This is a genomic window from Senegalimassilia sp., assembly GCF_977052095.1.
In genome coordinates this window covers 1-41347 of record NZ_CDRSTZ010000005.1, presented here as the reverse complement: position 1 = coordinate 41347, position 41347 = coordinate 1, and the positions used below count along the sequence as shown (strand labels likewise).

General features: G+C 63.4%; 39 protein-coding genes and 1 riboswitch. Of the genes, 35 read left to right on the top strand and 4 right to left on the bottom strand.

Translation table 11 applies throughout. The features are described from left to right. On the bottom strand, positions 1–1155 hold a 1155-nt coding region (ribD, locus tag ACWI6D_RS01900), incomplete at its 3' end, for a bifunctional diaminohydroxyphosphoribosylaminopyrimidine deaminase/5-amino-6-(5-phosphoribosylamino)uracil reductase RibD (RefSeq protein ID WP_449133464.1). A 178-nt stretch (positions 1156–1333) separates the two neighbouring features. Beyond that, a riboswitch (FMN riboswitch) is annotated at positions 1334–1517 on the bottom strand. A 205-nt stretch (positions 1518–1722) separates the two neighbouring features. Beyond that, positions 1723–3063 (bottom strand): coproporphyrinogen III oxidase family protein, encoded by a 1341-nt coding sequence (locus ACWI6D_RS01895; protein WP_449133463.1) that lies wholly within the window; start codon positions 3061–3063, stop codon positions 1723–1725. Positions 3064–3478: 415 nt separating this feature from the next. Between ACWI6D_RS01895 and ACWI6D_RS01890 the strand changes: the two genes are divergently transcribed. Next, positions 3479–4990, top strand: coding sequence for an alanine/glycine:cation symporter family protein (locus ACWI6D_RS01890; protein WP_303250795.1), 1512 nt, complete (start codon positions 3479–3481; stop codon positions 4988–4990). An 80-nt stretch (positions 4991–5070) separates the two neighbouring features. On the opposite strand, the gene ACWI6D_RS01885 is transcribed toward ACWI6D_RS01890, so the two are convergent. Next, complete coding sequence (locus tag ACWI6D_RS01885) at positions 5071–5994, bottom strand: DUF2797 domain-containing protein (protein ID WP_449133462.1); 924 nt, start codon at positions 5992–5994, stop codon at positions 5071–5073. Between the two features lie 300 nt (positions 5995–6294). Here ACWI6D_RS01885 and hisZ point away from each other — a divergent pair, with 300 nt between their 5' ends. The 13 genes from hisZ to ACWI6D_RS01820 all read left to right on the top strand — a co-directional run bounded on the left by hisZ (position 6295) and on the right by ACWI6D_RS01820 (position 21213). Next, complete coding sequence (gene hisZ / locus ACWI6D_RS01880; protein ID WP_449133461.1) at positions 6295–7998, top strand: ATP phosphoribosyltransferase regulatory subunit; 1704 nt, start codon at positions 6295–6297, stop codon at positions 7996–7998. 147 nt (positions 7999–8145) lie between these two features. Continuing rightward, positions 8146–9468 carry a histidinol dehydrogenase gene (gene hisD, locus ACWI6D_RS01875; protein ID WP_449133460.1) on the top strand — a complete coding sequence of 441 codons (1323 nt, stop codon included), beginning with the start codon at positions 8146–8148 and terminating at the stop codon, positions 9466–9468. Then, positions 9461–10525, top strand: coding sequence for a histidinol-phosphate transaminase (hisC, locus tag ACWI6D_RS01870; protein WP_449133459.1), 1065 nt, complete (start codon positions 9461–9463; stop codon positions 10523–10525). Before hisD ends, hisC begins: the two co-directional genes overlap by 8 nt. A 63-nt stretch (positions 10526–10588) precedes the next feature. Next, positions 10589–11182, top strand: a complete 594-nt coding sequence (gene hisB / locus ACWI6D_RS01865; RefSeq protein ID WP_449133458.1) for an imidazoleglycerol-phosphate dehydratase HisB — start codon at positions 10589–10591, stop codon at positions 11180–11182. A gap of 10 nt (positions 11183–11192) precedes the next feature. After that, positions 11193–11855, top strand: a complete 663-nt coding sequence (gene hisH, locus ACWI6D_RS01860; RefSeq protein WP_449133457.1) for an imidazole glycerol phosphate synthase subunit HisH — start codon at positions 11193–11195, stop codon at positions 11853–11855. Positions 11856–11864: 9 nt separating this feature from the next. Continuing rightward, positions 11865–12620, top strand: a complete 756-nt coding sequence (gene hisA / locus ACWI6D_RS01855) for a 1-(5-phosphoribosyl)-5-[(5-phosphoribosylamino)methylideneamino]imidazole-4-carboxamide isomerase (RefSeq protein WP_449133456.1) — start codon at positions 11865–11867, stop codon at positions 12618–12620. Beyond that, positions 12614–13378 (top strand): imidazole glycerol phosphate synthase subunit HisF, encoded by a 765-nt coding sequence (gene hisF, locus ACWI6D_RS01850; protein ID WP_417751779.1) that lies wholly within the window; start codon positions 12614–12616, stop codon positions 13376–13378. The genes hisA and hisF overlap by 7 nt, the downstream gene beginning before the upstream one ends. A gap of 109 nt (positions 13379–13487) precedes the next feature. Then, a complete protein-coding gene (gene hisI / locus ACWI6D_RS01845; RefSeq protein ID WP_449133455.1) occupies positions 13488–13817 on the top strand; it encodes a phosphoribosyl-AMP cyclohydrolase in 330 nt (109 codons plus the stop codon). A gap of 249 nt (positions 13818–14066) precedes the next feature. Beyond that, complete coding sequence (gene fsa / locus ACWI6D_RS01840; RefSeq protein WP_129423221.1) at positions 14067–14753, top strand: fructose-6-phosphate aldolase; 687 nt, start codon at positions 14067–14069, stop codon at positions 14751–14753. Further along, on the top strand, positions 14750–16888 hold the full coding sequence (rho, locus tag ACWI6D_RS01835; protein ID WP_449133454.1) for a transcription termination factor Rho: 2139 nt from the start codon (positions 14750–14752) through the stop codon (positions 16886–16888). The genes fsa and rho overlap by 4 nt, the downstream gene beginning before the upstream one ends. A 16-nt stretch (positions 16889–16904) precedes the next feature. Continuing rightward, on the top strand, positions 16905–18932 hold the full coding sequence (locus tag ACWI6D_RS01830) for a methionine--tRNA ligase (RefSeq protein ID WP_303251769.1): 2028 nt from the start codon (positions 16905–16907) through the stop codon (positions 18930–18932). A gap of 343 nt (positions 18933–19275) precedes the next feature. Then, positions 19276–19755: a ribonuclease HI gene (rnhA, locus tag ACWI6D_RS01825; RefSeq protein ID WP_129423219.1), complete on the top strand. Its 480-nt coding sequence runs from the start codon at positions 19276–19278 to the stop codon at positions 19753–19755. A 270-nt stretch (positions 19756–20025) separates the two neighbouring features. Further along, entirely contained in the window at positions 20026–21213 is a 1188-nt protein-coding gene (locus tag ACWI6D_RS01820; protein ID WP_449133453.1) for a coiled-coil domain-containing protein, read from the top strand. A 148-nt stretch (positions 21214–21361) separates the two neighbouring features. Here ACWI6D_RS01820 and yihA read toward each other — a convergent pair whose 3' ends face one another. Next, positions 21362–21946, bottom strand: a complete 585-nt coding sequence (gene yihA, locus ACWI6D_RS01815) for a ribosome biogenesis GTP-binding protein YihA/YsxC (protein ID WP_129423218.1) — start codon at positions 21944–21946, stop codon at positions 21362–21364. A 469-nt stretch (positions 21947–22415) separates the two neighbouring features. Between yihA and ACWI6D_RS01810 the strand changes: the two genes are divergently transcribed. From ACWI6D_RS01810 to rplP, 21 genes are all read left to right on the top strand, one after another. Beyond that, positions 22416–22667, top strand: a complete 252-nt coding sequence (locus ACWI6D_RS01810; protein WP_129423217.1) for a DUF6110 family protein — start codon at positions 22416–22418, stop codon at positions 22665–22667. A gap of 18 nt (positions 22668–22685) precedes the next feature. Beyond that, positions 22686–24767, top strand: a complete 2082-nt coding sequence (locus ACWI6D_RS01805) for a heavy metal translocating P-type ATPase (RefSeq protein ID WP_449133452.1) — start codon at positions 22686–22688, stop codon at positions 24765–24767. Positions 24768–25036: 269 nt separating this feature from the next. Further along, positions 25037–25792: a 30S ribosomal protein S2 gene (rpsB, locus tag ACWI6D_RS01800; RefSeq protein ID WP_449133451.1), complete on the top strand. Its 756-nt coding sequence runs from the start codon at positions 25037–25039 to the stop codon at positions 25790–25792. Between the two features lie 118 nt (positions 25793–25910). After that, complete coding sequence (tsf, locus tag ACWI6D_RS01795) at positions 25911–26777, top strand: translation elongation factor Ts (RefSeq protein WP_449133450.1); 867 nt, start codon at positions 25911–25913, stop codon at positions 26775–26777. Positions 26778–26894: 117 nt separating this feature from the next. Further along, positions 26895–28181 (top strand): UDP-N-acetylglucosamine 1-carboxyvinyltransferase, encoded by a 1287-nt coding sequence (gene murA, locus ACWI6D_RS01790; RefSeq protein WP_449133449.1) that lies wholly within the window; start codon positions 26895–26897, stop codon positions 28179–28181. A gap of 14 nt (positions 28182–28195) precedes the next feature. Then, positions 28196–29674: an LCP family protein gene (locus ACWI6D_RS01785; RefSeq protein ID WP_449133448.1), complete on the top strand. Its 1479-nt coding sequence runs from the start codon at positions 28196–28198 to the stop codon at positions 29672–29674. 71 nt (positions 29675–29745) lie between these two features. Further along, positions 29746–29979 carry a NifU family protein gene (locus tag ACWI6D_RS01780; RefSeq protein ID WP_129423211.1) on the top strand — a complete coding sequence of 78 codons (234 nt, stop codon included), beginning with the start codon at positions 29746–29748 and terminating at the stop codon, positions 29977–29979. Positions 29980–30016: 37 nt separating this feature from the next. After that, complete coding sequence (locus ACWI6D_RS01775; RefSeq protein WP_201738620.1) at positions 30017–30313, top strand: hypothetical protein; 297 nt, start codon at positions 30017–30019, stop codon at positions 30311–30313. Positions 30314–30343: 30 nt separating this feature from the next. Further along, positions 30344–30559: a hypothetical protein gene (locus ACWI6D_RS01770; RefSeq protein WP_449133447.1), complete on the top strand. Its 216-nt coding sequence runs from the start codon at positions 30344–30346 to the stop codon at positions 30557–30559. A gap of 49 nt (positions 30560–30608) precedes the next feature. Beyond that, positions 30609–31439 carry a prolipoprotein diacylglyceryl transferase gene (lgt, locus tag ACWI6D_RS01765; RefSeq protein ID WP_449133446.1) on the top strand — a complete coding sequence of 277 codons (831 nt, stop codon included), beginning with the start codon at positions 30609–30611 and terminating at the stop codon, positions 31437–31439. 148 nt (positions 31440–31587) lie between these two features. After that, on the top strand, positions 31588–31968 hold the full coding sequence (locus tag ACWI6D_RS01760; protein ID WP_129423207.1) for a desulfoferrodoxin family protein: 381 nt from the start codon (positions 31588–31590) through the stop codon (positions 31966–31968). A 133-nt stretch (positions 31969–32101) separates the two neighbouring features. Next, positions 32102–33571: a pyruvate kinase gene (gene pyk / locus ACWI6D_RS01755; RefSeq protein ID WP_449133445.1), complete on the top strand. Its 1470-nt coding sequence runs from the start codon at positions 32102–32104 to the stop codon at positions 33569–33571. A gap of 64 nt (positions 33572–33635) precedes the next feature. Then, positions 33636–34538, top strand: coding sequence for a class II aldolase/adducin family protein (locus ACWI6D_RS01750; protein WP_449133444.1), 903 nt, complete (start codon positions 33636–33638; stop codon positions 34536–34538). 427 nt (positions 34539–34965) lie between these two features. Beyond that, positions 34966–35949, top strand: a complete 984-nt coding sequence (locus ACWI6D_RS01745) for a phosphate ABC transporter substrate-binding protein (RefSeq protein ID WP_449133443.1) — start codon at positions 34966–34968, stop codon at positions 35947–35949. Between the two features lie 24 nt (positions 35950–35973). Next, entirely contained in the window at positions 35974–37737 is a 1764-nt protein-coding gene (pstC, locus tag ACWI6D_RS01740; protein ID WP_449133442.1) for a phosphate ABC transporter permease subunit PstC, read from the top strand. Further along, positions 37722–38546 (top strand): phosphate ABC transporter ATP-binding protein, encoded by an 825-nt coding sequence (locus ACWI6D_RS01735; RefSeq protein WP_449133441.1) that lies wholly within the window; start codon positions 37722–37724, stop codon positions 38544–38546. The genes pstC and ACWI6D_RS01735 overlap by 16 nt, the downstream gene beginning before the upstream one ends. 283 nt (positions 38547–38829) lie before the next feature. Continuing rightward, a complete protein-coding gene (rplB, locus tag ACWI6D_RS01730; RefSeq protein ID WP_129423201.1) occupies positions 38830–39660 on the top strand; it encodes a 50S ribosomal protein L2 in 831 nt (276 codons plus the stop codon). A gap of 22 nt (positions 39661–39682) precedes the next feature. Then, on the top strand, positions 39683–39955 hold the full coding sequence (rpsS, locus tag ACWI6D_RS01725; protein WP_129423200.1) for a 30S ribosomal protein S19: 273 nt from the start codon (positions 39683–39685) through the stop codon (positions 39953–39955). Between the two features lie 13 nt (positions 39956–39968). Next, positions 39969–40310 (top strand): 50S ribosomal protein L22, encoded by a 342-nt coding sequence (rplV, locus tag ACWI6D_RS01720; RefSeq protein ID WP_129423199.1) that lies wholly within the window; start codon positions 39969–39971, stop codon positions 40308–40310. Positions 40311–40315: 5 nt separating this feature from the next. Beyond that, positions 40316–41029 carry a 30S ribosomal protein S3 gene (gene rpsC, locus ACWI6D_RS01715; RefSeq protein WP_129423198.1) on the top strand — a complete coding sequence of 238 codons (714 nt, stop codon included), beginning with the start codon at positions 40316–40318 and terminating at the stop codon, positions 41027–41029. Next, a partial coding sequence (gene rplP / locus ACWI6D_RS01710; protein WP_449133440.1) for a 50S ribosomal protein L16 occupies positions 41029–41347 on the top strand: 319 nt, incomplete at its 3' end. The genes rpsC and rplP, both read left to right, overlap by 1 nt.

Here is a 41347-nt window from a genome sequence, read left to right as displayed (position 1 = left end):
TCCCAGCATGGCAAGCAGGTGGGAAACGGAAACGTGTCCGGCAGCGTCGGGGGCAACGGAAAGCACCTCGACCCCTCTGCTGGCCAGGCGCTTTGCCTTCGCAGCCCCGGGCGATGCCTCATTGGCTACGGGTGCGCACGTTGCGACGATAAGCGGAGCGGCGCCCTCGCTGCACGAGCGAACCAGCGCGCAGTCTTCGGGAATGCGCAGGCGCGAGTCAAGCACCACGCGCACGGGTTGGCTGCCAGGTGTGTCGCGGCGGCAGGTCAGCAGCGGGTCGTCGGCAAGCACGGTGCCGATGCCTACGCAGATGGCGGCAAGCCTATGGCGCAGCTCGTGAACATCGGCACGCGCTTCGGAGCCAGTGATCCAGCACGCATCGCCCGACGCGCAAGCGATTTTACCGTCGGCGCTCATGGCCCATTTCGCCACCACGTACGGCGTTTTGTGCGTGATGAAGTGGAAGAACACGGAGTTGAGTTCGTCGCACGCAGCGCGCAGCACGTCTGCGTCCATGCGGATGCCGGCGGCGCGCAGCGCTTCGCAGCCTTTGCCGGCTACGAGCGGGTTTGGGTCGCGGCTGCCCACCACCACGCGCGCGATGCCCGCTGCGATAAGCGCTTCGGTGCATGGCGGCTGCTTGCCGGTGTGGCAGCAGGGTTCCAGCGTTACGTACGCCGTGGCGCCTTGCGCGCATCCGTGCGCCGGGTCGTCGGGGCTGGCCGGTTGGCCGCTTGCGCCTTGCCCGCTGCGCAGCGCGCAGTCGGCCAGCGCGTTGCGCTCGGCATGCGCCTGCCCGTAGCGCTCGTGCCAGCCTTCGCCGATAACGCGCCCTTCGCGCACGATGACGCAGCCTACCAGCGGGTTCGGGTTCGTCCAACCGGCGCCACGCCACGCCAGCTCGATGGCGCGGCGCATGAAGCGCGCGTCATCGGCGTCGTGCTCGCAGCCGGCGCCTGCGCTATTCGCGAACGTCGATGGCTTGCCGCGCGCATCGTCGGCATCCGCAGCGTTCGCGTGCGCGTTCTGCCCACTGCCGGGCGCACATGCGTTGCCCGGCTGCTGCGTCAGCCCATCGCAAGCGGATGCTGCCACGGCTTCGCCAGCTGCGCTTTCGTTTCCTTTCTGGGGTTGAGGTTTCGTTATGCCTGCCATGTGTGCCCTTTCTCTCGTAGCCACCCTGCGAGGTCCAGGCATGAAAAACGCCCGCAGGGAATCTGCGGGCGTAAACAAGCAACGATGAGGTGCCCGGCCGGCGAAGTGAGCGCCGTGGGCATCGTTACGTCGCGGAAAACCGCGGCGCGCACGCGGCTTGCCGGCCGCATGCGTTCGTGCTCCTGTTCTTCCATCCGGACTGTAACCGTTGGTCCTGGACTTTCACCAGATCAGCCAAGCAAGTTGCAACCCGCCGCCGAAACGGCGTTTGCGCAACCTGCTCGGGTTGCGGACTTCGCGATGGCGCCTGAGCGCTTCGCGTTACCGCCAGTGAGGAATTTCACCTCGCCCTGAACAGATATCTTGGTTGGATAGTATAGGCTTGCCTGTGCACCTGCGCAAGCAGAAAGTTTGCCCGCGTTTGCAAATCGCCCGCTGCGCGCACACGCCGCAAACGAAACCATCGACCGTTTCGCCAACGCAAACGCTGCTGCCAATCATCATGCGGTAGCAACAAAAACGGCACCCAAACGGGTGCCGTTTCGCAGTAAGCGGTTGCTGCGAACGCTAGTCTAAGCAAGCGCTGCAGTTCGTCTCGTCGCCGAACAGCAGGTCGTGCTCGGGGCCGGAAAGCGCGTCGCGGGCCTGGTCGCGTAAGTTGTTCATGCCCGACAGGAACTGGCGATACAAAATGAGCGTCAGGTAGCGGCCCATGCACGTGAGCGTCAGCTCCTGCGCGTTGTCGGTCTCAAATGCGCGGTGCGCGCGGAAAAACGCCATTTCGGCGGGCAAAAGCGTTTCGATGCTTTGGCCGAACTGCTGCTTGAAGTCCTGCTTGTCCAGGCGCAGCTGATACAGGTGCAGCAGGAAGTAGTAGCGCGCCAGATCGCGCTTCGACATGACGCATTTACCCATGATGGACATGTGCCCGGCTTCGATGGCCTCGTTGTACTCCTGCAGACTGAACGTATTCACGTACAGCGCGCCGTTGAGGTGCGTGATCGAGCCGCTGCCGATGCCGGGGTATTCGTTGTAGGCTACCTGCAACTCTTCGGCATACAGGTTCGTGTCGTGGCCGCCATCGTGGTTCAAACGGTTGAACGTCCAGATGGTGTCGCGGCTGAAAAACGGCTGGTCACCGCCGGTAAGCACGCCGTCAAGAATCTGGTAGTAGCGGTACTCGCGGTTGTAATCCATGTTGCCGAGCGACTTCTCCATCTTGCGCGTGGTGGCGCTGGAAACGTACAGTGGGCTGAACGTGGTCTGTCGCGCACCGCACGCCACGATCTTCTCCAGGTCGTCAAACAGGATGTCTTCAGTTTGATTCGGGAAGTTGAAGATCATGTCAACATTGATGGAGTCGAAATATGGCGCCGCAAGTCCGATGCGCTCGAAAATCTCTTCGCCGCTGCCGTACTTCTTGTAACGATCCATCTGCTTGAGCAGGTCGTTATTGAAGCTTTGCACGCCCACGGACAGGCGTTGCACGCGGCCTTTCAGCTCAGAAAGCCACGGGTCGGTCAGGTGGTTCGGGTTTGTCTCCACGCCCACTTCCTTGATGTGGAAGTTGTTGCGGGCTAAATCAATGGTCTCGCACAGCTCGTCGAGCAGGATGGTGGGGGTGCCGCCGCCGAAGTACAGCGTTTCGAAATCCCAGCCGCGTTCTTTGAGCATCATCATCTCGCGGCGCAAGTTCTTGAAGTACGTGCGGGCGATGTCCTCGTGGAACACGTAGCGGTTGAAGCTGCAGTACGGGCACAGGACCTGGCAAAACGGCACGTGCAGGTACAGCATGTATTTTATGCCCGGTTTCGGGTCGGGGAAGAATTTCTCGTCAGTCGGCTGAAGGTCGAGATGACGCTTGGTCATCCCCTTGACCAGGTTCGTCAAAAATCGTTCGGAAAGCATGAGCGCCCCTTACGCGTCGTCGCTTTATATTCGGTGAGAGACCATTCTAGCCATTCGAGCGGAAAAGCAAGGTTACGGCAAAGTAAACGAAAACGACGAACACAATTGCGCTCGCCGATGCTTACGCGCCGTCTGCGGGTGACGTTTAAACCGTTCGCCGATGTCAAGCTGACGAAAGCTCGATGGGCTTTGGCTACAGCTAGTCATGTGCGGCGCGGTTTTGCCCAATCAGGCGAGGTTATTCGCGTTGCTTTCGGCGTTCTTGCGGCGGTTTTGCATGCCGGCGAGGCGGGGTTTCGCGAAAGCCTACCCTTTCTCTTCCAGGTCAAAATGCGGTATAGTGGTCTTTCCGTGAACTTTTGTGCGGGCGCACAAATTCCCGGGATGAAATTCGGTTCGAGAAGGGGAAAGCCACATGGACTTCAACGCATGGCTTGTCGACGTCACCGGCGAAATCGACGGCTTCATGTACACGTATATCCTGCTTATCCTGCTGGTAGCAGTGGGCGTGTACTTCACCATCCGCACGAAAGGCGTGCAGATTCGCTTCATCAAGGACATGTTCAAGCAGCTGACCGAGAAGAAGCACGTGGAGGGCGAGCGCTCCATTTCATCGTTCCAGGCGCTGATGGTGTCCACCGCCAGCCGCGTGGGCACGGGCAACATCGCCGGCGTGGCCACGGCCATTGCCACGGGCGGTCCGGGCGCCGTGTTCTGGATGTGGCTCATGGCGCTGGTGGGCGCGGCTTCGGCGTTCGTGGAGTCCACGCTGGCGCAGATCTGGAAGGTGCGCGGCATCGACGGCGAGTTCCGCGGTGGCCCGGCTTACTATATTCATCAGGCGCTTGGCAGCCACAAGCTTGGCGTGCTGTTCAGCGTGTTGCTGATCTTGTGCTTCGCGTTCGGCTTCAACGGCCTGCAGGCGTTCAACGCGTGCAGCGCGCTTGAATACTACATCCCCGATTACGCCACGAACGGCGTTGCGGTGGCGGCGGGCCTGGCGCTGGTGGTGTTCACGGCTGGCGTCATCTTCGGCGGCTCGAAGCGCATCAGCGTCATCACATCCATCATCGTGCCCGTCATGGCCATCGCCTACATTGCCATTGCGCTGTGGACCACCATCTCCAATATCACGTGGCTGCCCGCCGTGTTCGGCCTGATGTTCGAAAGCGCGTTCGACTTTCAGTCCATCTTCGGCGGTTTCGCCGGCTCGGTGGTTATGCTGGGCATCAAGCGCGGCCTGTACTCGAACGAGGCCGGCATGGGTTCTGCCCCGAACGCCGCCGCAACGGCCAGCGTGTCGCACCCGGTGAAGCAGGGCCTTGTGCAAAGCCTGTCGGTGTACATTGACACGCTGCTTATCTGCACGTGCTCGGCCATGATGGTGCTGGTGTTCTACGTGCAAGATCCCGCCGCGGCCGCTGGTCTGAATGGCATGCCGCTGGTGCAGATGGCCGTGAACAACGCCGTGGGCCCCATCGGCATCCACTTCATCACGTTCGCCATCTTCATGTTCGCGTACTCCAGCCTTATCGGCAATTACTTCTACGCCGAGTCGAACTTCCGCTTCATTAAGAACGACAGCAAAACCGCGCTGGTCATCTTCCGCCTGGCGTGCTTGGCCGTCATCTTCTACGGTGCCGTGAACAGCTTCGATTTGGCATGGAACCTTGCTGACATCTTCATGGGCCTCATGGCCATCATGAACCTGATTGCCATCCTGCTTCTGGGCAAGTGGGCGCTGGCTGCGCTGAAGGATTACTCCGAGCAGCGCGCGGCTGGCAAAGACCCGGTGTTTTTGGCCGACAGCATTCCTGGCCTGCCGAAAACCGAGTGCTGGCATCTTGAGGAAGTGAAGGACTTCGGTGAGGCTCCGGTGAAGGAATACTTCGAGGAAGCCGTCGACGTCGAGGTTGACAAGGCGTAAACCGTAACAACGTTGCAACAACGAAGCGCCGCCGGGCAATGCAGCCCGGCGGCGCTTTTGCGTATGGCAAGCCTTGGTTTCTAAAACAGCGAGATTTGCTGGGGTTCGGTGGCGTATTCGCAGGCAACTTCGTCATCGAGGAATTCGATCTCGTGCGACTCCCATTGTTTGATGGGCGCCACGAAATTCGTGCCGTCCTGCCAAAACACCAGGTTGGCGCCCACCATGCCCGCGCAAGCGCCGGCGCACACGTCGGTGGTGTCCCAATCGGCGGGCAGCTGCATGGCGTACGCGTCGGGCGAGGGGCCGCCGAAATAGTACGGCGACAGGTCAAGCGGGTCCTCGGGGCAAAAGCCGGCTTGCGCCACGGCGTCGACGTCTTCCACGCGCGCAACCGCATCCGCAAGCTCGCGGCAGGCGGCGTCGAACGAATACGGCGTATCGGCAAGCAGCTTGGCCTTCAACGACGCGCGCATGGTCTCGGCCACGCCGTCGCAGGCGCACAGCGCCGCCTCAAGCGCGCGGGCGTCGTCGGCGCAGGTGAAGCGCCCCGCCACGCGGGCAGCGCGTGCGCCCTGCTCGAGCAGCCGCTCGATGCCGCGCGTTTCGCTGGAAATGCCCGCTTTCACGTACCCGGGCGCGAAATACGCCAGGTACACGTAGTGCGGCGTCTGGTTGTAGGCGCGTTGTTGCGGCGAGACGTAGCTGCTGAAGTAGAACGATGGGTTGAAGCCGGTGGCCTCGATGCACGCGGGGCACATGTCCTCTTTGCTGTCGGGCAAAAGCTCCACGTCAAGCGGGCAGACGCTTTTCTCGCATGTCTCCAGGTCGAAGCGCCCGATGCAGCGCCGTTGCGGCAGTCGGCGCAGCGAGAACGTGCGCCCGAGCACGGGCACGTACTGCACGGTGCCTTCCGTGGTGTCGTTGATAGTCAAGTACGGGCCGTCGGCGCTGAAGCCGTAGCCGGCCAGAACAACGGTATGGTCTTCGAAGAGGTTCGACATGGGTTTCCTTTCGGGTATGCGCGGCAGGCGGCGTCTGACCATTGGCGGACAGGCGCGGCAAGGCTGCCTGCGCAACGGGTTGTCGCATGTATCATAACGTCTTGCGAAAAGAGCGGGTAAATAATCTGTCAATCGTGTTGCTTTATCACTCTACTGTGCTAAAGTATCGAACATCGCATGATGGACTTTGCCGGTGCGCTGCGGCGGGCAAAGGCTCCCTGGGCCGTTGGCCGCCAGCTGCCGATTCAGCGTGCGGGCAAGCCGCCGCACGCATGCGCTTAACGAAAGGTGGGAAACCGCATGAATTACGTGACGCCCTCGGGCTTTCGCGATGTGCTGACCGATGAGGCGGTGCTGCGCGAGCAAGCCGCCCAGGCCGTGCAGGCGAACATGGCGGCGAAGGGCTATCTGCCCGTGGAAACGCCGACGCTCGAGGTGATGAACGTGCTGCAGGCCGGCGGCAGGTTGCCGGGCACGCCGTTCAAGCTGTTCGATGCGCGCGGCGATCTTCTGGCCATGCGTCCCGATGTCACGTTGCAGATCGCGCGCATGTGCGCCACGCGCCTGGCCGGCCAGCCCGGCCCGTTTCGCTTCCGCTACATGCAGCGCGTGTTTCGCGAGGCGGAAGGTCAAACGCAGGCCGAGCCGCGCGAGACCACGCAGATGGGCGTCGAGCTGATCGGCGAAGCGGGTGCGGCGGCAGACGCCGAGGTCGTGGGCTTGTTGGCCGAGTCGCTTGAGCTGGCCGGCGTGCGCGATTTCAAGATCGCGCTTGCGTCGGTAAGCGTCTTGCGCGCGCTGCTGGCAACCTGCGGCGCGCCCGAAAGCTGGCGCGCCGCTGTGCTCGACGCGTACCACACTTCGAACTTCGTCACGCTCGACGAGCTGACCATAGGCGCTGGCGCGCAGGGTGTGCCGCCGGTGTTTGCCCAGGCCATCGACAAGCTTGCGCGCATTCGCGGCGGGCGCGAGGCCATCGCCGAGGTGCGCTCGCTTGTGGCGCCGCTTGGGTGCGAAAGCGGGTTGGACAGCCTGGAGCGCGCTTACGACCTTCTGGAGCAGGCGGGCCTGGCCGACAGCATCCAGGTGGACTTCTCGGTCATGAGCAGCTTCGACTACTACACGGGCATCGTGTTCGAAGCCTACGCGCCGGGCCTCGGCGCGCCGCTGGGAAGCGGCGGGCGCTACGACAACACCATCGGCGCCTACGGCGATGCTCGCCCCGCCGCCGGCTTCGCGTTCTTCCTGGAGCGCGCCATGGCCGCCGCCGCGCAGGCCGACGAACGCGCTGTCGCCGGCGCCACGCCGCGTCCGCTGCGCATCGCCGTGCCGAAAGGCTCGCTCAACGCCGATTCCATCGCGTGTTTGGCGGCGTGCGGCCTTGACGTCACCGGCCTGGACAACCCCGGCCGTCAGCTCATCATCCGCAACCCCGGCGTGGAGTACATCATCGTGCGTCCCTCCGACGCGCCGGCGTTCGTGGAGCTTGGCGCGGCCGACTGCGGCATCTGCGGCGAGGATTCCCTGGTGGAAGCACAGCCCGACGTCGTCGAGCTTGCCGACCTGAAGTTCGGCGCCTGCCGCTTCATCGTGGCCGAGCCCGCCGGCGCAGCCGAGAAAACCGCTGAGCATTACCGGCGCTTGGGCTCCATCCGCATCGCCACGAAGTACCCCAACATCACGCGCGCCCACTACGCGAAGACGGGCACGCAGGTTGAAATCGTGAAACTGCACGGAAACATCGAGCTGGCACCATTGACGGGGCTGGCCGAACGCATCGTCGACATCACGGCCACCGGCACCACCTTGCGTGAAAACAACCTGGTCATCGTGGAGGACGTCCTCTCGTCGACCGCGCGTTTCTTCGCCAACGGCACCTCGCTGCGTACCGACCCGCGCATCGTCGAGCTGGCCGACGCCATGCGCGCCGGGGCTGCGGCGGGCAAGTGGGAGGCCACGGTCATTGCCGGCGGCGTGCAATCGCCGGCCGAGCCGCAAAGCTAGCAAACCCCGCCGCCGCGCCGCGGGACCGCCGAAAAGGAAACGGTGGGCCGCAGCCGTGTTTGGCGCTACCATAGCAACGCGCGCTTTTGCGCACCGAACAAGGTAAACAGCCGGAAAAGCCCGGCAGGACATAGAAAGAAGGAAACCATGCGTCGCGTCATCCTGAAAACCGGCGAGCAATTCTCCAACAAGCACCTCAAGCGCACGGGCGCGTTCAACGCCCAGGCCATGGCTACGGCCACTAGCATCATCGAGCAGGTGCGCGAGCAGGGCGACGCGGCTCTGCGCGAGCTCACCGAGAAGTTCGACGGCGTGAAAATCGACGACTTCCGCGTGCCGGCCGAGGCCATCGAGGCTGCGGCGACGCAGGTGGATCCCAAAACCGAGGCCGCGCTGCAGAAGGCTGCGAAGCAGATCCGCGAATTTCACGAGCGCCAGGTCAAGCAGAGCTGGTTTTCCGTGCGCGAGGACGGCGCGCTGGTAGGCGCGAAGGTCACGCCGCTTGAAAGCGTGGGTATCTACGTGCCCGGCGGCCGCGCGCTCTACCCGTCCACCGTGCTTATGAACGCCCTGCCCGCCGCTGTTGCCGGCGTCGAGCGCATCGTGTGCGTCACGCCGCCCACGAAGGACGGTTCCATCGACCCGGTGGTGCTTGAGGCATGCCGCCTGGCAGGCGTTACGGAAATCTACACGGTCGGCGGCGCACAGGCTGTGGCCGCGCTGGCTTACGGCACCGAGTCCATCGAGCCGGTATGCAAAATCACGGGCCCGGGCAACGCGTTCGTGGCCGCGGCGAAGAAAATCGTTTCCGGCGATGTGGGAATCGACATGATCGCCGGCCCGTCCGAGGTGTGCGTCGTGGCCGATGAAACGGCCAATCCGGCCATGGTTGCCATCGACCTGATGGCTCAGGCCGAGCACGACCCGCTGGCAAGCTGCTACCTGGTCACGTTCGACGAGGAATACGCGGACAAGGTGGAAGCGGCCGTCGAGCAGCACATGAAGGCCTCTACGCGCGCCGAAATCACCACGGCTTCGCTGGCCGATCAGGGCCTCATCGTCATCTGCGACTCCATGGAGCAGGCTACCCAGTCCGTCAACGTTATTGCGCCCGAGCACCTGGAGCTGCACTTCGACGGCGCGTTCGAGCAGCTTGGCGCCATCCGCAACGCCGGCGCCATCTTCGTGGGAGAGTGGACGCCCGAGGCCGTTGGCGACTACGTGGCCGGCCCGAACCACACGCTGCCCACCGGCGGTACGGCCCGCTATGCTTCGCCTCTTTCCACCGACGAGTTCATCAAGCACTCCAGCGTCATTCAGTATTCCGCGAAGTCGCTGGCCAACGACGCTGATGCCGTCATAGCCATCGCGCGTCACGAGGGCCTGTGGGCGCATGCCCGCAGCGTTGAGCTGCGCAAAGCGCTGATGGAAACCGGCGACATCTACGGCTTGGACGGCGCGAATGAATAGCGTTCGTGCGTCAGCCCCGCAGCTGGCCGACATCACCCCCTACGACCCGAAGTACCTTCCGGCGCGCGCGTACCTGTCGGCCAACGAGAACCCCTCGGACGTGGAAACCGAGGTGCGCAACGAGATAAAGCGCGAGATCAACAAGGTGGCGTTCAACCGCTACCCCGATCCGCTTGCCAACGAGCTGCGCGACATGATCGCCGAGGCTAACGGCCTTGACCGCGACCAGGTGCTTGTGGGCAACGGCGGCGACGAGCTGCTGTTCAACATCGCGCTTGCCTGGGGCGGACCGGGGCGCAAGTTCCTGAACATGCCGCCGACGTTTTCCGTGTACCAGAACAACGCCGAACTCACGAACACTGAGGTGGTGAACATCCCGCGCCGCGCCGACTACTCCATCGACGAGGAAGCGGTGCTTGCGCGCGTGGCGCAAGGCGACATCGATTACGTCATCGTCACCAGCCCGAACAACCCCACGGGCGATTTGGCCGACGAGCGCTTCATCCTGCGTCTGCTTGACGCCACCGATGCACTGGTGATGGTGGACGAGGCGTACTTCGAGTTTTCGCGCGGCACGGTGCGCCCGTACCTGGCAAGCCACAAGAACCTGATTATCCTGCGCACGTTTTCCAAGGCGTTCTCGCTTGCGGGCGTGCGCGTGGGATACCTGCTGGGAAACGCCGAGGTCATCCGCGAGTTCATAAAGGTACGTCAACCGTATTCGGTCGACGCGGTGTCGCAGGCCATCGCGCGCGTGGTGTTCCGCAACCGCGCGAAGTTCGAGCGCGGCATCATGCAGATCATCTCCGAACGCGGGCGCGTGTTCGAGGCGCTGGGGCAGCTGCCGGGCGTGACGGCGTATCCGTCCAACGCCAACTACATTCTGTTCCACGTTGAAGGCGCAGGTCAGGTGTGGCAGCAGCTGTACGACCGCGGCATCCTGGTGCGCGATTTCAGCCGCGCGAACATGCTTGAAGACTGCCTGCGCGTGTCCATCGGCAGCCCCCAGGAAAACGACGAGCTGCTGGCGGCGCTGCAAGAGATTTTGTCCAAGTAGCGGAAAATGGGACAAGGGGACAGTCCCTTTGTCCCATTATTTCACGAGGGAAAGGCGGACGCTATGAGCGAACGCGTTGCGCGCATCTCGCGCACCACGAAAGAGACCGACATCGAGCTGTCGGTCGACCTCGACGGCACCGGCACCACGGATGCGGAAACGGGCATCGGGTTTTTCGACCACATGCTCACGGCGTTCGGCCGCCACGGCCTGTTCGACCTGTCGGTGCGCTGCGCGGGCGACTTGGAAGTTGACGGGCACCATTCGGTCGAGGACGTCGGAATCGTCATGGGCCAGGCGTTCGCCCAGGCGCTTGGCGACAAGCGCGGCATACGCCGCTTCGGCGACATCGCGCTGCCTATGGACGAGGCGCTTATCTTGGCGGCCGTGGACATTTCCGGCCGTGGCCAGCTGTTTTGGGATGCGCAGGTGCCGCCGGTGATGGTCGGGGCCTTCGATGCCACCTTGGCGAAGGAGTTCTTCATCGCCTTCGCCACCAACGCGGGTGTGACGCTGCACGTGCGCGAGCTTGCCGGCGAGAACACGCACCACGTCATCGAGGGCATGTTCAAGGCCGTCGCGCGCGCCATGCGCCAGGCGTGCGAGCCCGACCCTCGCATGGGCGACGCGCTGCCGTCGACCAAGGGAATGCTGTAGGGGGGTTCGCATGATCGCTGTTGTTGACTACAAGAAGGGCAATTTGCTGTCTGTTGAGCGCGGGTTGCGCGCGGCGGGCGGCGATGCTCGCATCACGTCGGATGCGGGCGAGATAGCCGCTGCCGACGCTATCGTGCTGCCGGGCGTTGGCGCGTTCGCCGATGCGGCCGCCACCATGGAGGAGCTTGGCCAGATGCAGGCCATCCGCGAACGCGTGGCGGCAGGCGCACCGTTTTTGGGCATCTGCCTGGGCGAGCACCTGCTGTTCGAAGAAGGCACGGAAGGCGCGGGCGACGCCGGCAACCCGCACGGCTTGGGAATCCTTCCCGGCTGCGTCGACCGCATGCCGAAAACGGATGCCGAGGGGCGCGCCTACAAGGTGCCGCACGTGGGCTGGAACACCGTGGAGTTCGCGGAAGGCCAGGCGGAAAATCCGCTGTTCGCCGGTATCGAATCGGGCACGTACTTCTACTTCACGCACAGCTACATCGCGCCCGAGGGGCCGCACACCATCGCGCGCACCGCGCACAGCGTGACGTTCCCGTGCGCGGTGGCGCGCGGGAACGTGTTCGGCGTGCAATTCCATCCCGAGAAAAGCTCGGATGCGGGCGCGGCGGTGCTGCGCAACTTCGTGAACATCGTGAACGCGGCGGCGGGCGCCGCGCAAGGCTAGGAGGACGCCATGTACCTGCTTCCCGCAATCGACATTTTGGGCGGCAAGGCCGTTCGCCTGGCGAAAGGCGATTACAACCAGGTGACCGTCTATAACGACGACCCCGTGGCCCAGGCTCGCGTCTTCGAAGAGGCCGGCGCCGCATGGGTGCACGTTGTGGACCTTGACGGCGCGCGTTCGGGCGTGCCGGAAAACATCGCCATCGTGGAGCGCATCGTGCGCGAAACGTCGTTGAGCGTGGAAATCGGCGGCGGCATCCGCAGCCTGGAGACGCTCAAGCGCTTGGTCGACGCGGGCGCGGCGCGCATGGTGCTGGGCACGGCGCTGGTGAACGACCCCGAGCTTGCGCGCGCTGCCGTTGACGCCGTGGGCGGCGACCGCCTGACGGCTGGCATCGACGCGAAGGGCGGGGAAGTGGCCGTTTCCGGCTGGATCGAAGGCTCGGGCGTAGCCGCCACCGACCTGGCGCGCGCTATGAGCGAAGCGGGTTTTCGCCACATCGTGTATACCGACATTGCGCGCGATGGCATGCAAACCGGCATCGACGTGCAGGCGTACGTGGACATGGCCGCGGCGTTCGGGCATCCCGTCATCGCCAGCGGCGGCGTTGCCAGCGTGGCCGACATTCAGCGCTTAGCGCCGGTTGCGGCGTCCGTCGAAGGCGTCATCACGGGCCGCGCAGTCTACGAAGGCACGCTCGACGTAGCCGAAGGCGTTCGGATGTGCGCCGGCCTGACGGCCGCGGAAGGAGGCACCGCATGCTAGCGAAACGCGTTATCCCGTGCATGGACGTGAAGGACGGCCGCGTGGTCAAGGGCGTGAACTTCGTGAACCTGCGCGATGCGGGCGACCCCATCGAGCTGGCGCAGCGCTACGACGAGCAGCGCGCCGACGAGGTTATCTTCCTTGACATCACCGCCACGTCCGACAAGCGCGAAACCACTGTTGACCTGGCCAGTCGCGCCAGTGCGCAGCTGCACCTGCCGTATTGCGTTGGCGGCGGCTTCCGCAGCGTGGCCGACATCCGCCGCATGATAGCCGCCGGCGCCGACAAGGTGTCGGTCAACAGCGCGGCGGTGGCGAACCCCCAGCTCATCACCGATGCGGCCGCGGCGTTCGGCGGCCAGGCCATCCTGTGCGCCATCGACGCGAAGCGTCGTGCCGACAACCCGAACAAGTGGGAAGTCTACGTGCACGGCGGGCGTACGGCCACGGGCATCGACGCGGTGGAGTGGGCCGCCGAGGCAGCCCGCCGGGGCGCGGGCGAGATTCTGCTTACCAGCATGGACCGCGACGGCAGCAAAGACGGCTTCGACTGCGCGCTGACTAGGGCCGTTGCACGCGCGGTCGACATTCCCGTCATCGCCAGCGGCGGCGTGGGCAAGCTCGAGCACTTCGCCGAGGGCATCATAGAAGGCGAAGCCGACGCCGTGCTTGCCGCCAGCGTCTTCCACTTCGGCGAATTCACCGTCCGCCAGGTGAAGGAATACATGCGCTCCCAAGGCATTCCGGTGCGCCTGTAGAAGGCCGCCTGCTTCGCAACTTTTGCGGCGCGTCTGCTCAGGCGTGCCGTTTTTCTTTCGGCTTGTCATTGACCGCCGCCGTTTGACCCTCCCAACGAAAGGACCGACTATGCAAGCACAGCTTCCCGAGCTGAAATACAACGCCGATGGGCTTATCCCGTGCATCGTGCAGGATGTCGAAACGCGCGAGGTGCTGATGATGGCGTGGATGAACGCCGAAAGCCTGCAGCTTACGCTTGAGCGCGGCGAGACGGTGTTTTGGAGCCGCAGCCGCCAAGAACTGTGGCACAAAGGCGCCACCAGCGGAAACACGCAGAAGATCACTGAGCTGCGCTACGATTGCGACGCCGACACGCTGCTTGCGCTTGTGCACCCGGCCGGCCCCGCCTGTCACACCGGCGCCACCAGCTGCTTCTTCCGCACGCTGAAGGCGTTCTAACGGCTTCAGCCTTTGCTTTTCGCGGCGGGCGCGCGTTTGCGTGCCCGCCGTTTCTCGTTTTGCCGCAACTCGTGCGCATCGCGTAGTTATCTGGTGTTATGCGCTTGCACCTGCTTGCCGGCTGCGTTATTCTGCCCGTAGTTCTTTTCCTCGGAAGAAAACCCTTCACATCATCCGTTCCCATGAATCCCTCGCGCTATCTCTATGCGCTTAGTGGGTAACGACCCGAATCTACAAGGAGGAATAAGGGTGAAGTTCTTTCTGGACACGGCTGATCTAGCCGAAATCGAAGAGGCCGCAAGCTGGGGCGCCCTGGCCGGCGTCACCACCAACCCCTCGCTGTACGCGAAAATCGGCGGCAAGCTCGACGACTTCCACAACCACATGAAGCGCATCTGCGACATCGTCGGCCCCGACTGCCCGGTGTCCGCCGAATCCGTGGCCATGACGCGCGACGAGATCGTGGCCGACGGCCGCAAGCTGGCCGAGATCGCGCCGAACATCGTCGTGAAGGTCCCCACCATGGTCGAGGGCCTGGCAGCCACGCACACGCTGGCCGCCGAGGGCATCCCGGTGAACATGACGCTGTGCTTCAGCGTGCCGCAGGCGCTTCTGGCCGCCCGCGCCGGCGCCCGCTACATCAGCCCGTTCATCGGCCGCTTCGACGACATCTCCGAAGACGGTCTGGCGCAGGTGGAAAACATCGTCACGGCCATCAACAACTACGACTTCACGGCCAACACCGTCAACGGCGAGCAGGTCGAGATCATCGCCGCATCCGTGCGCAGCGCCAACCACGTGACGCAGGCCGCGCTCATGGGCGCCGACATCGCCACCGTGCCGTTCAACGTGCTGAAGAAGATGGTGCAGCATCCGCTGACCGACCGCGGCCTGGACACCTTCATGAAGGACTGGGAGAAGGTAGCTAACGCATGAGCGAAGACCAGAATGTGACGGAGGCCCCGGTCGCCGAGGCCCCCGTCGCCGAGGCCTCTGCTGCCGCGCCGCCCGTGAAGCGCCGCCCGGGACGTCCGCGCAAGCGTCCCGTTGCCGAAGACGCCGCCGGGGCCGAAGCTGCCGGCAAGCAAGAAGCGCCGGCAAACGCCGAAGAGGCTCCCAAAACGCCGGCGAAGCGCCGCCCGGGTCGTCCGCGCAAGAAGATCGAGACGGCCCCCGTTGGCGAACATGCTGCCGAAAAGGCAGAAGCCGCGGCTGCTGACCAGGAAAAACCTACGCAGCCTGTCGAAAAATCCGAAGTTGAGAAACCTGCCCGCAAAACGCGCACGCGCCGCACGCGCGTGAAGCGAGATGCTGCCGAGGAGAGTGCCGAGGTCGCAACGGCTGCCGAGTCCGCTGTCGCGGCAGAGACTGCCGACGAGGCGCTGCAGGCCAAGGCGGAGCACAAGGCTTCCGATGCCCCGGCAACCGACGAGGCGCCCGCAAAGGCCCAGGACGCGCCGCAAGGCGAAGCGGCCGGCGAAGCTGCCGACGCCAAGGACGCTCAGGACATGGCGCCCGGTCGTGCCGCGCGTGCTGCGCGCACGCCGCGCAAGTCGGTGCGCGCTTCCGGTTCCGCGCATGCCGATCGCGACGGTCGCAAACAGCGCGACGGCGGCGAGCGCGCCGAAGGCCGCAACGACAAGAACAACCGCCACAACAACGATCGCAACGACCGTGACCAGCGTGACCAGCGCAACGATCGCAACAACAACGATCGCAAGAACCGCAACGACAAGAACAACCGCCACGACCGCCATCAGCGCAACAACAACCGCGAGGTTGTGCCCAGCGTCACGAAGGAGGACCTGACCAAGCTCAAGGTTGCCGAGCTGCGCGCGAAGGCCGCCGAGCTTGACGTCGACGTTGCGGGCCTGAAGAAGGCCGAGCTTGTCGACGCCGTGTTCGACGCCACCATGAAGGCCGAAGGCTTCATCGAGGTCGAGGGCATCTTGGACATCCTGCAGGATGGCTACGGTTTCTTGCGCACGAACGGCTATCTGCCCAGCGAGCAGGACTGCTACGTGGGCCTGTCCACCATCCGCCGCAACGGCCTGCGCAAAGGCGACAAGATCACGGGCACCACGCGCCCGGCGCGCCCGAACGAGAAGTACGCCGCCGTGCAGAAGGTGCTTACCATCAACGGCGTTGCCGCCGAAGAAGTGGGCAAGCGCGTGCGCTTCGGCGACCTGACGCCGGTGTACCCCGACGAGTGCCTGACCATGGAGCACGGCAAGTCCACCATCACGGCGCGCGTCATCGACCTGGTCAGCCCCATCGGCAAGGGCCAGCGCGGTCTCATCGTCAGCCCGCCGAAGGCCGGCAAGACCACTATCTTGAAGGACATCGCGGCTGCTATCAGCGCAAACAATCCGGAAGTGCACCTTATGTGCCTGCTGGTTGACGAGCGCCCCGAGGAAGTCACGGACATGCAGCGCTCCATCAAGGGCGAGGTCATCTCCTCAACGTTCGACATGCCCACGGAAAATCACATCCAGGTTTCCGAGCTGGTCATCGAGCGGGCGAAGCGCCTGGTGGAAGACGGCAAAGATGTGGTGGTGCTGCTTGACAGCCTCACGCGCCTGGCGCGTGCCTACAACCTGGCGCAGCCGGCGTCTGGTCGCATCCTGTCGGGTGGCGTCGATTCCACGGCCCTGTACCCGCCGAAGAAGTTCTTGGGCGCAGCCCGCAACATCGAAGGCGGCGGCAGCCTGACCATCCTTGCGTCTGCCCTGGTGGAAACGGGTTCGAAGATGGACGAGGTCATCTTCGAGGAGTTCAAGGGCACGGGCAACATGGAGCTCAAGCTCGACCGCAACCTGGCCGACCGCCGCATTTTCCCGGCAATCGACCCGGTGGCTTCGGGCACGCGCAAGGAAGATCTGCTGCTCAATCCGCAGGAGGCCCCGCTTATCTGGGCGGTGCGCCGCATCCTGGCGAACACGAACAACACCGAGCGCGCCATGGACATGCTCATCAAGTCCTTGAAGCGCACGAACGACAACACCGAGTTTTTGATGCGCGCCGCGAAGAAGGCGCAGCATTCCAACGGTGTTGCAAACTTAGATTTCTAAGGGAGATATCAATCTGATGGCAACAACGCAAAACAACGTCTCGCCGGTGACGTGGCCGAAGCGCGCGGTGGTGACCGCGGGCATGCCGTACGGCAACAAGCCGCTGCATTTCGGGCACGTTGCCGGCGTGTTCGTGCCGGCCGACTGCTTCGCGCGCTTTTTGCGCGACCGCATCGGCGCCGAAAACGTTCGCTTCATCAGCGGAACCGACTGCTTCGGCTCTCCCATCAACGAGGGCTACCGCAAGCTGGTGGAAGCCGGCGAGTTCACCGGCACCATCGAGGAATACGTCGAGCGCAACCACAACAAGCAGAAGGCCACGCTTGACTCCTACGACATCAGCCTGAACATCTATGAAGGCTCCAACATCGGGCATTCCGGCGAGGTGCATCAGGGCATCAGCGAGGCGTTCATCAAGAAGTTGCACGAAAACGGCTGGCTGCACAAGCGCTCCACGCTGCAGTTCTACGACCCGCAGGCGGGCACGTTCCTCAACGGCCGCCAGGTGCAGGGCCACTGCCCCGTGCAGGGCTGCAAGTCCGAGCACGCCTACGCCGACGAGTGCGACCTTGGCCACAGCTTTGCGCCTGAAGACCTTATCGCGCCGAAGTCGTCGCTGACGGGCGTCACGCCCGAGATGCGTCCGGTGGAGAACTGGTACTTCGATCTGCCGGCGTTCACGGAGTTTCTGAAGAAGCACGTCGAAGCGCTTGAGGCCGACCCCGAGGTGCGCCCCATCGTGCCGCAAACCATCAAGGAGTTTCTGGCCCCGCCGGTTGTGTACATCAAAAACGAGCTGCACGACCAGTACCTGGCCATTGCCGACAAGCTGCCGCACCACGTGTTCCACGAGGCCGAGAAGGGCAAGCAGTCCTTCGAGATCGAATTCGACAACATCGACGACCGCGACGCGGCGCGCGACGTGCTTACCGGCGCGCAAATCCGTTTCCGCACGGGCAAGGCGCTGGTGCCGTTCCGCATCACCGGCAACATCGAATGGGGCGTGAAGGCCCCGGTCATCGACGGCCTTGAGGGCCTGACGGTGTGGTGCTGGCCTGAAAGCCTGTGGGCCCCCATGAGCTTCACCATGGCCGTGAACGACAAGATGGGCCTGCCGCGCGGCAGTTGGCGCGATTTCTGGTGCTCTGAGGATTCCGAGGTGTACCAGTTCATCGGCCAGGACAACCTGTACTTCTACGGCGTGGCTCAGCCGGCGCTCATCGAGGCGCTGCGCCCCGGCGACATCCTGACGCCGGGCGAGACGGATCACCCCATCCGCCAAACGAAGCTGGTGGCGAACCACCATATTCTGCTGGGGAACAAGAAGGCCTCGTCGTCGGGCGCGGTGAAGCCTCCTACGGCCGACGAGCTGCTTGAGTACTACACGGTCGAGCAGCTGCGCGCGCACTTCCTGGCGCTTGGCCTTGACCAGAAGTCCGTGGGATTCAAGCCCAAGCCGTTCGACCCCGACGAGTCCAAGCGCGAAGACCCGCGCGTTGCCGACCCGGTGCTCAAAGAGGGCGCGCTGCTCACGAACGTGTTCAACCGCCTGGCCCGCAGCTGCTTCTACGAGGCGCAGAAGAACTTCGAGGGCTGGATGCCGCTGGGCCGCGTTTCCGACGAGGTGCGCGAGCGCGCTCACGCGGTTATGTCGGAGTACGACGCCACTATGCACAAGGTGGAGCTGCACACCATCATGTCCATCATGGACACGTTCATCCGTTGGGCGAACAAGTACTGGACGGACAACATCCGCACGGCTGAGAAGGAAGGCGACGAGGTGCTGCGCCGCCAGGTGCTGGTGGATTGCTTCTACCTGCTGCGCGTGGCTACGCTGCTTATGCATCCGGTGGTGCCGAAGGGCTGCGAGAAGATCGCCGACTACTTAAGCTTCGAGTTCGAGGACTTCTTCAGCTGGAATTTCGACTTCGAGGACATGAACGAGCTGTGCCACGGTCTGGAGCTTGAAGACGGCCGCCATCGCATCCGCGAGCTGCCCCCGCGCTTCGACTTCTTCAGCAAACACCCGTCGCAATTTAAGTAGTTCCGTTTGCCTGTCGGCAAACGGACTGACTCGACGCTGTGGGCCGCTGTGGCACCCCATCTTGCCCTTCAATTTCACGGGCATGGCCGAAAGGCCAATGCCCGCTCATTTCAGGGCAACCTGGGGCACCACAGCGGCCCTCGCTGACTTTTACGCCACCTGCGGCGTTGTAGCAAGCGGAATGCGGGCTTTTTGTTGGGGTAGAGGGCCTATCCGTTTGTCCCCTTCAAGCCGATTCCGGGCACCACAGCGGCCCTCGCTGACTTTGGTGGACCTGTGGCGTTGTGATTTTGGGACAAAGGGACTGTCCCTTTGTCCCATTTCTATTCGAGGAGATTTTTCTATGCACGTAGATTTGTATTCCGATGGGGCTTCTCGGGGCAACCCTGGTCCTGGGGGGTACGGCAGCATTTTGCGGTTCGTGGACAGCAAGGGCGGCGTGCACGAGCGCGAATTCTCGCAGGGGTACCGTTGCACCACGAACAACCGCATGGAGCTGCTCGGCGCCATCGTTGCGCTTGAGGCGCTCAAGCGGCCTTGCCACGTAACGCTGTACTCCGACTCGCAGTACCTGGTGAACGCGTTCAACCAGCACTGGGTTGACGGGTGGCTTAAGCGCGGGTGGAAGAATTCGCAGAAGCAGCCCGTGAAAAACGTCGATTTGTGGAAGCGCATGCTGGAGGCCAAGCAACCGCACGACGTTGAGTTCGTGTGGGTGAAAGGCCATGCCGGGCACCCGGAAAACGAGCGCTGCGACCAGCTGGCAACAACGGCCGCCGACGACCCGACACGCCACAAGGAGGACGCGGGTTTTCGCGGGTAATAAGGTTCCCGCGGGGCTTTCTATGGCTGTCTTCTGGAAGGAGGGCGGCCGTTTTCATGCAAATGCGCAAAAAACTGTTGACAGCAGCGAAGAGGGATAAGAGGCAAGAAAATGGCAGGTGAGCGGCCCGATAGCCGCACGAACGCCGCATTTTCGGTAGCGAACGCGTTGCGGCTGCGTGTGCCCGTTCGGTGAACATGAGGAGTTTCTTGTTGTGCCGATGGTAGACTGAGCGCAGTTTGCGCTGCAATCCATAAAGGAGGTTTTTGCATGCAGCAAGAAATGAAATTGCGCAGGCGCATCGCCGGAGGGGCGGTTGCGGCTGTTTTGACGTGTGGCCTCATGATTCCGCAGGCCGCCTTTGCCGAGCCCGATTCCGCTTCGAAGCAGGCCGAGGCTCAGGCTGTGCTGGCTTCTTTGAACTCCATGCAGATGGAGCTTGATCAGGCGTCAGCAAACTACGGTGAGGCTCTGGCCGAACAGGAAGCTGCTCAGCAGTCTGCTGACGAGGCTCAAACTCGCATCGATGAAATCAACGTTGAAATCGCCGACGTGCAGTCCCGTTTGGGCGATCGCGCTCACAGCATGTATCGCTCCGGCGCTGCATCGTTTTTGGACCTGTTGCTTGGTTCCACGTCGTTTTCCGAGTTCGCCACGAACTGGGACCTGCTGAACAAGGTCAACAACAACGATGCCGAGCTGGTGCAGAAGAACAAGGATCTGCGCGATGAGGCTCAGCAGCAGAAGGACACGTTCGACGAGCAAACGCGCATCGCGGCCCAGAAGGCCGATGAAGCCAAGCAACTTCAGGATGAAGCTCAGTCCACGGTGAACTCCATGCAGGCTACCTACGACAGCTTGTCTGCCGAGGTTGCCGAGCTTGTTGCCCAGGAGAAGGCGGCGCAGGAGGCGGCAGCTGCCGCCCAGGCGCAACAGACCGTTGAGCAGTCTGCAAACCAGGCTGCTAGCAATGACAACGGCGGAAGCAACGATGGCGGCAGCAACGGCGGCTACATCGATAACGGCGGCAGTTCCGACGGCGGCAGCAACAATGGCGGCAGCAACAATGGCGGCGGTAGCAACGGCGGGAGCTCTAACGGCGGCAGCTCTTCCAGCCAGCCCAGCTACAACCCGTCAACTGGCAATGCTGTTGTCGATCGCGCTTACAGCAAGATTGGCTGCTGGTACTCGTGGGGCGCTGTTGGCCCGGATACGTTTGACTGCTCCGGTCTGGTCAGCTATGCGCTGACGGGCAGTTATTCGCGCTTGGGCACCACGTACACGTTCATGGCGTGGCCGCAGGTTTCCGATCCGCAGCCGGGTGACATTTGCACCAGCTCGTACCACTGCGGTATCTATATTGGCGGTGGCCAAATGATTCATGCTCCGCAGCAAGGTGAGCAAGTTAAGGTCGGGCCCGTCCAAAGCGACATGATTATCGTTCGCTGCCCCTGGTAGCCCTCCAATAACATTCGTGAAAAGGCGTTCGAATGAAAGTTCGGGCGCCTTTTTCATGCTCAAATAGCGTTGCAATGCACAAGAGGCGCCCGAATTGCATAGGGCGCCTCTTGTGCAATAAGTGCTTGTTTTCTTGATACGCGGAGGTTTACCCTTCGCAGGCCTGCTCGATCAGCTTGCGAAGGTTGTCGAAGCCGATTTTCTTCTCGCTTGACGTTACCAGCATGGGCACGTCGTCGGGCAGTGCAAGCTGGCGGCGCAGCAGGGCGGCCTGCTTGTTCTGCTGGTTTTTCGACAGCTTGTCGGCCTTCGTCAGAACCACGGCGAACGGCAGCCCCGCTTCCTGCAAAAACCCGATCATGTTCAGGTCAAGCTGCTGTGCCTCGTGGCGGATGTCCACCAGGCTTACCACCAGCGCGAAGTTGCGGTCCTGGTTGAAGTAACCCTCGATCAGCTCGGCCCAGCGGCCCTTTTCCGACTTCGCCACGCGCGCGTAGCCGTAGCCGGGCAGGTCCACGAAACGCGCCGTGTCGGTGGCGAAGAAGTTGATGGTGGACGTTTTGCCGGGCTTCTGCGACACTTTCGCCAGGCTTTTGCGTCCGAACAGGGCGTTGAGCATAGAGGACTTGCCCACGTTCGAGCGGCCGGCGAACGCCACTTCTGGAAGCGTCGAGGGCGGCAGCTGCGAAGAGATACCGAACGAGCGCTCGAACGCTACTTTGTTGAAATTCATAGGTGCTCCCACAGGTTCGATGGTAGAAACGCGACGGTTTGTGCGGCGCTTCGGGACTTGGAGCCCGCTGCGATAGCGTCGCGTGTCTTTCATGGTAACGGCTTGACGCCGCCTTCGGGTGCGGTGGGTTCACGATTCGCACAAATCCCGTATGCTGCGGTTTACCGTTATCTTTCGGTAACCTTCGCGCCGCCTGCCGGGCGCGAGACGTGCTACTTGTGCTTCTTACCAGTGTAAACGCACAGGCCCATGCACACGCATGCGGCCATGGCGAAGAAACGGTGCCACTTCATGCCGGCCTCCTTTCGGCGAACATCGAGTTAACCAAAATCAACGCAGATAGTTAACCACTTTTTAACCATTTGACGCGCATTTTGCGTGGCACTATTCTATCTCGGTAAGGTAATTGCGGGCGCGAGAATTCGATGCTCGAGATGGCGGCGGGACGCCGCAAGAAAGGATGGAACTCATGAAGTTCGGCAAGCGTGATGGTTGGATGGTCGCTGGCGGTTTCGTGCTGGGCACGCTGGGCGTGAAGGCGCTCACCAGCAACACGGCCAAGAAGTGCTACGTGCAGGGCGTTGCGAAGAGCCTGCAGGCCAAGGCTGCCTACCAGGACGTCGTTGAGCAGGCCAAGGCCCAGGTCGACGACATCGTTGCCGAGGCCAACTACATCAACGAGTCCGCTAAGGCCGACCAGCCCGAGGCTGCTGCGGAATAGCGCAAGAAGCGATTCGTTATGAAATATCAAATTGCAAACGAGCTTCCGGGCCGTTTGCGCGTGACGCTGGCGGGCCATGTCCCGCCAGCGGACCTTGACGCGCTGTATCGCGTGATCGGCCAGTGCCCGGACGTCGTGAAATCAACGGTGTATCCGCGCATCGGCTCGGTGGCACTGACGTATCGCGCCACGCCCGGGGCTCGCGCTCGCGTGCTTTCGCACTTATCCAGCATCGACGCGGCAGCCATCGCGAAGGCCAAGCAGGGTTGCGGGCTGGAGCTTGCCCCGCGCGCCCATTCGCTGCTTATGGACTTGGCCGAGTTGGTGGGGTCGTTCCTGCTGCGCCGCTGGTTCCTTCCGAAGCCCCTTGCCGCCGCTTGGGCCGTATGGAGCTACCGCAAATTCCTGTTCGAGGGTCTAAAGTCGCTGGCCAACGGGCGCCTGGACGTGCCGGTGCTTGACGCGGCGGCCATCGGCATCTCGTTCTTGAAGCGCGATCCGCGCACGGCCGGCACCACCATGTTGCTGCTCAACGTCGGCGAGACGCTTGAGGAATACACGCGCAGCCGTTCGGAAGGTGCGCTTATCAACGCGCTTTTGGACCTGCCCGAATCCGCTCAGCTTGTCGAAGGCGACACCGAGGTGCAGGTGCCCGCGAACACGCTGAAGCCCGGTCAGCTTATTGCCGTGCGCACCGGCATGCCCGTGTGCGTCGACGGCGTGGTGGTGCGCGGTTGCGCCATGGTCAACCAGGCGGCGCTTACCGGCGAGCCTTTGGCCGTGGAACGCACGGTCGGCGACGACGTGTTCGCCGGCACCGCGGTGGAAGACGGCGAGATCATCGTCGAAGTGAAGGCCAACGAGGGCGACACGAAGCTGCGCTCCATCGTCAATTTGGTGGAGCAGACCGAAACGTACAAGTCTGAAACGCAGTCGCGCATGGAGCATCTGGCCGACCGCATCGTGCCGTGGAACTTCCTGCTTGCCGGCATCGTGGCGCTGACCACGCGCAGCCTGGTGAAAACGTCGGCGGCGCTCATGGTTGACTACTCGTGCGCGCTGAAGCTTACCGGCTCCATCGCCGTGCTGTCCGCCATGAGCCAGTCGGCGCAGTCCGGCTTCACCGTGAAGGGCTCGCAGCATCTTGAGCGCATGGCCCAGGCCGACACCATCGTGTTCGACAAAACGGGCACGCTCACCGAGGCAACGCCCGAGGTGGCGCGTGTGCTCACGCTCGACGGCTGGGATGCCGACGAGGTGCTGCGTTTCGCCGCCTGCCTGGAAGAGCACTTCCCGCACCCGGTGGCCCGCGCCGTCGTGCGCGCCGCGGCCGAGAAGAACCTCGAACACCGCGAACGCCACGCCGAGGTGGAGTACATCGTGGCGCACGGCATCGCCAGCTCGCTTGACGGCAAGCGCGTCGTCATCGGCTCGGAGCATTTCGTGGTCGAAGACGAGCAGGTGGAAATCTCCGAGGCCCACAAGGCGCTTATCGCCGAGCAGACCGAGGGGCTGTCGCCTTTGTATCTGGCCGTCGATGGCAAGCTTATGGGCGTCATCGGCTTGCAGGACCCGCTGAAGGCCGGCGTGCCCGAGGCCGTGGCCGAGCTGCGCCGCCTGGGCTTTACCCGCGTGGTCATGCTGACGGGCGACAACGAGCGCACGGCGGCGCGCATCGCCGAGCAGGCGGGCGTGACGGAATTCCGCGCGAACCTGCTGCCTGAAGACAAGTACGCGTTTATCGAGAACCTGAAGGCCCAGGGCGCGAACGTGGTCATGGTGGGCGACGGCGTCAACGACGCCCCGGCGCTGGCGCTTGCCGACGTGGGCATTGCCATGGGGCAGGGCACCGCGGTGGCCAAGGAAGTAGCCGATATCACGCTGACCGGCGGCAACCTTGGCGCCATCGTGTCGCTGCGCCGCATGAGCGAAGGGCTGATGGAGCGCCTCGGCGGCAGCTTCAAGGCCGTCATGCTCATCAACTCGGGGCTGCTTGCGGCGGGCATCGCCGGCGTCATCACGCCCCAGATGTCCTCGCTTCTGCACAACGCCTCAACGGTGACGCTGTCCATGCGCAATTCCAAGCGCTACGACGTGTAACACCTTGCGCGGTCCGTCAGGTAACCCCTGGCGGGCCGCGTTTGCGTGCGTGCATGCGCGCAGATGGCGGCACGCCCGCTTTCGCGCAGGCATTTCGTGAAGAAGCGCACATATTATCGGCGCCCCGTTGCAAACGCCCGGGGGCGTTGCTATACTTCGAGGGCTGTTTTTTATCACACATGCATGTGCGACCCAACCCGCTAGTGGCCAGTACTGGTTGCGGGTGCCGGGGATGACCGCATGCAGAGGACTAACGAATGGAGAGTGTCATGGCTAAGATCAGCATTCAGACCCTGCTCGATGCAGGCGCGCACTTCGGTCATCAGAAGCGTCGCTGGAACCCCAAGATGAAGCAGTACATCTTCGGCGCTCGCGGCGACATCTACATCCTGGACCTGAAGCAGACCCTCATCGGCATGGACCAGGCTTACACCTTTGTTTCCAACATCGCCAAGAACGGTGGTTCCGTCCTGTTCGTCGGCACGAAGAAGCAGGCTCAGGAAGCCGTCGCCGACGCCGCTAACCGCTGCGGCATGCCCTACGTCAACGCTCGTTGGCTCGGCGGCATGATGACGAACTTCGTGACCATCCGCTCTCGCGTCACCCGCATGGAGGAGCTCGAGGCCATGGAGGCCGACGGCCGCATGGCTCTGCTGCCGAAAAAGGAGCAGATCCTGCTGCGCAAGGAGCTGTCCAAGCTGCAGACCAACCTCAACGGCATCCGCAACATGAAGCGCGTCCCCGACGCCATCTTCGTGATCGACACCAACCGCGAGGAGATCGCGCTGCACGAGGCTCATCGCCTGAACATCCCCGTGGTGGGCACGCTCGACACGAACTGCGATCCGGACGACGTCGAGTACGGCATCCCGGCTAACGACGACGCCATCCGCTCCGTCAAGCTGCTGGCCGAGTTCATCGCTGACGCCGTCATCGCCGGCACCGGTGCTCCGGTGTCCGCCGAGGAGATGGCTGCTCCGGCCGAGGCTGCTCAGGCTGAGGCTGCTGCTCCGGCTGCCGAATAAGCATCAGGCTTTTCAAGGTGAAACGCGCCGTCGGTCCCTGCTTTGGCGGCCGACGGCGTTTTGAGGTTATTACGGTGCGGCAGGCCGCTGCGCCGAAACAACGATAGAAAGGATCAACGTGGCTGCTATTACCGCTTCCATGGTCAAGGAACTGCGCGAGATGACCGACGCTGGCATGATGGAGTGCAAGAAGGCTCTCGTCGAGGCTGACGGCGACATGGACAAGGCTGTCGACGTACTGCGCACCCGTGGCCTGGCCGCTGCCGCCAAGAAGGCCGGCCGTGCCACCAACGAGGGCACCGTCATGACCGTCGTGGCCGAGGACGCCAAGTCCGCTGCCGTGGTCGAGCTGAACTGCGAGACCGACTTCGTGGGCATGAACGAGAAGTTCAAGGCTTACGCCGAGAAGCTTGGCCGCGCTGCTCTGGCCGCTAACGCTGCCGACGTCGAGGCCCTGAAGGTCGCTTCCTACGAGGGCGAGTCCGTCGAGGACATCCTCACCGACGCCATCCACGTGCTCGGCGAGAACATCCAGCTGCCCCGCGCCACCACCGTGGCCGCCGGCGGCGTTGCCACCTACATCCATGGTGGCGGCAAGATCGGCGTTGTCGTGACGTTCGACGTCGAGGGCATCGACCCCGCTTCCGAGGGCTTCCAGACCTATGGCCGCGACGTTGCCATGCAGGTTGCCGCTGCTTCCCCGGTTGCCGCTACGCGCGAGTCCGTGCCGGCCGAGGTTGTCGAGCACGAGAAGGCCATCTACAAGGCCCAGGCTGCTGAGTCCGGCAAGCCCGAGAACATCCAGGAAAAGATGGCCACCGGCCGCCTGGAGAAGTTCTACAAGGAGAACTGCCTGACCGAGCAGGCCTTCGTCAAGAACCCCGACCAGACCGTGAACCAGTACACCGAGGAGGCTGCCAAGAACCTCGGCGGCTCCATCAAGGTGACCGGCTTCGTGCGCTGGGCTCTCGGCGAGACCGCGTAAAGCTGCAAGCTTTTCGGAACGCAGATACCGTTTGCTTTCATCGTGAAGGCCCGCCGCGTGCGGGCCTTCGCTTTATAATGGGCTTTCGCAATCATTTACGCACAAGGGGGACGTTCCATGGCTGAGAAAGAAATCATCGTTGTCGAAGGCAACAACGCCCTTGCTGGAGAAGTTCAGGTTTCCGGCGCGAAAAACTCGGCGCTGAAGCTTATTGCCGCGGCCATTTTGGGCCAGGGGAAATCCACGCTGCACAACGTGCCGTATATCAGCGACATCGTTGTCATGTCCGAAGTGCTCGAGTGCCTTGGCGCAACCGTTGAGCGCACCGATCACACCATGACCATCGACACCACGGCGGTGGAGTCGCGCGAAACGCCTTACGAGCTGGTGTCGAAGATGCGCGCCAGCATCAGCGTGCTCGGGCCGCTTATCGCGCGCTTCGGGCAGGCGTGCGTTGCCATGCCGGGCGGCTGCCAAATCGGTGCCCGCAAAATCGACATGCACCTGGTGGGCCTGGAAGCGCTTGGCGTGGAATTCAACATCGACCACGGCTACCTGAACGCCCATACGCCCAACGGCCTGCACGGGGCCGAGGTGTCGCTGGAGTTCCCCAGCGTTGGCGCCACGGAAAACTGCTTGATGGCTGCTATCACCGCACAGGGCCACACGCTCATCGAGAATGCGGCGCGCGAACCGGAAATCGTCGATTTGGCGAACATGCTCAACGCTATGGGCGGCAAGGTTACCGGTGCCGGCTCATCGATCATCGAAGTGGAAGGCGTGCCGCTTGAAAGCCTGCATCCCTGCGAGCACACCACGGTGGGCGACCGCATCGAGGCCGGAACGTTTCTGGCCGGCGGCGCGCTGACGGGCGGACCCGTCACGGTGCGCGGCATCGACCCGTCGTATCTGCACATGGCCATCATGAAGCTGCGCGCCATGGGGTGCACGGTGGAGACGGGCGATAATTGGGTGCGTTGCAGCCGCACGCAGCCGCTGCAGCCTACCGATATCCAAACGCTTCCGCACCCGGGTTTCCCCACCGACTTGCAGGCGCAGTTCATGCTGCTGTGTGCGCTTGCCCACGGCACGTCCATGGTTACGGAAAACGTGTTCGAGAACCGCTTCATGTTCGCAAGCGAGCTTGCGCGCATGGGTGCCGACATCACCATTGAGGACCATCATGCGCTCGTGCGCGGCGTCAGCGGCCTGCAGGGCACCGACGTGTCGTCCACCGACCTGCGCGCCGGCGCTGCGCTGGTGCTTGCCGGCATTGTTGCCGAAGGCGAAACGCGCGTGCACAACATCAAGCACATCGACCGCGGCTACGAGGACTACTGCGGCAAGCTTGAGCAGCTTGGCGCGAACGTCACGCGTCGTCGTTTGGGCGCCTCGCGCGAATAATCCCAGGTGGTGCCATGGTTAGGAAACGCAAGGACATCACGCAAATCAATTCGAAGCTCACGTCGCGGCGCATGCGCAGCGCTACGCTTGGCACGCATGTGCCCAAGGCGCGCCCGGCGCACATGAACGCCGACCAGGTGGGGTTTTCCAGCCCGCGGCGCCAAAAGCGCGCACAGCGCGGCTATGTGTCCAACGTCATGCCGGGCGCCACGGGTCCGCGCAGCGGCGGCGGGTACGCGGGGCGCCTGGAGTTTTCCCCCGGCCAGAAGCGCCGCACGTGGGGGCGCAGGGTAGGCGTTGCCGTAGCGGTGGTGGCGCTGCTTGCGGCCGTGGCTTACGGTGTGTGGTCGTTCACGCTTACGGGAAACCTCAACGACAAGCTGGCGTTGAAAAACTCCGACGCGGCCAGCGCGCTTGTTGCGGCGAAGTCGGGCGATCCGTTCTATACGCTTGTGGTGGCCGAGCTCGACACGCCCGGCATGCCCAATTCCGCCGACGGCCCCGATGCGCTTGCGCTTGTACGCACCGACGCGTCCGGCAAAAACGCCACCATCGTGTCCATTCCCTGCGACGTGCAGGTGTCGCTGAAAGACGGCAAGTACTACCCGTTGCGCGAAGCGTCCGTGCGCGAAAGTGACGCATCGCTGGTCAGTGCCGTGGCGAACTTCGCCGATGTCAGCATCGCGCACGTTGTCAGGATCGACGCCGCAGGCTTGACGCAGCTGGTCGATGTGCTTGGCGGCGTTGACGTGACGCTTCCCGAAGAAGTGGACGACCCGGCCGCCGGCAGCGTGTACCTGCCCGCCGGGCAGCAAACGCTTACGGGCGAAGGCGCTGTCACGCTGGCGCGCGCCACGAACTTCCAGCAGCCGCGTCAAACGCAGGCGGAAAACCAGCAGCTTTTGCTCACCGCGGTGGCGCAGCGTTTGGTGGCCAGCGGCAAGTCGGGCTTGGTCGGTCTGCTTGACCAGCTCAACGGCGCGTTCCAAACGGATATGAGCTCGAACGACGCTCTGTCGCTTGCCGAAAGCCTGAAAGGTCTCACGCCCGATGCCGTGCAATGCGGGCTGGTGCCCGGCTACGTCACGCAAAGCGACGGGCAGGACGTCTACGCTGTGTCGAATTCGTCGTGGTCTACCATGATGGACCGCGTCGATGCAGGTCAGGCGCCCGCTGAAGCGCAGCAGGCCGCCACCACCGATCCCGGCAGCTTCTCCATCACCGTGCGCAACGGCGGAGGCATCACGGGGGCGGCGGCGTCCATGCAGCAAACGCTCACGTCGAAGGGCTTCAACGTGACGGAAACGGGCAACACCGACGCGTCCGTGTACAACGAGACGCTGGTCATCTACAACGCCAGCGACACCGAGCCCGCCGCGCAGACGGTGCTCAACGCCATGGGCGTTGGCCGCTTGGTGCAAAACAGCGGGTCGTACACGTTCAACACCGATGTGCTGGTTATTCTCGGTAAGGATTGGAAGCCGGCAGCGTAGGCCCCAAGCGGGCGCCGCGCTGTGGTAGAATCGCGAAGAAGAACGCTAACCATACGATGAAGGAGATTCCCATGGTTGAGAAGAACGACGTTGCAGCAGTGCTCGAGCTCATCCGCCCCAGCCTGCAGGCCGACGGCGGCGACGTGAAGCTCGTCGACGTTGACGCCGAAGGCGTTGTGACCGTCGAGCTGCAGGGCGCTTGCAAGGGCTGCCCCATGTCCCAGATGACGCTGGCCAACGGCGTGGAGCGCATCCTGAAGGAGCGCGTGCCGGGCGTTACGCGCGTTGTGCCTGCAATGATGTAATCACGGGAAAAGCAGGCGGGGAAGAGGTAGTGCAATCATGAAATGTTGGGAGCTGCGTGGCTGCTATGATGACGAGGAAATGAACTCGCGTTGCCCGCACAATATCCCCGGCGAGCCTTGTCCTGCCGACTGCCACTTCGCCGCCTGCTTCCGTCCTACGCACGTTGTCTGCTCGGATTTCGCCAAGCTGCTGAATCCCGAGCGCGATTTCGACGCGGCGGCAAAAGAAATTTGCCGCTTCTGCGAGTTTTTCCTTGAGCGGGGCCCTGCCACGTCGCAGCGCACCGCAGGAGAGGCTGCGCGCCAGGGCAACCCGAACCGGTTTTTGCTCTAGCGCAAGCTACGTCAGGAAGAGGTGGCTTTCATGAAATCACATGCTTCTTGCCCGCGTTGCAAGGGCCACAATCTTGACCTGACGTCCTATGAAGCCGTGATGGTGCTTCGGCCCGACTTGGCGTTGTTCACCGTAACGTGCCCGCAATGCGGCTCGAAGGTGTCTTTGCTGCATCCTATTCCGCCGGCGCTTCGTGAAGAGGTGCGGTTTGCTGCCATCGAGGTGGGGGCAGGCGGTCTGAACTAAGGTATGCTTTATCTCCGTGCATCCAATCTGATGAAACGGAGAACCCCTCATGCTCAACAACATATATCAGATGCTCGACCCGGTGGCGTTTTCGCTCGGGCCCTTCAGCGTGCGCTGGTACGGCTTGGCGTACGTCATGGGCTTCGTCTGCGCGGCGCTGGTGCTGTGGCGCGTGGCGAAGCGTTGGCGCGTGCGCGTGGACACTGACAGCCTGCTCACCATCATGCTGTGCGTCATCATCGGCGTCATCATCGGCGGCCGACTTGGCTATGTGCTGGTATACGGCGACGGCTACTATTTCGCGCATCCCGCCGAGGTCTTGGCGTTCAGCCACGGCGGCATGAGCTTCCACGGCGGGCTTATCGGCGCGTTGCTGTCGGGCATCGTGGCGGCGCACGTCACGAAAATCCCGTACCTCACCCTAGCCGACATGGGCTGCATCGCCGCGCCTATCGGGCTGTTCTTCGGCCGTTGCGCGAACTTCGTGAACGGCGAGCTGTGGGGCGCGCCCACCGATGCGGCGTGGGGCGTGGTGTTCGGCGGCTCGGCGGGCATGATGCCGCGTCATCCTTCTCAGCTGTACGAAGCGCTGCTTGAGGGCGTGCTGCTGTTCATCGTGCTGTACGCGCTGTCCCGCAAATGCCCGCCGCGCCCGCAGGGCACGTTTCTGGGCGTGTTTTTGATCGGCTACGGCATCTGCCGCTTCCTTGTTGAATTCGTGCGCCAGCCCGATGCGCAAATCGGCTATTTGTGGGGCGGATGGCTGACCATGGGCCAGGTGCTCAGCGCTCCGCTGGTCATCGTGGGCGTTTGCGTGCTCATATATGCCGTTCGCGCAAAAAAGCCGCAACAGGGGCTTCCCGAAATGGTACACAATTAGTATCATATAGATATGCAACGAACCGATGGCGAAGATGTAACGAATTCGCAAAGGTTGCCGCACGTGCGGCACGGGCGGTTCGCAGCGTTTCTATACTAGTTGGCGAGGACGCCGTCGGGGCGCCTTCGCAGACCGAGAGGGGTTTTCCATGGACGTCAAATTCTTCAAGTGCATGCATTGCGGCAACGTTGTCGTGAAGGTGTTCGACCAGGGCGTGCCGGTTGTGTGCTGCGGCGAGAACATGGTCGAGCTGCACGCCAACGACACGGATGGCGCGCGCGAGAAGCATGTGCCGCAGGTCACCGTCGACGGCGCCACCGTCACCGTGAAGGTTGGCGAAGTTGCCCATCCCATGACCGAGCCGCACTTCATCACCATGATCGTGCTGGTCACGGAAAAGGGCTACCAGATTGCGCCGCTTACGCCCTCCGACGCTCCCGAGGCCACGTTCGCCGTTGCCGAAGGCGACAAGCCGGTGCGCGCCTACGAGTACTGCAACCTGCACGGCCTGTGGGTCGCTGAAATCTAGCAGCTGCGCGGGCGCTGCCCTTGCATGCAAAGCAATCGAAAACGAGCCTGTCGCCACATCGGCGGCAGGCTCGTTTTGCGGTATAGTCGATGCGCAGAAACGAAATGCCGCGAAAGCGCCAGGGGAGGGAACCATGGCAAAACGAACGAAGATCGTCTGCACGCTCGGGCCGGCCGTCGACGACGAGTCGAAGCTGCGCGCAATGATAGCGGCGGGCATGGACATCGCCCGCTTCAACTTCAGCCACGGAACGCACGAGGAGCACGCGCGCCGTATGGACCGTTTGCGCCGCGTGCGCGCCGAGATGGCCAGTCCGTGCGCTATCTTGCTTGACACGAAGGGCCCCGAGATTCGCACGGGCCTGCTTGCCGGGCACCAACCCGTGCAGCTTGCGGCGGGGCAGCGCTTCACGTTCACGGAAGCTGACGTGGAGGGCACAAGCAGCATCGTGTCGCAGAATTGTCCGGGGCTTGCCAGCGCGCTTGAGCCCGGTGCTTCCATCCTTGTGGACGACGGCATGATCGAGTTTTCAGTCGACGCCATCGAAGGCACCGACATCCACTGCACCGTGCGCAACGCAGGCACGCTTGGCGAGCGCAAGTCCATCAACATTCCGGGTACCTCCGTACCGCTGCCGGCCATGACCGAGCAGGACAAGCAGGACCTGCTGTTCGGTATCCAGCAACAGGTCGATTTCGTGGCGGCGTCGTTTATCCGCGACGCGGCGGGCGTGCGGGAGCTGCGCGCGTTTCTGGATGACAACGGCGGTACCGGCATCATGCTGCTGTCGAAGATCGAATGCTCCGAGGCCGTCGAGCACATCACAGAAATCATAAACGCTTCGGACGGCATCATGATTGCCCGCGGTGACCTGGGTGTGGAGGTGCCGCCGTACAAGGTGCCGCACATCCAGAAGGAAATCATCCGTCTTTGTAACCGCGAGTCGAAGCCGGTCATCACCGCCACGCAGATGCTGGAATCCATGATCGTGAACCCGCGTCCTACCCGCGCCGAAGTCGGCGACGTGGCCAACGCCATCTACGACGGCACGGACGCGGTCATGCTGTCGGGCGAGACGGCGGCGGGCAAATACCCCGTGCAGGCGGTGGAGATGATGGCGCGCGTGGCCGAGGCCAGCGAACCGTACCTGTTCGACGAGCGTATGCCCGATCGTTCGCGCGACCGCGCGCGCGTGGCGCTTGCCGTTGGCATCGCCGCGGTGCAAACGGCCGAAACCATCAACGCGTCGTGCATCGTGGCGCCTACGCTTTCGGGCCACACGTCGCGCTTGGTGTCGAACCTGCGTCCGCGCACGCCTATCTATGCCGTTACCACGTCCGAGCGCGTCATGCGCCAGCAGCAGATTCACTGGGGCGTCACGCCCATGCTCGGCGACGTGCAGGGCGACATGGCGCACGTTGTGGAAAACGCGCGCCGCGCTATCGTGGAAAACGGTTACGCGCATCCCGGAGACGTTGCGGTGGTCACGGCGGGTGATGTGGCCACCAGTCCCATGGTGTCGCATGCGCGCGAAGGCGCCGAAGGTGACGTTGCTGCAACGAACGTGATGTACGTGGTGCAGATTCGCCCCGAGGCGCGTTAGAGTATCGTTAGCTTGCCGGTGTGCTTTGCCTGCGGGCCGGCACAACACGTTGAAAGGTTTGAACATGGGATTTTTCGATAACGCTCAAGATATGCTGGGCCGTGGCGCCAGCGCTGCGCAGGGCGTGCTTGACAAGGGCGTTTCCGCTGCGAAAGGCGCGGTTTCGGGCGTGGCCGTCGAGCAGCAGCTTGTCATGAAGAACCTTGTGCGCCTGTGCGCCGATGGATGGGCCGCCGGTTGGCACCAGGGCTTCGACGGGGCCGCGACCGTGCGCTTGGACGACGCCGAAGTTGCTCCGTGCCGCCCGTTTTTCTACGACAACCCCTCAAGCTGGGTCAGCATGGGCGTACAGGACGTTCGCCTGGCCGGCGCGTTCATTGCCACCACGGGCTTGCGCACGTCCATGCGCAACGTGGCGCATGACCCGGCGCGCAACATCGGCATCGTCGAGATCAACGAGCAGGGCGACGCCTGGCGCATCGTGTGGGGCCTGAAGGATGGCGGCGTGCCCACGGCGGCGTTCCCGCAGCATTTCGCCGCGCACGCACAGCACCGCGTCGTGTACAGCTGCGTGCCCGCTAACGTGGCGGCCGCGCGCCTGCTGCTGCCGGGCGACGCTGCCGCGGTGACGAAGGCGCTGTGGAGTGCGCTTCCGCAGGCCATGGCAGTGGTTCCTAACGGCGTTGCGCTGCTTGACGCGCCTGCGTTGGCGGTCGGCGATGTGGCGGCGGCACTTGATGTGCGCAGCGCCGCTGTGCTGTCGGACGGCGGTGTGGTGGTTGCTGGCTTGACGTGCGATGATGCGTTCGCCACTGCGCAGGCGCTCGACAAGGCCGCGGGCGTCTATGTTGCGGCGCGCGCCGCGAACGCGGGCTCCGACCGCTTCGCCGGCGCCCCGTCGGCCGAGCAGCTCCTCGCGTGGGCGAAGGCGCACGGCGTCAACGTCGACGAAAGCCTGCTTGCGTAAGCGCGGCCTATCCGCATACTTGCGATTCTCAAGCGCCTGCGTCCTGCATCATTGCGGGACGCAGGCGCTTTTCGCTTTGTTCTCCGCACGCACTCCCATGCGTGCTACGTTCGTGCTGCGGGGCTTGCATGCAGCTGCTCTTTGCCATCGGGCGTTTTCTCCCTGTGCCCCTGGCCACCCAAAATGGGTCGTATTCCATTCCAAGGATAACTGACCGTTGACAACGTCTGGCGCCCTTCGTACCATCCCACTCATGTAAAGGTTGCGTAAAGCGGGAATTCTGCACCCGCTTTGTCGGCGATGACAGCGGCCTTCGTATCAGCGCGCAATCGCGCATTCATTCTGCACCCAGCATAACGAAATGGCGGCCGTACGGCTGCTGGCTTTCGTATGCCCTGGTGCCCGTCTTCCTTGGAAGGGGAAAGCAATGGCAAAACAAGCACTGAAGAAAAAGCCGCTTGCCCGCGGCATCCTGGCCGCAGTCATGGCGGCGGCGCTCGGCTGCGGCCTTCTGGCCGGCTGCTCGTCGAACAACGCTTCCACGCAGCCTGCCGACAACAAGTCCGCATCCACCGAGCAGGCCTCCGACGAGTTCCAGTCCAACATCATGTTCTGCGGCTCCACGTCGGCCTACCCGATCATCTCGTCGCTGGCCTCTTCGTTCACCGACCAGTACGAAACGTGGAACAAGGTTAACACCAGCTTCCCCGAGAAGAACATCTCCATCTACGTTGCCCCGGGCGGCTCGGGCGTTGGCGTCAGCGCGCTTGAGGAAGGCACGTGCGACTTCGGCATGGTTGCCCGCACGCTGAAGGACTCCGAGAAGGAAAAGCTTGGCGACTACAAGGAATACGAGATCGCCAAGGACGCGCTGACCGTTTCCGTCAACGCCGAGAACCCCATCGTCGGCACCGTTGACGATATGTCCACCGACACCATCCGCAAGATCTTCGCCGGCGAAATCACCACGTGGGACCAGGTCGACGCAAGCCTGCCCGCTGAGCAGATCCAGGTATACATCCGCGACCTGTCCGGTGGCGCTTACGAGGTGTTCCAGAAATCCGTCATGGGCGATTCGAAGGTCACCGACGCTGCCACGCAGTCCGCTTCCATGACCGAGCTGGCCACGAACATCGCGAACAACAAGTGGGCTATCGGCTATGCCGGCTTCGGCGCCTACAACAAGGCTAACGCCAACGGCACGAAGCTTGTGGCCATGAAGGTCGACGGCGTGGAGGCCACCGAGGCCAACATCGTTTCCGGCGACTACAGGATCCAGCGTCCCGTCATGTTCGTGGGCGTTGGCGAGCCCACCGACTCCGAGCAGGCCTTCATCGACTACATCTACTCCGATGCCGGCATCAAGGCCATCGAGTCGAACGGCTACATCCCGTCGTTCACCGCGAAATAGGTTTTGGCGCGCACAGCCATGCCTATGACGAAAACGGTCCGCGCCCGCAGGCGCTGCGCGGACCTTGTGCAGAATAGTTTGGTTGCGACGCTCGCGCTTGCGGGCGTCGCCGCGCTTGCGGCAGTGCTTGTCACCGTGGCGGTGCAAGGTTGGCCCATCGTCTCCGAGGTGGGCCTTTCGGCGTTCTTGCTCGGCAACAGCTGGATGCCCGTCGATTTCGGCACGGGCGCTAGCTTCGGCATCGCGAACTTCATTGCCGGCTCGGTGGCCGTTTCCGTGCTGGCGCTGGCATTGGCGCTGCTGGTGGCCATCGGGTGCGCGTTGTTCTTGTCGTGTGCGGCGGGGCCTGCGCTTCGTGCGGCGCTGTGCAGCGCCATCGACCTGCTTGCGGGCATCCCCTCGGTGGTGTACGGCTTCGTGGGCCTTGAAGTGGTTTCGAAGGCGTTCATTGAAGCGGGCCATCCGTCGGGCAACTGCGTGCTGGCCGCCGGCATCGTGCTTGCCGTCATGGTGCTGCCGTTCATGGTGTCGTCCATGACCGAGTCCATGCTGGCCGTGCGCCAGCGCTACCTTGCCGCATCGCTGAACCTGGGCGTGGGGAAGTGGTACGGCGTGTATGCCGTGGTGCTGCCCGTGTCGCTGCGGTTGCTGTGGCCGTCGGTCATGATGGCGTTCGCGCGTGCCATGGGCGAGACCATGGCCGTCATGATGGTGGTGGGCAACGCGAATCTGTTCCCCGAGCTGTTGGGCAAGGGCGAAACCATCGCGTCGCTTATCGCGCTTGAAATGGGCACGGCCGCAGCGGGCAGCACGCATATGCATGCCCTGTTCGCCGCCGGGTTCGTGCTGCTGGCCATCGTGCTTGCCGTCGATGCGGTAACGGCTTGGGCGCAACATCGACTTGCGCGCCGCGCTTCCCGCGGCGTGCGCGGCGGCCGCTGGGTGCTCGGGCGCGCCGGCGCGTGCCTTGCGCGCGTGTGGGCCTGGGCGGGCATGGCCGTAGTTGCCAGCTGCATCGTGTTTTTGTTCGCGTACGTGTTCAGCCAAGGAGCCGGCTGCATTTCGTGGGAGTTCATCACGCAAAGCCCGTCGGGCGCTATCTTGGGCACGGAAGGCGGCATATTCCCCGCCATTGCCGGAAGCGCCTGGTTTACGGCTACGGGGCTGGTCATTGCCGTGCCGTTGGCGCTGGCCCTTGCCGTCTACCGCGTGTTTTTGTGCCGCAAGCCTGCAGTGGAGCACGCCGTGGGGCGCGTCATATCCGTGGCGGCCGGCGCTCCGTCCATCGTCATGGGCCTGTTCGCCTACGCCGTGTTGGTGCGCGACGCCGGCCTTGGCCGCTGCGTGCTGGCCGGCGGCGTGGCGCTGGCGCTCATGATCATCCCGTTCATCGAGGTGCGCGTGGAAAAGGCCCTGCGCGAGGTGCCTGCCGAGCTGGTGACCTCGGCCTATGCGCTGGGATGCACGCGCTCGTACGTGGTGCGCACGCTGGTGCTGCCGTATTGCCGCGGCGAGGTGCTTGGCGCGGTGGTGCTGGGCGCCCTGTACGCCCTTGGCGCGGCGGCCCCGCTCATCTTCACGGGCGGCGTGGCGTTCGCCCCGGTTCCCACCGGCATCGATCAGCCCGCCATGTCGCTGCCGCTGCACCTGTACCTCATGCTTGCGCAGGGCACCACCATCCCGCAGGTGTACGCCACGGCGTTCGTGCTCATGGCGTTGGTGCTGGCTTGCAACCTGGCCGTTTCGGCATATGCCCAGATAAGGAGAAGGCGATGGATGAAATCGTAAGCGAAGGCGAAATCAGCGCCGCCTGCTCGAAGGTGGCCGACGAAGCCGTATCCGCGCAAGGTTCGCTGGCGCTTGAGGTTGCCGGCCTGCAGGCATGGTACGGCGACCGTCACGTGCTCAAAGACGTGTCGCTCACCGCGCGCACGGGGCGCATCCTGGCTATCATCGGACCGTCGGGCTGCGGAAAATCCACGCTGCTAGCGTGCCTGAACCGCTCCATCGAACTGGCCGAAGGCGCCCGATGGTCCGGTCAAGTGCGCCTTGCAGGTGTGCCTACGCAGGGCTGGACGGCCGACAAGGTGCGCGAACGTGTGGGGCTTGTCATGCAAAAGCCCACGCCGTTTCCGTTCTCGGTCGAGCGCAATATTATCTACGCGCTGCGCAATCGCGGCGTGCGCAAGCGCGCACAGCTTTCCGCTGCCGTCGGGCAGCAGCTGCGCGCGGTGGGTCTGTACGACGAGCTGGCTGGAGATGTGCGCCGCAGCGCGCTCGAGCTTTCGGGCGGCCAGCAGCAGCGCCTGTGCATCGCGCGTGCCCTGGCGGTCGAACCAAGCGTGCTGCTGCTCGACGAGCCGTGCAGCGCGCTTGATATCGCCAGTACGTCGGCGGTCGAGGACGTGCTGCGCCGCGTAGCGAAAACGTGCGCCATCGTCATTGTCACCCACAACCTTGCCCAAGCGCGCCGCATCGCCGACGACGTCATATGCATGAGCGGCGGGGAAGTGGCGTGGGAAGGCGCGGTCGACGAGTTGTTCGAGCGCCAGTACAACACCGTGCTGCGTCCGCTGTACGGATCCGACTTACTATAAAAGCATGCGTTCGCACCGTTGAAAAGCGCCCGCAACCTGGCTTGTGTGCAGGTTGTGGGCGCTTTCCGTTTCGCGAAGTTTTCCTTGAACGCCCCTCGAAACGCACGTATAATACCCAGTTGCGTCTGGTGACTTATGGATACACCCGGGCGCGTGGATTGACGGAGTCAGTGCGTCTGACCTCAAACGGGCGCCCTTAGGCAATCGCCGATCCACAGCATGTAGGAGGGTTTGCGGTGCATGGTGAGGCATGCGAGCGTGAACCCAGATGGAAAGGTTTGAAATGGGAGTCAAACAGTACAGGCCGACTAGCCCCGGTCGTCGCTTCCAGACGGTTTCGGACAAAGCCGAAATCACCTGCGACAAGCCGGAAAAGTCCCTGCTTGCGCCGCTGAACAAGAAGGCCGGTCGCAACAACCACGGTCACATCACCGTCCGTCATCAGGGCGGCGGCGTGAAGCGTCGTTACCGCATCATCGACTTCAAGCGCAACAAGGACGGCGTGCCTGCAAAGGTCGCTACCGTCGAGTACGACCCGAACCGCTCCGCTCGTATCGCTCTGCTGCACTACGTTGACGGCGAGAAGCGCTACATCCTTCACCCGAAGGGCCTGAAGGTCGGCGACATGGTCGTCAGCGGTTCCGACGTGGACATCAAGCCCGGCAACGCCATGCCGCTGGCAAGCATCCCCGTCGGTACGCTCATCCATGCTGTTGAGCTGCAGCCTGGCCGCGGCGCCGCTCTGGCCCGCTCCGCCGGCACCAGCATCCAGCTGATGGGCAAGGAAGGCAAGTACGCAATCCTGCGTATGCCGTCCTCCGAAATGCGTCGCGTGCTGCTCACCTGCCGTGCAACCATCGGCGAGGTTGGCAATGCCGAGCACTCCAACATCACGATCGGCAAGGCCGGCCGTAATCGTTGGCGTGGCATCCGCCCGACGGTTCGTGGTACGGTCATGAACCCGGTCGACCATCCCCATGGCGGTGGCGAAGGCAAGAACAAGACTTCTGGCCGTCACCCTGTCAGCCCGTGGGGCGTTCCGACCAAGGGTCATCGTACGCGCAACCCGAAGAAGGCCTCTAGCCGCCTGATCATTCGCCGTCGCAAGAAGTAGCGCTAAGCGTTAAGGAGTAATAGTGAGCAGAAGTTTGAAGAAGGGTCCTTTCGTTGAGCCTCGCCTTCTTGAGCGCATCGAGAAGATGAACGCGGCCGGCGAAAAGAACGTCATCAAGACCTGGTCCCGTGCAAGCACGATCTTCCCCGAAATGGTGGGCCACACCATCGCGGTGCACGACGGTCGCAAGCACGTGCCGGTGTACGTTACCGAGTCCATGGTCGGTCACAAGCTGGGCGAGTTCGCCCCCACGCGCACCTTCAAGGGTCACGCGGCCGACAAGAAGAAGAAATAAGAAGGGGTGAATCATGGAAGCTAAAGCAATCGCACGCACCGTGCGCATGTCGCCCCGTAAGGCACGCATCGTCGTCGACCTGATCCGCGGCAAGTCCGTTCCGGCCGCCCGTGAGATCCTGGCGTTCACCAACCGCGCCGCTGCCGAGGTCGTCGAGAAGACGCTGAACTCTGCCGTTGCCAACGCCGAGTACCAGCACCATGTGCGCCCGGAGACGCTCGTCGTGAAGACCGCTTTCGTTGACGAAGGCCCCACGCTCAAGCGCATCCGTCCCCGCGCTAAGGGTTCCGCTTCGCCGATTCGCAAGCGCACCTGCCACATCACCATCATCGTCGCTTCGCGAGAGGAGGCTTAAAGTCTATGGGTCAGAAGGTAAGCCCTACCGGGTTCCGCCTCGGTATCACCGAAGAGTGGCGCAGCCGTTGGTACGCCGACAAGGATTACGCCCAGAACCTGGCAAACGACTTGGCCATTAGGAAGTTCCTGGACAAGCAGCTGTCCCGTGCCGCCGTCTCCAAGATCGAGATCGAGCGCGCTGGCGACAAGATCAAGGTCATCGTGACCACCGCTCGCCCGGGTGTGGTGATCGGCAAGAAGGGCGCCGAGATCGACGCTCTGCGCAAGAAGCTTGAGAAGGTCGCCAACGGCCCCGTGAACATCGAGGTCGTCGAGGTGAAGCGCCCCGAGCTGGACGCCAACCTCATCGCCCAGTCCGTTGCTGAGCAGCTGGAAGGCCGCGTTGCTTTCCGTCGCGCTATGCGCAAGGCCGTCCAGTCCGCCCGCAAGTCCGGTGCCAAGGGCATCCGCATCCAGTGCGCCGGTCGTCTCGGCGGCGCTGAGATGAGCCGCCGCGAGTGGTACCGCGAAGGCCGCGTGCCGCTGCACACGCTGCGCGCAAAGGTGGACTACGGTTTCTGCACCGCCGCTACGCAGATGGGTTCCATCGGCGTGCAGGTGTGGGTCTACCACGGAGAGGTCATGCCCGGCCAGAAGGCTCCGCAGCCGGCGCTCGAGGGCAACTCCCGTCCGAACCGTTCCCGTCGCAACGACCGCAATGAGAGGGGGCGCAAGTAATGCTCGTACCTAAGCGTGTTAAGCACCGCAAGGTGCAGCGCGGCTCCATGAAGGGCCGTGCAAAGGGCGGTACCCGTCTGAACCACGGTTCCTGGGGCATCCAGGCGCTGGAGGCCCACTGGATCACCAACCGTCAGATCGAGGCCGCTCGTATCGCCATGACCCGTTGCATGAAGCGTGGCGGTAAGGTTTGGATCACCATCTTCCCGGACAAGCCGATCACCAAGAAGCCGGCTGAGACCCGCATGGGTTCCGGTAAGGGCAACCCCGAGGCCTGGGTCGCGGTCGTCAAGCCCGGTCGCATCATGTTCGAGATCG

Excerpts from the sequence above, each read along its gene's own strand:
- rpsB (WP_449133451.1), top strand. The coding sequence starts at position 25,037 with ATGGCTAAGATCAGCATTCAGACCCTGCTCGATGCAGGCGCGCACTTC.
- hisD (WP_449133460.1), top strand. The coding sequence starts at position 8,146 with ATGCGTCGCGTCATCCTGAAAACCGGCGAGCAATTCTCCAACAAGCAC.
- murA (WP_449133449.1), top strand. The coding sequence starts at position 26,895 with ATGGCTGAGAAAGAAATCATCGTTGTCGAAGGCAACAACGCCCTTGCT.
- ACWI6D_RS01810 (WP_129423217.1), top strand. The coding sequence starts at position 22,416 with ATGAAGTTCGGCAAGCGTGATGGTTGGATGGTCGCTGGCGGTTTCGTG.
- hisB (WP_449133458.1), top strand. The coding sequence starts at position 10,589 with ATGAGCGAACGCGTTGCGCGCATCTCGCGCACCACGAAAGAGACCGAC.
- rnhA (WP_129423219.1), top strand. The coding sequence starts at position 19,276 with ATGCACGTAGATTTGTATTCCGATGGGGCTTCTCGGGGCAACCCTGGT.
- yihA (WP_129423218.1), bottom strand. The coding sequence starts at position 21,946 with ATGAATTTCAACAAAGTAGCGTTCGAGCGCTCGTTCGGTATCTCTTCG.
- hisF (WP_417751779.1), top strand. The coding sequence starts at position 12,614 with ATGCTAGCGAAACGCGTTATCCCGTGCATGGACGTGAAGGACGGCCGC.
- ACWI6D_RS01805 (WP_449133452.1), top strand. The coding sequence starts at position 22,686 with ATGAAATATCAAATTGCAAACGAGCTTCCGGGCCGTTTGCGCGTGACG.
- pstC (WP_449133442.1), top strand. The coding sequence starts at position 35,974 with ATGACGAAAACGGTCCGCGCCCGCAGGCGCTGCGCGGACCTTGTGCAG.
- pyk (WP_449133445.1), top strand. The coding sequence starts at position 32,102 with ATGGCAAAACGAACGAAGATCGTCTGCACGCTCGGGCCGGCCGTCGAC.
- rpsC (WP_129423198.1), top strand. The coding sequence starts at position 40,316 with ATGGGTCAGAAGGTAAGCCCTACCGGGTTCCGCCTCGGTATCACCGAA.
- ACWI6D_RS01760 (WP_129423207.1), top strand. The coding sequence starts at position 31,588 with ATGGACGTCAAATTCTTCAAGTGCATGCATTGCGGCAACGTTGTCGTG.
- hisA (WP_449133456.1), top strand. The coding sequence starts at position 11,865 with ATGTACCTGCTTCCCGCAATCGACATTTTGGGCGGCAAGGCCGTTCGC.
- ACWI6D_RS01820 (WP_449133453.1), top strand. The coding sequence starts at position 20,026 with ATGCAGCAAGAAATGAAATTGCGCAGGCGCATCGCCGGAGGGGCGGTT.
- ACWI6D_RS01895 (WP_449133463.1), bottom strand. The coding sequence starts at position 3,063 with ATGCTTTCCGAACGATTTTTGACGAACCTGGTCAAGGGGATGACCAAG.
- ACWI6D_RS01890 (WP_303250795.1), top strand. The coding sequence starts at position 3,479 with ATGGACTTCAACGCATGGCTTGTCGACGTCACCGGCGAAATCGACGGC.
- ACWI6D_RS01735 (WP_449133441.1), top strand. The coding sequence starts at position 37,722 with ATGGATGAAATCGTAAGCGAAGGCGAAATCAGCGCCGCCTGCTCGAAG.
- rho (WP_449133454.1), top strand. The coding sequence starts at position 14,750 with ATGAGCGAAGACCAGAATGTGACGGAGGCCCCGGTCGCCGAGGCCCCC.
- ACWI6D_RS01780 (WP_129423211.1), top strand. The coding sequence starts at position 29,746 with ATGGTTGAGAAGAACGACGTTGCAGCAGTGCTCGAGCTCATCCGCCCC.
- ACWI6D_RS01830 (WP_303251769.1), top strand. The coding sequence starts at position 16,905 with ATGGCAACAACGCAAAACAACGTCTCGCCGGTGACGTGGCCGAAGCGC.
- hisI (WP_449133455.1), top strand. The coding sequence starts at position 13,488 with ATGCAAGCACAGCTTCCCGAGCTGAAATACAACGCCGATGGGCTTATC.
- hisC (WP_449133459.1), top strand. The coding sequence starts at position 9,461 with ATGAATAGCGTTCGTGCGTCAGCCCCGCAGCTGGCCGACATCACCCCC.
- hisZ (WP_449133461.1), top strand. The coding sequence starts at position 6,295 with ATGAATTACGTGACGCCCTCGGGCTTTCGCGATGTGCTGACCGATGAG.
- lgt (WP_449133446.1), top strand. The coding sequence starts at position 30,609 with ATGCTCAACAACATATATCAGATGCTCGACCCGGTGGCGTTTTCGCTC.
- ACWI6D_RS01745 (WP_449133443.1), top strand. The coding sequence starts at position 34,966 with ATGGCAAAACAAGCACTGAAGAAAAAGCCGCTTGCCCGCGGCATCCTG.
- rplV (WP_129423199.1), top strand. The coding sequence starts at position 39,969 with ATGGAAGCTAAAGCAATCGCACGCACCGTGCGCATGTCGCCCCGTAAG.
- ACWI6D_RS01785 (WP_449133448.1), top strand. The coding sequence starts at position 28,196 with ATGGTTAGGAAACGCAAGGACATCACGCAAATCAATTCGAAGCTCACG.
- ACWI6D_RS01885 (WP_449133462.1), bottom strand. The coding sequence starts at position 5,994 with ATGTCGAACCTCTTCGAAGACCATACCGTTGTTCTGGCCGGCTACGGC.
- hisH (WP_449133457.1), top strand. The coding sequence starts at position 11,193 with ATGATCGCTGTTGTTGACTACAAGAAGGGCAATTTGCTGTCTGTTGAG.
- rplB (WP_129423201.1), top strand. The coding sequence starts at position 38,830 with ATGGGAGTCAAACAGTACAGGCCGACTAGCCCCGGTCGTCGCTTCCAG.
- ACWI6D_RS01770 (WP_449133447.1), top strand. The coding sequence starts at position 30,344 with ATGAAATCACATGCTTCTTGCCCGCGTTGCAAGGGCCACAATCTTGAC.
- ACWI6D_RS01775 (WP_201738620.1), top strand. The coding sequence starts at position 30,017 with ATGAAATGTTGGGAGCTGCGTGGCTGCTATGATGACGAGGAAATGAAC.
- ACWI6D_RS01750 (WP_449133444.1), top strand. The coding sequence starts at position 33,636 with ATGGGATTTTTCGATAACGCTCAAGATATGCTGGGCCGTGGCGCCAGC.